Annotated in this window: 53 protein-coding genes and 4 pseudogenes (1 of these 57 cut by a window edge); 26 read left to right on the top strand and 31 right to left on the bottom strand. The window is 61.8% G+C overall.

What is annotated here, in order from left to right; genetic code table 11:
* Both B1A87_RS01060 and B1A87_RS01055 read right to left on the bottom strand, forming a co-directional pair.
* Positions 1 to 907, bottom strand: the 5' portion of a protein-coding gene (locus B1A87_RS01060; RefSeq protein ID WP_395940265.1) for a S1C family serine protease. Its footprint begins 335 nt before the window's first position; 907 of the gene's 1,242 nt are visible here — the first part of the coding sequence; its start codon is at positions 905 to 907; the stop codon falls past the left edge of the window.
* 149 nt (positions 908 to 1,056) lie between these two features.
* Positions 1,057 to 2,208: an alkaline phosphatase family protein gene (locus B1A87_RS01055; protein ID WP_260680563.1), complete on the bottom strand. Its 1,152-nt coding sequence runs from the start codon at positions 2,206 to 2,208 to the stop codon at positions 1,057 to 1,059.
* Between the two features lie 271 nt (positions 2,209 to 2,479).
* On the opposite strand from B1A87_RS01055, the gene B1A87_RS01050 reads away from it, so the two are divergent.
* Positions 2,480 to 2,878 (top strand): hypothetical protein, encoded by a 399-nt coding sequence (locus B1A87_RS01050; protein WP_078026277.1) that lies wholly within the window; start codon positions 2,480 to 2,482, stop codon positions 2,876 to 2,878.
* A gap of 71 nt (positions 2,879 to 2,949) precedes the next feature.
* On the opposite strand, the gene B1A87_RS01045 is transcribed toward B1A87_RS01050, so the two are convergent.
* From B1A87_RS01045 to B1A87_RS01035, 3 genes are all read right to left on the bottom strand, one after another.
* Positions 2,950 to 4,050 (bottom strand): acyltransferase, encoded by a 1,101-nt coding sequence (locus tag B1A87_RS01045; protein WP_078026278.1) that lies wholly within the window; start codon positions 4,048 to 4,050, stop codon positions 2,950 to 2,952.
* A 90-nt stretch (positions 4,051 to 4,140) separates the two neighbouring features.
* Positions 4,141 to 4,809 (bottom strand): signal peptidase I, encoded by a 669-nt coding sequence (locus B1A87_RS01040; protein ID WP_260680562.1) that lies wholly within the window; start codon positions 4,807 to 4,809, stop codon positions 4,141 to 4,143.
* A 909-nt stretch (positions 4,810 to 5,718) separates the two neighbouring features.
* Positions 5,719 to 6,918, bottom strand: coding sequence for an acyltransferase (locus B1A87_RS01035; RefSeq protein WP_078026280.1), 1,200 nt, complete (start codon positions 6,916 to 6,918; stop codon positions 5,719 to 5,721).
* A 638-nt stretch (positions 6,919 to 7,556) separates the two neighbouring features.
* Between B1A87_RS01035 and B1A87_RS01030 the strand changes: the two genes are divergently transcribed.
* Positions 7,557 to 9,647, top strand: coding sequence for an acyltransferase family protein (locus B1A87_RS01030; RefSeq protein WP_078026281.1), 2,091 nt, complete (start codon positions 7,557 to 7,559; stop codon positions 9,645 to 9,647).
* Between the two features lie 93 nt (positions 9,648 to 9,740).
* Here the strand turns inward: B1A87_RS01030 and B1A87_RS01025 are convergent, their stop codons facing one another.
* From B1A87_RS01025 to B1A87_RS01015, 4 genes are all read right to left on the bottom strand, one after another.
* Positions 9,741 to 10,745, bottom strand: coding sequence for a MinD/ParA family protein (locus tag B1A87_RS01025; RefSeq protein ID WP_260680561.1), 1,005 nt, complete (start codon positions 10,743 to 10,745; stop codon positions 9,741 to 9,743).
* Positions 10,746 to 10,994 (bottom strand): hypothetical protein, encoded by a 249-nt coding sequence (locus B1A87_RS01020; protein ID WP_144275681.1) that lies wholly within the window; start codon positions 10,992 to 10,994, stop codon positions 10,746 to 10,748. It abuts the gene before it with no gap.
* Between the two features lie 232 nt (positions 10,995 to 11,226).
* A complete protein-coding gene (locus tag B1A87_RS22740) occupies positions 11,227 to 11,364 on the bottom strand; it encodes a hypothetical protein (RefSeq protein WP_185982192.1) in 138 nt (45 codons plus the stop codon).
* 404 nt (positions 11,365 to 11,768) lie between these two features.
* Complete coding sequence (locus B1A87_RS01015) at positions 11,769 to 12,053, bottom strand: hypothetical protein (RefSeq protein WP_078026282.1); 285 nt, start codon at positions 12,051 to 12,053, stop codon at positions 11,769 to 11,771.
* Between the two features lie 376 nt (positions 12,054 to 12,429).
* Between B1A87_RS01015 and B1A87_RS01010 the strand changes: the two genes are divergently transcribed.
* Positions 12,430 to 13,536 (top strand): IS110 family transposase, encoded by a 1,107-nt coding sequence (locus B1A87_RS01010; RefSeq protein ID WP_078026283.1) that lies wholly within the window; start codon positions 12,430 to 12,432, stop codon positions 13,534 to 13,536.
* A 297-nt stretch (positions 13,537 to 13,833) separates the two neighbouring features.
* Here the strand turns inward: B1A87_RS01010 and B1A87_RS01005 are convergent, their stop codons facing one another.
* From B1A87_RS01005 to pdhA, 5 genes are all read right to left on the bottom strand, one after another.
* The gene (locus B1A87_RS01005; protein ID WP_078026284.1) at positions 13,834 to 14,649 is read right to left on the bottom strand and encodes an MBL fold metallo-hydrolase; all 816 of its coding nucleotides are present in this window, start codon (positions 14,647 to 14,649) and stop codon (positions 13,834 to 13,836) included.
* A gap of 530 nt (positions 14,650 to 15,179) precedes the next feature.
* Positions 15,180 to 16,082, bottom strand: coding sequence for a glycosyltransferase family 2 protein (locus B1A87_RS01000; RefSeq protein WP_139362652.1), 903 nt, complete (start codon positions 16,080 to 16,082; stop codon positions 15,180 to 15,182).
* 155 nt (positions 16,083 to 16,237) lie between these two features.
* The gene (locus B1A87_RS00995) at positions 16,238 to 17,692 is read right to left on the bottom strand and encodes a dihydrolipoamide acetyltransferase family protein (protein WP_078026286.1); all 1,455 of its coding nucleotides are present in this window, start codon (positions 17,690 to 17,692) and stop codon (positions 16,238 to 16,240) included.
* 4 nt (positions 17,693 to 17,696) lie between these two features.
* Positions 17,697 to 18,800 (bottom strand): alpha-ketoacid dehydrogenase subunit beta, encoded by a 1,104-nt coding sequence (locus tag B1A87_RS00990; protein WP_078026287.1) that lies wholly within the window; start codon positions 18,798 to 18,800, stop codon positions 17,697 to 17,699.
* A complete protein-coding gene (gene pdhA / locus B1A87_RS00985) occupies positions 18,797 to 20,059 on the bottom strand; it encodes a pyruvate dehydrogenase (acetyl-transferring) E1 component subunit alpha (RefSeq protein WP_078026288.1) in 1,263 nt (420 codons plus the stop codon). Before pdhA ends, B1A87_RS00990 begins: the two co-directional genes overlap by 4 nt.
* A gap of 159 nt (positions 20,060 to 20,218) precedes the next feature.
* On the opposite strand from pdhA, the gene B1A87_RS00980 reads away from it, so the two are divergent.
* The 3 genes from B1A87_RS00980 (at position 20,219) to B1A87_RS00970 (ending at position 23,839) form a co-directional block, all read left to right on the top strand.
* Positions 20,219 to 20,683, top strand: coding sequence for an Lrp/AsnC family transcriptional regulator (locus tag B1A87_RS00980; protein ID WP_078026289.1), 465 nt, complete (start codon positions 20,219 to 20,221; stop codon positions 20,681 to 20,683).
* Between the two features lie 261 nt (positions 20,684 to 20,944).
* A complete protein-coding gene (locus tag B1A87_RS00975) occupies positions 20,945 to 22,456 on the top strand; it encodes a polysaccharide biosynthesis tyrosine autokinase (protein WP_078026290.1) in 1,512 nt (503 codons plus the stop codon).
* Between the two features lie 204 nt (positions 22,457 to 22,660).
* Positions 22,661 to 23,839, top strand: coding sequence for a glycosyltransferase family 4 protein (locus B1A87_RS00970; protein ID WP_078026291.1), 1,179 nt, complete (start codon positions 22,661 to 22,663; stop codon positions 23,837 to 23,839).
* Between the two features lie 916 nt (positions 23,840 to 24,755).
* Here the strand turns inward: B1A87_RS00970 and B1A87_RS00965 are convergent.
* The 6 genes from B1A87_RS00965 to B1A87_RS24810 all read right to left on the bottom strand — a co-directional run bounded on the left by B1A87_RS00965 (position 24,756) and on the right by B1A87_RS24810 (position 31,591).
* A complete protein-coding gene (locus tag B1A87_RS00965; protein WP_139362653.1) occupies positions 24,756 to 25,688 on the bottom strand; it encodes a glycosyltransferase family A protein in 933 nt (310 codons plus the stop codon).
* A gap of 8 nt (positions 25,689 to 25,696) precedes the next feature.
* Positions 25,697 to 26,578: an alpha-1,2-fucosyltransferase gene (locus B1A87_RS00960; RefSeq protein ID WP_078026293.1), complete on the bottom strand. Its 882-nt coding sequence runs from the start codon at positions 26,576 to 26,578 to the stop codon at positions 25,697 to 25,699.
* On the bottom strand, positions 26,579 to 27,475 hold the full coding sequence (locus tag B1A87_RS00955) for a glycosyltransferase family 2 protein (protein WP_078026294.1): 897 nt from the start codon (positions 27,473 to 27,475) through the stop codon (positions 26,579 to 26,581). It lies immediately after the preceding gene.
* Positions 27,475 to 29,175, bottom strand: a complete 1,701-nt coding sequence (locus tag B1A87_RS00950; protein ID WP_139362654.1) for an ABC transporter ATP-binding protein — start codon at positions 29,173 to 29,175, stop codon at positions 27,475 to 27,477. Before B1A87_RS00950 ends, B1A87_RS00955 begins: the two co-directional genes overlap by 1 nt.
* A complete protein-coding gene (locus B1A87_RS00945; RefSeq protein ID WP_139362655.1) occupies positions 29,172 to 30,440 on the bottom strand; it encodes a hypothetical protein in 1,269 nt (422 codons plus the stop codon). The genes B1A87_RS00950 and B1A87_RS00945 overlap by 4 nt, the downstream gene beginning before the upstream one ends.
* Positions 30,441 to 30,892: 452 nt before the next feature.
* A complete protein-coding gene (locus B1A87_RS24810) occupies positions 30,893 to 31,591 on the bottom strand; it encodes a WecB/TagA/CpsF family glycosyltransferase (protein ID WP_395940264.1) in 699 nt (232 codons plus the stop codon).
* Positions 31,592 to 31,989: 398 nt separating this feature from the next.
* On the opposite strand from B1A87_RS24810, the gene gmd reads away from it, so the two are divergent.
* From gmd to B1A87_RS00905, 8 genes and pseudogenes are all read left to right on the top strand, one after another.
* Positions 31,990 to 33,018, top strand: coding sequence for a GDP-mannose 4,6-dehydratase (gmd, locus tag B1A87_RS00935; protein ID WP_078026305.1), 1,029 nt, complete (start codon positions 31,990 to 31,992; stop codon positions 33,016 to 33,018).
* The gene (locus B1A87_RS00930; protein WP_078026298.1) at positions 33,018 to 33,992 is read left to right on the top strand and encodes a GDP-L-fucose synthase; all 975 of its coding nucleotides are present in this window, start codon (positions 33,018 to 33,020) and stop codon (positions 33,990 to 33,992) included. Before gmd ends, B1A87_RS00930 begins: the two co-directional genes overlap by 1 nt.
* 55 nt (positions 33,993 to 34,047) lie before the next feature.
* A complete protein-coding gene (locus B1A87_RS00925; RefSeq protein ID WP_144275680.1) occupies positions 34,048 to 35,487 on the top strand; it encodes a sugar transferase in 1,440 nt (479 codons plus the stop codon).
* A gap of 46 nt (positions 35,488 to 35,533) precedes the next feature.
* Complete coding sequence (locus B1A87_RS00920) at positions 35,534 to 36,847, top strand: UDP-glucose/GDP-mannose dehydrogenase family protein (protein ID WP_078026299.1); 1,314 nt, start codon at positions 35,534 to 35,536, stop codon at positions 36,845 to 36,847.
* A 130-nt stretch (positions 36,848 to 36,977) separates the two neighbouring features.
* A complete protein-coding gene (locus B1A87_RS00915) occupies positions 36,978 to 38,729 on the top strand; it encodes a DUF4012 domain-containing protein (RefSeq protein ID WP_260680559.1) in 1,752 nt (583 codons plus the stop codon).
* 167 nt (positions 38,730 to 38,896) lie between these two features.
* Positions 38,897 to 39,502, top strand: a complete 606-nt coding sequence (locus B1A87_RS00910; protein ID WP_078026301.1) for an LPXTG cell wall anchor domain-containing protein — start codon at positions 38,897 to 38,899, stop codon at positions 39,500 to 39,502.
* A gap of 184 nt (positions 39,503 to 39,686) precedes the next feature.
* Positions 39,687 to 39,815 (top strand): annotated as a pseudogene (locus B1A87_RS24805) (hypothetical protein); the annotation flags it as partial.
* A gap of 33 nt (positions 39,816 to 39,848) precedes the next feature.
* Positions 39,849 to 40,175, top strand: coding sequence for a helix-turn-helix domain-containing protein (locus B1A87_RS00905; protein ID WP_185982190.1), 327 nt, complete (start codon positions 39,849 to 39,851; stop codon positions 40,173 to 40,175).
* Positions 40,176 to 40,308: 133 nt separating this feature from the next.
* Here B1A87_RS00905 and B1A87_RS24495 read toward each other — a convergent pair whose 3' ends face one another.
* From B1A87_RS24495 to istA, 3 genes and pseudogenes are all read right to left on the bottom strand, one after another.
* Complete coding sequence (locus B1A87_RS24495; RefSeq protein WP_313902432.1) at positions 40,309 to 40,758, bottom strand: ATP-binding protein; 450 nt, start codon at positions 40,756 to 40,758, stop codon at positions 40,309 to 40,311.
* A gap of 101 nt (positions 40,759 to 40,859) precedes the next feature.
* Positions 40,860 to 41,057 (bottom strand): annotated as a pseudogene (locus tag B1A87_RS24490) (DNA replication protein); the annotation flags it as partial.
* 8 nt (positions 41,058 to 41,065) lie between these two features.
* On the bottom strand, positions 41,066 to 42,301 hold the full coding sequence (gene istA / locus B1A87_RS00895) for an IS21 family transposase (RefSeq protein WP_144275679.1): 1,236 nt from the start codon (positions 42,299 to 42,301) through the stop codon (positions 41,066 to 41,068).
* 15 nt (positions 42,302 to 42,316) lie between these two features.
* Between istA and B1A87_RS23405 the strand changes: the two are divergent.
* Together B1A87_RS23405 and B1A87_RS23400 are read left to right on the top strand one after the other, a co-directional pair.
* Positions 42,317 to 42,580 (top strand): annotated as a pseudogene (locus B1A87_RS23405) (IS3 family transposase); the annotation flags it as partial.
* A 152-nt stretch (positions 42,581 to 42,732) separates the two neighbouring features.
* Positions 42,733 to 42,855 (top strand): annotated as a pseudogene (locus B1A87_RS23400) (IS3 family transposase); the annotation flags it as partial.
* A 75-nt stretch (positions 42,856 to 42,930) separates the two neighbouring features.
* On the opposite strand, the gene galU reads toward B1A87_RS23400, so the two are convergent.
* A complete protein-coding gene (galU, locus tag B1A87_RS00880) occupies positions 42,931 to 43,824 on the bottom strand; it encodes a UTP--glucose-1-phosphate uridylyltransferase GalU (protein WP_078028698.1) in 894 nt (297 codons plus the stop codon).
* An 87-nt stretch (positions 43,825 to 43,911) separates the two neighbouring features.
* Here galU and B1A87_RS00875 point away from each other — a divergent pair, with 87 nt between their 5' ends.
* Positions 43,912 to 44,358, top strand: a complete 447-nt coding sequence (locus B1A87_RS00875; RefSeq protein WP_078028699.1) for a VanZ family protein — start codon at positions 43,912 to 43,914, stop codon at positions 44,356 to 44,358.
* On the opposite strand, the gene B1A87_RS00870 is transcribed toward B1A87_RS00875, so the two are convergent.
* The 7 genes from B1A87_RS00870 to B1A87_RS00840 form a co-directional block, all read right to left on the bottom strand.
* Entirely contained in the window at positions 44,355 to 45,134 is a 780-nt protein-coding gene (locus B1A87_RS00870; protein ID WP_078028700.1) for an enoyl-CoA hydratase/isomerase family protein, read from the bottom strand. The two genes, B1A87_RS00875 and B1A87_RS00870, sit on opposite strands and share 4 nt — an antisense overlap.
* A 30-nt stretch (positions 45,135 to 45,164) precedes the next feature.
* Positions 45,165 to 46,391: a 1,2-phenylacetyl-CoA epoxidase subunit PaaE gene (paaE, locus tag B1A87_RS00865; RefSeq protein WP_078028701.1), complete on the bottom strand. Its 1,227-nt coding sequence runs from the start codon at positions 46,389 to 46,391 to the stop codon at positions 45,165 to 45,167.
* 10 nt (positions 46,392 to 46,401) lie between these two features.
* Positions 46,402 to 46,953 (bottom strand): 1,2-phenylacetyl-CoA epoxidase subunit PaaD, encoded by a 552-nt coding sequence (gene paaD, locus B1A87_RS00860; RefSeq protein ID WP_078028702.1) that lies wholly within the window; start codon positions 46,951 to 46,953, stop codon positions 46,402 to 46,404.
* Complete coding sequence (gene paaC / locus B1A87_RS00855; protein WP_078028703.1) at positions 46,950 to 47,849, bottom strand: 1,2-phenylacetyl-CoA epoxidase subunit PaaC; 900 nt, start codon at positions 47,847 to 47,849, stop codon at positions 46,950 to 46,952. Before paaC ends, paaD begins: the two co-directional genes overlap by 4 nt.
* A 2-nt stretch (positions 47,850 to 47,851) precedes the next feature.
* Positions 47,852 to 48,247, bottom strand: coding sequence for a 1,2-phenylacetyl-CoA epoxidase subunit PaaB (gene paaB, locus B1A87_RS00850; RefSeq protein WP_078028704.1), 396 nt, complete (start codon positions 48,245 to 48,247; stop codon positions 47,852 to 47,854).
* A complete protein-coding gene (gene paaA / locus B1A87_RS00845; protein WP_078028705.1) occupies positions 48,244 to 49,263 on the bottom strand; it encodes a 1,2-phenylacetyl-CoA epoxidase subunit PaaA in 1,020 nt (339 codons plus the stop codon). The genes paaB and paaA overlap by 4 nt, the downstream gene beginning before the upstream one ends.
* A 227-nt stretch (positions 49,264 to 49,490) precedes the next feature.
* The gene (locus B1A87_RS00840) at positions 49,491 to 50,249 is read right to left on the bottom strand and encodes an IclR family transcriptional regulator (RefSeq protein WP_078028706.1); all 759 of its coding nucleotides are present in this window, start codon (positions 50,247 to 50,249) and stop codon (positions 49,491 to 49,493) included.
* Positions 50,250 to 50,418: 169 nt separating this feature from the next.
* On the opposite strand from B1A87_RS00840, the gene B1A87_RS00835 reads away from it, so the two are divergent.
* From B1A87_RS00835 to B1A87_RS00795, 9 genes are all read left to right on the top strand, one after another.
* A complete protein-coding gene (locus tag B1A87_RS00835) occupies positions 50,419 to 51,174 on the top strand; it encodes an MIP/aquaporin family protein (protein WP_078028707.1) in 756 nt (251 codons plus the stop codon).
* A complete protein-coding gene (gene dhaK, locus B1A87_RS00830; RefSeq protein WP_078028708.1) occupies positions 51,171 to 52,163 on the top strand; it encodes a dihydroxyacetone kinase subunit DhaK in 993 nt (330 codons plus the stop codon). The genes B1A87_RS00835 and dhaK overlap by 4 nt, the downstream gene beginning before the upstream one ends.
* Position 52,164: 1 nt before the next feature.
* Positions 52,165 to 52,815, top strand: a complete 651-nt coding sequence (dhaL, locus tag B1A87_RS00825) for a dihydroxyacetone kinase subunit DhaL (protein ID WP_078028709.1) — start codon at positions 52,165 to 52,167, stop codon at positions 52,813 to 52,815.
* Positions 52,812 to 53,531: an HPr family phosphocarrier protein gene (locus tag B1A87_RS00820; protein WP_078028710.1), complete on the top strand. Its 720-nt coding sequence runs from the start codon at positions 52,812 to 52,814 to the stop codon at positions 53,529 to 53,531. Before dhaL (B1A87_RS00825) ends, B1A87_RS00820 begins: the two co-directional genes overlap by 4 nt.
* 61 nt (positions 53,532 to 53,592) lie before the next feature.
* Complete coding sequence (locus tag B1A87_RS00815) at positions 53,593 to 54,597, top strand: dihydroxyacetone kinase subunit DhaK (protein WP_078028711.1); 1,005 nt, start codon at positions 53,593 to 53,595, stop codon at positions 54,595 to 54,597.
* Between the two features lie 27 nt (positions 54,598 to 54,624).
* Positions 54,625 to 55,290: a dihydroxyacetone kinase subunit DhaL gene (gene dhaL, locus B1A87_RS00810; RefSeq protein WP_078028712.1), complete on the top strand. Its 666-nt coding sequence runs from the start codon at positions 54,625 to 54,627 to the stop codon at positions 55,288 to 55,290.
* A 220-nt stretch (positions 55,291 to 55,510) separates the two neighbouring features.
* A complete protein-coding gene (locus B1A87_RS00805; protein ID WP_078028742.1) occupies positions 55,511 to 55,930 on the top strand; it encodes a YidH family protein in 420 nt (139 codons plus the stop codon).
* A gap of 4 nt (positions 55,931 to 55,934) precedes the next feature.
* Positions 55,935 to 56,270, top strand: coding sequence for a DUF202 domain-containing protein (locus tag B1A87_RS00800; RefSeq protein ID WP_078028713.1), 336 nt, complete (start codon positions 55,935 to 55,937; stop codon positions 56,268 to 56,270).
* A 555-nt stretch (positions 56,271 to 56,825) separates the two neighbouring features.
* Positions 56,826 to 57,293 (top strand): hypothetical protein, encoded by a 468-nt coding sequence (locus B1A87_RS00795; protein WP_313902499.1) that lies wholly within the window; start codon positions 56,826 to 56,828, stop codon positions 57,291 to 57,293.
* Position 57,294 lies beyond the last annotated feature (1 nt).

Below are 57,294 nucleotides of genomic sequence, written 5' to 3'. Positions count from 1 at the left end.
TGATCGGGATGGAGAACCCGACGCCGATGTTGCCGGACTGGGCCGAGGATGAGGAGGATGAAGCGGCCGAGGCGATGGCCACGTTGACGCCGATGATCTCGCCCTGCGTGTTGGTCAGGGCGCCGCCGGAGTTTCCGGGGTTGATGGCCGCGTCCGTCTGGATGACGTTGATGCTGATGGAGTCCTGCGCCGCGTTTGCGGAAGCGGAGCTGCCGGCTGCCGATGACTCCGTCTCAATGGTGCGGTCCACGGCCGAGACGATGCCGTCCGTGACGGTGCCGCTGAGTCCCAGCGGCGCGCCGATGGCGATGGCGGCGTCACCCACGTTGACTGCGCTGGAGTCGCCCAGGGTCGCCGGGACCAGCCCGGTGGCGGTGATCTTGATGATGGCCAGGTCCGAGAGCGGATCCGTGCCGACGATGGTGGCCGCATAGACTTTTCCGTCGCTGGTGCGGACCTCGATGGCCGCTGCCTGGGCCTGCCCGTCGAGAGTGACCACGTGCGTGTTGGTCAGGATGTGGCCGTCGGCGTCCAGGATGATGCCGGAGCCGGTGCCGCCGGAACTGCCGGAGCTGGCGCTGATGGTCACCACGCTGGGCGAGGCCTTCTGGGCGGCGGCGGTCACCGCGTTGACGCTGGAGGTGTTGTTGACGATCACCGGCGTGTACTGGGCAGCCTGCGCGCTGGAGGCCGCCTGCGTCGGCGCGCCCCACAGGGTTGCGGCCCCGGCTGCGGCGCCCCCGCCCAGGAGACCGGCGGCCACCAGGCTCGTGACAAAGACCGCCGGCCCGACCCGTTTCCCGGCCTTCCGGCGGGTGGCGGGCGTCGCGGCTGCCTGACTCTCGGTGCCTGCACTGGCGTTCATCATCGTGCTCCTTGGGTTCGGCTCCGACTGCTCGGAGGCTATGACCCAATACTTGAACGCCGGACTAGTGTGCGCCTGTTGTGCTGCTGTGAGGGGGCTGTGAGCGTTTCAAAGACGGACGACGGCGGGCCGGGAGCCGGGCGGTCAGCCTCAGCCTGCCGCCCGGCACCCCATGCGCTCAACCAATCCCGTCAGCGGGCGTTGAAGACGTCGGGCCCGAAGCTGTTCACCCCTACGCCACGGGCAATACCGAGTCGGGGCAGCCGGAAGATGTCCTCGATGGTGGCCAGCAGGCTGTAGTGGTTGTAGAAGCGGTGCGAGATGGTGCCGCCCCTGACGAAGGGCGAGAGCACCAGGGCGCCCACCCGGCCGCCTGCAGTCCCGCCGGGTCTGCCCGGAGGGCCGGCCGAGCGGCCTTCGGCTTCGTCGAAGGTGATGATCAGGACGCCGTCGCGCTGGAACGCCGGGGACCGCAGAATGGGCGGCACGTGCCGCAGGAGCCAGGCGTTCGCGGTGACCAGGCCGCCGGGTCGCCGGTCCACGCAGGGGCTGTCGTGCCCGTCGCTGCACAGATTGGGGGTGATGTAGGAGAGGTTGGGCGTCGCCGCGTACGACCTCAGATCGTAGGCGAGCGCCCTGAAATCAACCACCCGCCGCCGGCAGTCGGGCGAGGACGTGATCGCTTCGAAGTACACGAAGGGGTTGTGCCGCGTGGCGTACTGGTCACCGCGCCGGGCCCCCTGGCTCCCGTCCTGGGCGCCGGGCGGCGGATGCCGGCACGGGATCCGCATGTCCTCCATGTACCCCTTCCAGCTCTTCCTGGCCGCAGTCAGCTGCCCGCCGACGGTGGGAACGGACCGTGGGTAGAGGCAGCCTGCGCCCCTGAAAACGCCGCGGTACGGAGGACCGGCGGGCCTGAACCGCGCATAGGTCCCGCAGCCGGCACGGGTCATGGCGTTCGATGGCTGCCCGGAAATCTGCGCCAGGTAGTTCGGCAGCGAATTGTGTGCGATCGCGTAGTACTGGGACAGCAGGACACCCCGGGCGCGCAGGAATTTAGACAGATAGGGGGCTTTCGACGCCGGTCCCCAGACCGCGCCATAGCCCCTGTTCTCGAGGTTAATCACAAAGACGTGGCCGGCCCTCGCTGCCCGGGTCAGCGCAGGCACATCCGGCACCGGCGCCGCGGCAGGAGCGGCGGCGGTAACGGGGCGTGGCGCGGTCTGCGGGGTCGGCGACGGCTGGCTGGCCGCCCCGGACATAATGACGGCAACCGCAAGGGCGAGCCACTGCGCACCCCGGCGGGCACCTTTGGCCGCCCTCCGCCTGGCCTTCCAGCCCATCGTGTCCTTCTCTCACGGACCTGTCCGGCAGCCGTCGGCAAACACCCGCATAAGGAATCTTCGGAGTTCAGAGGCCCCGACGGCTGGCACCAGCATAGGCCTCCCCGGGCAACGATTCCCAGCCTCCTTTTCAAGGTCCGATGAGACACTGCTCGCCGTCCTGTCTTGATCAATCCTTGATCAACTGCTGATCCCTTATTGACCTGAAGCGGACTCTTTCCTGAGGGGCCCCGGGCATTGTTGGTCCTGTTCCACATCGAACGGAAAGACTATGGCACTTGAAGGCAATGGACTCGTGTTCTCCTCCTCCCGGCTGCTTCGGCTCGCTGAGGACGTCGAAAGCGACGCGGTCGCAATCAGCTACGCCGCCATGTTCCTGCGCCTGCTGCCGGAACGGGTCGGGCGGATCCTTTCCGCCGTACGCGAGCAGGACATCCCCGCGGCCCTTGACGCAGTGCTCAGCCTCAGAGTCCGTGCCCACATGGTCGGCGGCCTGGCGATGGAACGGGACTGCCGCACCCTGGAAGCGAATTTGCGCAGCGGAGATTTCGCTGCCGCGGCCCGGTCCGCGGGCGAAGTAGCCAAAGACTGCCTGCCGCTGACACGGGCGCTCGAGGAATTCCTCCGAGGCTGGCAGGACCTGGAGGACTCAAAGCGCAAGCAGCCGTGACCGCGGGTCCAAGCCCGGCACTGGCGGAGGATCGCCGGAGCCCTCGCCGCCCCGGAACAGTCCTGATCAGGCTACTTCGCCACCAGACTTTCCTCGGGCTGAGGGCTGTTCGGCGCGGGGCCGCCACGCAGGAACATGCCCCTCAACCGCGCCTCAATGGGGCGTTCAAAGAGTGTGAAGAGGAGCGCGGATAGCATGATGGATACGGCAACGCCGGCGGCGGCGAAGGCCGCGCGTTCGCCAAGGGTCACCGGGCCGAGTTCCAGGGCTGTGCGCAGCACGAGCTCGTGAACCAGGTAGAGGGCGAACGACCATTCGCCCAGCCTCACCATGGCGGGAGAACTGGCGAAGGTGCGGCGGCCTCCGGTGCAGTCACGGTGGGCGAAGGCCGCGATGAGCAGGGCGAAGCCTGGCATGCAGAGCGTGCTCGCCAGCGCCGGCGCGATGTGCCACGGGACGTTGGCGGCGACGACTTCGAGCAGGAGGACCGGACCGACGGCTGCGGCCGCTCCGACCCACACACCGAACCTGGGCTTCCAGCCTTTCCGGAACGCCATGGCCAGGCACACACCCACAACGAACTCTGACACCCGGTATGCCGGGAACGTGTACAGCAGCGCTCCCCAATCGAACGCCGGGACCAACGGGAGCAGTGCCGACAGGAGGGCCGCGGCCACGAAAACCAACACGCAAATAGGAAGGAGTCGTTTCGCTCGAAAACGCGAAAGCCACACGGCCAGGAACGGGAACACCGCATAGAAAAAGGCTTCACAGGAAAGCGACCAGGACACCCCGTTGTACGCATAGACCCAGGTCGGGTCCGCGTGCCAGGACTGTAGGAGGAGAAGCGCGGCAATGAACCGGGGAACGGACTGCTCCCCCTGGGTGGCCTGGTTCAGCACCACCGCAGCAACCAGGGTGAGCGCATGCAGCGGCCACACTCGGGCGAACCGGCGCCAGTAGAACTGCGCTTTGGGAGTGTTTGGCTTCATGGACCAGGCGAGCACGAATCCGGAAAGTACAAAAAAGAACGTCACACCGGTCTGCCCCACGGACACGAGCGGGAACATCTCCGGCACCAGCGTCACGGACGCATGATACGAGACCACGAGTATGGCGGCCAGAAACCGCAATCCTGTCAGCGAATCCAGCCGCGTGGGCTTATCGTCCATCCTTCCTCCCTGTGAGACGGCGGTGACCGCCCATCATACAAGGCAATGAGACGGACAACGACGGCGGCCCGGGAGCCGGGAGCCGGGAGGTCAGCCTCGGCCTGCGGCCCGGTGACGGCGGCGGAGGGCCCGGAAGATGAACAGCGCGCCGAAGCCGATCAGGCCGGCGGCGGCCACGGTCATCCAGAGCTCGCGGTCCGCGTGCCCCAGGTTGTCCGCGAGGTAGCCGGCAAACGGCACCGCGTAGAACAGCTTCCCCTTCACCTGGCTCGGGTGGACGGGTGCCGGGGAGGTGACGCCGTTGTTGTCGCCCCTGGTGATCAGGGTTTTCTCGCCGGACTGTGTGATACCGAACCCGACGATCCGCTGTGTTTCGACGTCCGGCCGGTCCGGGTTCGGCTGGAAGGTGACGACGTCGCCGGATCTCAGTTCGCTGAATGCCACCGGTTTCACCGTCAGGAACGTTCCGGCAGGGTACTTGGGCGCCATGGAGTTGGTGGACACGGTGTAGGTCCGGTATCCGGTGGCCTGCGGAACGATCACCAGAGCCAGCGCGGCGAAGATCAGTAACATCAGCAGCAGGCCGGCCACGCCGCCGGCCGCCCCCGGCCCGGACTCGCCGCGTTTCTCGGCCACCTCGGCGGGGCGGCGGCTGCCACGTTGGCCGCCCGTGTCCATGCCGAACTGCGGCCGCGGTACTCCTGCGGCCTTCGGCGCGAAGGAGTCCCCGGCTGGCGGCGAGGCTTTAGGCTCAGCCACCGGACACCCCGCGCAGCTGTCCGGAGACTTGTGGAATCGAGATGCTCACGACGTGTCCCCTCGCTGTGGCTGGAGCCGAGGAAGATCACCGGATTTCGAAAGCACGAGACTTCGGCTCTCCCCTGGGCCTATTGCTTAGAACATTGCGGCAACTGGCTCAGGACTCCATGCCGGAATCCGTCAAGGTTTCGTCAAGAATTAATCGGCGTGGCGACGGCTCGCCCAGACCGATGTCAATCCGCGGGGCTTCCGGCACCACAGAAGCCTCAGCTGGGACGAAGGTCTGCCGAGGGACAGCCCCTGTAGGCGGAATGCGGCCCATTAGTATTGATCGGCGCCCCTGAGCGCGCCAGGTTTGCCGTTACGCGCTCTGCAAGGGCTCGTCCCCTGCCAGGCTGCTGGACCGATCGACACGGATGGCAGGTCCACATCAGTGCATTAACAGAGGCAACGCCAAAACAGGCACACTGTCTGGATGCCACATCTGTCCGTGGCTCACGATTCAGGGGCTAACCACGATTCTCAAGGCGGCGGGCGAAGTTATTTTACGAACGCGCAACCGCACACATCCCCTCGGCCCGGCTTGGTCTCGACCTATGCAAACACCATCAAAACGCTGGGCGACTCCGACAACATTCAAGTCATCGACATCACGGGTCTGTACAAGACAATGAGGCAGTAGCAGCCGCCGGGCGGCTGCTAGACACTCAGCGTCCAAGCGACGCAGGCTTCTGGATGTAGCCGCGACGGCCAGGGCTACCAACACCTCTATCGACACGGGGGTCGTCTGGCCCCAGAAGCATCGCGTCGGTGCGTCATCATTCGCGACCCGGATGGCGTACGTGGTTCATTCAATCTCCACGCCGACGTCGAACACAGAAGTGACGGGCTGAGCGTCAAGAGTCGGAACTAGCGTTGCAGGGAACTTGCGTGGAGCCTGTCTGAAACGTATTTGCGGGCCCTGGTCGTGTGACGTTCTGTCACTTGGGCGAACAGCCAGGCTGCTGCGACGATGCCGACGATGATCGCGAGCATGTAGACCCAGTGAACTGGGTCAGACGGCCACCTGCTGTCCACCTGTACACCAAATACGGACACAACGAGGAAGGCAATGGGGAGGTGGATTGCGTACAGGGAGTACGAACTGTGTGCCAACGAAGAAAATCGCGTCAGCAACCGTGCGAAGAGTCCCCGTCCAAGGAGGCCGGTCAGCAAGGTTGCGATGAAGGCAGCTGCAGGTACGGCAACAATAAGATCCCCGACCATCTCGGGAAGGGAATTCAGCCCGCGGACAACCATGGACGCCACCAAGGTGAGGCCGCCCGTCAGCACTCGTGCGGTAGCGACCCTCCGGTTGGACCAAGAGTTCAGGACGCCAATCAGGCGCGGACCGAAGGCTGCCACCACCGCCCCCAACATCCACAGCGGCACGTACGACACAGCCCGAGGTCCGATTAACATGGCCACAGCAAGCGCACCGGCAGTGTAAATCAGGGCATATTTGGATCGCGTCCAAAAGTACACCCCGAAGAGAACCAACGGCGCCAGAACATACATCCAGAATTCGAAAGACAACGACCATAAGGCCGTGTTCGTCCCATAGGTGGGAACCTTAATCGCCATCAAAAAAACGGCATTCCCTAGAAACGTCCCTGCGTCGATGGGCCGCTGGTCCAAGGCAACTCCCCCATACCTCAGATCTCCCCTATACGTGCTCATGTCGCCGAAGTAATGTCGCCCGATAAGGTCCAAGACCATGGTCAGAACCAGAGCCGGCATGAGAACGATACCCAGCCGAGTGATCCGGTTGACCATGTACCCGCTCCAGCGAAAGGTGTTCCGCTGCACGCTGCGGATCAAACTGCCGCCAACCCAGAAGCCACTGAGAACGAAGAACAGGACAACTGCTTGGTGGCCGAGGGCAGAAACACCGTACAGCACACTCTGCATGGGGTTATGTGCGACGTCGTCGAAATCCATCATCACCAGCGTTCGAACGTGCTGCAAGACTACGGCGAGCGCTGCGATTGCTCGCAATACGTCCAGCGGCACGTTCACTCCGTCGAGACGTACTGCTTCAGTCTTTGTTATAGCGGTGGTTTCAACCACGGCTCCCCCATGTCCAAGATTCTATTTTGCTCGAATCCTACCTGTGCCTGAGCACTCCGGGAAAACGGTCGCGACTCGCCTGGCCCGCAACGCCTGGAACACTTACCGGCATGCGTCGGCAATCGCCGCGGGGTCGCCGGCCTCAACTCGTTCCAAGGCCAATAGGCCGCTGTGGCCGCTTCCCAGTCGTGCGACACGGCGACGAACTGGAGGCACCTAACGGGCGGCGCGCTTATCGATCGCATCCAGCGCCAGCAATGTCCTTGGAGCGCCGATGTGCGTGTATCGCGCAGAATTCATAGGGATTGTTGCCATGCCGATGTCCCAGTTTTCGGTTGCACCGCACCCTCTTGTTCAGACCGCGACCAAAATCGTGGGGAGCCCAGCTATCTTGACTTCCATCACGGACAATCAAGCCTCGCGACATCACGTCTTGGCAAAGTCCAAGAGAGCTCGTGCGTCTGTCGCCACCTGACAAAACGGTGGCCGCAGCGCTCCAAGCCGGGGAGATAACGTGGAGAGACCCCACCTGGGGCAGTACATATGTTTCGGCCCGACATGTAAGGCCTCCCGATTTGGGAGACCACATCCTTGCAGACTACCCTTACGATGTCAATCATGGTGTAAATGGGGGAAGCATGACCTTAACGAAGTCTCAACGTGAGCGGGTCACACCGAAACGGGCGTCGCCACCCCCGTTCCGGCGAGATATTCAAGGGCTCAGAATGTTAGCCGTTGTTGCCGTAATACTAGATCACCTTTTCGGTTGGCCGTCAGGTGGATTCGTAGGAGTCGACGTTTTCTTCGTGATCTCAGGATTCCTCATCACGGGCCTACTAGTACGTGAACACGAGAAAACAGGTTCCATCTCGTTCATGGGGTTCTACCGCAACAGGATCCGCAGAATTGCGCCGGCAGCAACGCTCGTCTTGCTGGCCACAGTCATCGCCTCGTGGCTACTTTTTAATTCGAGCCGCTTCTACTCCACTCTTGCAGACAGTGTCTGGGCATTTTTCTTTGCCGCGAACTGGCATTACGCGGCGTCGGGAACAAACTATTTCGAGGCTTCCGGTCCCGAGTCTCCCCTTCAGCATTTCTGGTCCCTCGCAGTTGAAGAGCAGTTCTACTTTGTATGGCCATGGCTGATGCTCGGAACATTCCTTCTTGGCCGCCGCAATGGCTGGTCCAAAGCCACGGCCCGCAAAGCGGTTGGAATCACCCTCGCCGCCCTAACGATTACAACATTCGCGTGGGCATCCGTTGAGACCGCAACTAATCCCACTTGGGCGTACTTTTCAACGTTTTCACGCGCATGGGAGCTAGGAATCGGTGGCTTAATCGCGGTCTATGCCGGTGCTTTGAGTCGGCTACCATTCGCTATTCGTCCCGCGCTAGGTTACCTAGGTCTCGGTGGCATATGCGCTTCCTTGTTCGTTATCAGCGACACCGTTGCATTCCCAGCGCCATGGGCTGCCCTACCTGTGATTTCAACGGCGGCGGTAATAGTCGCGGGAACTGGCGGGCACCTATCCCTTGGTGTACTGACGAACCCGATTTCCCAGTACATTGGCAAGATTTCGTACTCGCTGTATTTATGGCACTTTCCGGTGATCATCCTCTATTCTGCGGTGTTCGAGACGACTTGGCTGCAGCAAGTGATTTGCGCGGCAATCTTTACGCTGGCTGCCATCTACTCTTTTCACCTCGTTGAAGACCCCATAAGACGGTCAACCTGGTTAACTCCCGCACGCAACAAACAGCGAAATAGCTCGGGCGCGCCCTCATTTAGTTACCAGTTGACGGCCCTTAGCTTGCTGGCTCTTGTCACTTCCGCCACGGTGGCACTGGCACTGGTTCCACCTACACCCCAACAGAATGCGGCAGCGGCGCCGACGACTGTGGAGTTGCCGCCGGTTGCAGGAACGAAGGCAACCGTTGCCGATTCTCCTCCTAAGCTGGCCTCCCTACAGGCTGCAATAAAGACGTCACTCGCCGCGGCTGCCTGGCCGGAACTATCGCCGACGCTCGAGGAGGTGATAGCCGGTCCTCAAGCGCCCGAAGATATCATGCCCTGTGGCCTTCACAAGGTCGAAGAGAGTTCATGCACCTGGGGAGATCCGAATGCAAAACACACCATAGTCACGGTTGGCAGCTCGATCAGCATGACCTACGTAGCGGCCTTAAGGTCGGCAATAGGGACGGACTCTGACTGGAACCTTGTCTCCTATGGCATGTTCGGATGCCCATTCGGTGGCGCGGCCGACGTAGCGAAAATAAAGCCGATGCCTGAAGGCTGTCAAGGAAGAGCCGAAGAAGCCGTATCAGCCATCAATCGAATCGACCCTGACGTAATCGTGTTCTCTGGCATATTCGCAAGCGCCGATGAGGAAATACAAAAAATCACGGCGGCTCCCCAGCTTGTGTTCATGCCGGGACCGCCCGTTGATAAGGACATCGCATCCTGCTACACGAAAGTGAGCCACCCGTCTGACTGCGTCAGCACCGTTCCAGCAACATGGGGCACCGAAGAGAAAATAATCGCCCCGACTTGGGAGAAGGGCGTGTTCATAGACACCCTTCCTTGGTTTTGCGCCGATCAGGCCTGCCCCAGCTTCGTAGGAAGCACCCCCACAAAGCTGGACCAAGCACACATGACGGCAGCGTATGCGGAACGTCTTGGCCCGGTGATCAGGGAGGCATTGGAACGTCAAGGCGTGCTGAAGCCATAGCACCCAGAATAGATCCAGTCCCTACGATCACGTGCCGACAACGTTCAATACGCATCAGTGCCGGCTGCCCTTGATCACCGTTAGGGAAACTCGCTACCTGTACCCGTCCACAACCGCCGCAGCAATCTCTTTGTACGCGCGCCGGGTCTCCGGCTTCAGCACGTCCAGGGTCACCAGGTCCCCGTCGGCCACCCCCCTGTCGTGCGGCACGGCGATGAGCTGCCGACACATGCCGGCGAGGTGGTCCTCGATCGCGTCCTTGTCCACGCGGCTGGAGACCTCGTCCTTGTCGGTGATCACCACGATCGCGTTGCGGGCCAGGTCCTCGTACCCGTGGCTGGCCAGCCACTGCAGGGTGCTGCGGGCGCGCTTGGCGCCGCTCACCGCGTAGCCGGCGGCGATGATCAGGTTGTCCGCCGACTGCAGGATCCCGCTCATCGCGTTGTGGGTTACCCCGGTGCCGCAGTCAGTCAGGGCCACGGAGTAGTAGGCGGAGATGACCTTGCGGATCCGCAGGTACTCCTCGGCCGTCAGGGAGTCGGAGACCTCGGGGTCCTGCTCGCCGGCGATGAGGTGCAGCCGGCCGGAGTGGTGCATGTAGCGGGACAGCCCCGTGAGGGAGTCGATCGAGTCGATATTCTTGAGCAGGTCGGTGATGGTCCTCGGAGTGGCCTGCTGGTAGATGCCCTCGCCCAGTGCGCGCTCCACGAGGTCGCCGGAGTCCGGGTTGGCGTCGATGGCGCACGGCGGGTCGCCGCGGAACTCGGCCAGCGTCAGGCCCACACCGACTGTGGTGGAGGTCTTGCCGATGCCGCCCTTGAGGCTCAGCACGGCGGTGTTGAAGCTGCCCTGCAGCTGGCGGGAGATGCGCCGTGCCAGCTCGTCTTCCTCGCGTTCCTGTGCGCTGGGGCCCAGGTTCCAGGCGCCACCGGTCGCCCGGTACAGGAAGCCGCGAAATCCGCCCTTGGGCCTGGGCTTCTGTTCGCGGACGAACGACGTCGGCAGAGCCGTGTGGTCCGCCACGGGCGCGTCAGGTTCGCGCGCAGTTTCCGGAGCGTACGCCGGGCGGTGCCCCCCCCGGCTGTCTCTTATACACATCTAGATGTGTATAAGAGACAGGGCCGGCGGAGCGGGAGGCGCGTCGGAGACGGCATCCGCCGCGGCTGCGGCCTCCGCCCAGGACGAGCTCCGGAGCGGGAGGACGGGCGCTGAAGTGGTGTCGGGTGTCACGGCGGGAAACATTCCTGTCCAGTCGTCGGAGCCGTCACCATCGCGGCGGCGGGAGCGGCGGCGGCGCAGTTCGGGCTGCTCCGCTTCGGTGCCGGCGTCGGTCAATTGGTTATCCACTGGTTTGGGCATGTTTGGTCCCCCAGGACTCGCGGCGGCGTCCCGCTGCGCTTCTCGATTGGTCTGGTCTCAAACAGCAAGTCTAGGCGCTGGCAGCTCGATGACCGATTTCAGCCGCGCATCAGGGCCGTCGCCACCACGGCGACGGTGGCAACGAGGAGGACCGCCAAGACCAGGTAGCTCCACCATTTGGGCCTGTTGCGGTGCGGGTTGATGTCAATGTACGGCACGCCTACTTTGCCGGTCCTGAAGCAGCGATGGGCGTCACCGTGCGGCGCTTGAGCCGGAGCATCCAGTAGAGCCCTGCAAACGGAATCAGCAGGCTGCCGAGCAGCGCGGATACGGCGAGGACAAAATCGGTGAGAGCCACGGAAGAACCTCCGGAACGCGGTTGAACTCTCGACGCGCACGCGGAGGCAGTCTTGCCCTTGCCGCGACGACAGTAGCTGGAAGCTGGCAGTTGGATCCCCCATGTCAGATCTACAGAGACCCTACCCAGCGGTCACAGATTCGACAAATCCTGTCAAACCTTCAACCATCCGCCTCAGAGGCAAAAGCGCGGCGTTATCGACGGAGCGCCATCACCACCACGACTGCCGTGGCCACGGCCAGCGCACCCAATCCTACGTAGGCCAAGATCCGAAGCGCCCGTTGGCGGGACGCCCGCCGCGATTCCCTGGTGACTTGACTGCCCGCATAGTTCCCCATGGCGGTGATGGTACATGCACACCCTTGGGATCAGATCCAGTCAAGCCAATTGTGACGCCCCAGCCGTCAGCGCGGCACGTTATCGCCTGTGGGCGTACCGTCTGCTTGGTGCGCGGCCGTACGGTGACTTCCCCACACGCGGTAGTGGGGTCGGCGGTCGCGGCCGTGCCCGAACCGTTGCGGCAGCGGCGGCAGCGGCTCCACGGGAAGGCCAGCCACCGCAACTCGCGGCGCCAACTGCTGCCGCGGCATGTCCTGCCTATCGAGCCACGACCGCTCGGGGTAGGGATCGTCGGCGACGATGTGCTGCTCGATAAAGCGTCGGATGGCTGCGCTGATTCCCGTCTTCATGACCCAAAACTAGAGTGGGCAGCCAGGCATCCCAAGAGTAGTCACTACCTGTTTTTCCGGGCGGCTAACGCGGACTACTTGGATCTAGACCATATGAAGTGTGATCGGTCCTGCGCGTCCGGGTCGGCCATTATCGCCGGAGCGGTCCTGCAGCGCCAGCTTGATGTGGTTCACTTGCGTCGTGCTGGCGTGTGGCGCTGCCGGGCCTTTACCCGGCGGGATGTCCTTTATCCCGGACGGGCAGGTTCTGACAGGTCGGGGCCGGGGCCTTCTGTTTCACAGTGTCCGTGGGTTGCCATCGGCGGCTCCCGCGGGCTCCACGGCCCTTCGGCGGTGCAATGGTAGTGCCACATGTGAGGTTTGGGAGGTCCCGGCTATGTTTGAGCATACTTTCAATGGTCTGGATGTTCACGCGGTCAACATCGTTGCCCACGCGCTGAACCCGGACACCGGCGAAATCAAGAGCCACTCGATGGCTGCCGACCCGGCGGTGGTGCTGGAGTGGGTCCGCCGCTTCGAGCCGCCTGTCAGGGTCGTGTATGAATCAGGCCCGACCGGTTTTGTCCTGGCCCGCTACCTGCAGGCTGCTGGAATCACCTGCGTGGTGGCAGCTTCGTCGAAGCTGCTGCGCGCTCCCGGGGACCGGGTGAAAACCGACCGAAGAGACGCAAGGGTTTTGGCTGAAATGCTCGCGGTCGGCTCGGTCACCGAGGTGCGCATCCCGGAACCGGACGAAGAGGCCCTTCGGGACCTGTCCCGGCTGCGCTCGGGCACCGCAAGGGATCTCGCGCACGCCCGCCAACGCGTGAATTCCCTCTTGCTCCGGCACGGCATTCGCTGCCCGGAAAACACCAGATGGACGCAGGAACACCGCCGGTGGCTACGCCGCCAGCAATTTGACGAACTGGTGCTGCAGTTCACTTACGACGCCGATGTCGAACAGGCCGAGCTGCTCGCCATCCATCTGGCACACATCCACAAACAGGTCACCGCCACGGCGGCAGCCTGCCGCTACACCCCTGTGATTAACGCGCTCATGTGTCTGCGCGGCATCCAGATGACGACCGCGTTCGGGCTGGCCGAGGAGATCGGGGACTGGACCCGCTTCACCGGCTCCTCCATAGGCTCCTATCTCGGACTGGTCCCCAGCGAGCAATCCTCTGGCCAGTCCCGGCACCAGGGCCCGATCACCAAGGCCGGGAACACCTACGCCCGTAAGCTCCTGATCGAAGCCGCGTGGGTGCACCGGCGCCCCTACGCCCGGCCAGGGGAACGGCTGCTGCACCAACTCAAGCTCGTTACCCCGCCAACCCGCATCCGCGCCCTCGAAGGTAACCACAGGCTGCACCGCAAATGGGAACACTTCGATGAACGCCACAAGAAGTCAGTCAAGGCCAACACCGCGATCGCCCGCGAGCTGGCCGGCTGGTGCTGGTCACTTGCCGCCACACTCCAACAAGGAGAACGCATGGATGCGGCCTGACCCATGAACATGCCGCCGAAGGTGACGGATGAGTGACGGCAGCACCGGAGCTAAGCCGGGACAGCACTATGAGCAGACGCACCCTACCCCCGTCGACGCTCGACTCTAGACACCCGATAATGCCCCGCCGAACAAATCGTCATGCGGTAACCAACCCGCGAATGTCAGCCTGACAATGCCAGTCGAAAACGACTCGCCGACACCCCCGCCCACAACCGGCAGGCACAGAATGAGCGGCCCCCGGAACCAAATCCAGAGGGCCGCTCATTCCTGCCTCTTGACAGCGAGAACTACATATCAGTGCTGCGGGCGCGTCTCCTGCAGCCGCTTGATGAACCAGCGCGACTGTTCCGGCCCGTAGGGCAGCACGGGGATCGCTTTGGTGGCGTCGCTAGGGGTGTCACGGATGGACTGGCGGGCCTGGCGCACGGCAGTGGACATCGTGTCCGCCATAGTCTTCACGAACCGGTCGCTGCACGGCTCGCCGTGCCCGGGAACCAGGAACTCGTAGCGGTGGCGAAGTGCGGACAGGTGCCGGAGCGCGTCGGCCCATTCTTCCGGGTAGGAGTCCTCGAAGGACGGGTGCGAGCCCTGCTCCACGAGGTCGCCCGCGTACAGAGTGGTGGAGGTGCCCACCAGGAGGTCGCCGTCGGTGTGTCCCCGGCCCAGGTAGAACAAGGTCACGGTCTGCGCACCCAGGTCCACCAGGACTGGCTGGTCCCTGACGATCGCGTTGGGCACCACGAGTTCCACGTTGTCGCCCTCGCCGGCCGCCATCTCCGGCTCCAGATCCGCCACGGCGGCACGCTGTGCGTCACCGTTTTCCCTGATCTCCTCAGCACAGTTCTCATGCGCCCAGAACTCGGTGGCACCGGCTTCCGCGAACACCGAATTGCCAAAGAAGTGGTCGTAGTGCGCATGAGTGTTCACAACCACCAGAGGGAGAGGAGTTATTTCGCGCACGGCATTCAGGATTTCCTGTCCCTGCCGCGGGCCGCAGCCGGTATCGACCACCATGGCCCGCTCGGTTCCTACGATCAGGCCGGTGTTGAGCTTCGAACCTTCGGTCACCAGCACATAGTTGTCCGCGCCGACTTCGAGCCATCGTGACATTTCTTCTCCGTAATTCCGGGGAGCAGTAGCTTCGTTCAGGCCTCGATTCTACCCATCAAGCTGGGGATTATCAGGGAACTGTCTACCGCTCCGGCATATCCGCAACCCCCGTTCAGGTCTCCGGCCGCCGGCCTCAATTTCCGCCGGGAGCTGCTCCGCCGTTGCAGACTCATGCTTTTTAGCGCCAGAGTAACTTCGTGAAATGTCCAGTTGGGTATGATCTGCGCTATGGGGATCAAACAACAGAAGCACTTCTGCGAAAAGTGCAACACGACCACGAACCACGTCACCTCTTACAGCCAAGAGGGCAGCGGACTGGTGGCCAAAGTGAAGTGCTCGGAGCACACAGAGCTGACAACCTAGCGAGTAAGAGGCGGCTGCCGACAGTTCACGACGAGGAATGAGGGACGTCTGCCGCAGTCAAACCGTCGACGCTGAAATGAATCCATCAACCGAGCCGCGCTGACACTGGAGGACACAGAGGCATTAGCAACTGTCCCCCACACATACTGACCGCACAGCCCACTCGCTCAATATCGGGACTTGAGTGTCTGGTTCTTGGCGGTCCAAGAGCGCTGTAATTTCGCGGAAAGGAGCCTCGGCAGCTTGCGCACCCGCTGCCATGCAAACCCGGGCAGAGTCCTTCTTCCGTGTTCGGGAGGTTGCGGTAGGACGAGTGCGCCATGAATTACCATCCAGCGCCCGGTTGCGGAGGCCATCGAGCGGTTGAATGTGACGTGTTCGCAGACCCAGGGACCGGACACCGAAGGCACATAGGAACCTTGCCCGTACAAGTCGGCCTTATACAGGCACATCCCATTGAAAGCGGAGAGACAGGCAATGTCAGAGGCTGTGGTTAGACGCTGTTGCTCGGGGTAGATGAAGTCCCGAAATAGTCGGTAGTACGCCACGGGGTTGCTTTGCAGCCGCTCGATCCGCTTGTCCAATCCCGCGAATGAACGTGTCTCATCTTCGAATGCAAGCAGGTCATAGTAACTCGGTCGCGAGGTAGCGGCGAGGGCGAAAATCGTGTCATCGGAATCTAGACGAGACAGACTGGCACGGAAAAGTGCGATGTCGAGACGTTCCAAGAAGGGTTCGTCCATGTCTAGAACGCATATTGTTCGTACTGACCCCGGCAACTCCTTCGCTTGGTCGGCAAGGAACTGGCGTCCAATAGCCATTCGTTCCAGCCTTCCCTCGGCGTCTGACATGAAGCTCGTATCAACCAGCTGGACCATGCCTGTAGAAGTGACCGCATTCTCTAGAAGTTCGCGAGAATTGTCGCGCGACCCATTTTCGCCCACGATCAGACATGCGCGAAGTCCATTCTTTCGTAACTCGTCGAGCCCATGCAGTACACCTGGGATGGTTGAAGCGCAATCCCGCGCCAGAGCCAAAAAAACAACATCGTAGGTGCAGGCGTCACTCATGACCACAGTTTGACATAGGAATTGAGAGGCTCCGGACTAATTCTCGGGCAGTGGCGGATAATCAGCTGCCACTCGGTTCAACCACGCCTTCGGCGTATCCTTCGCCTGCAACGGAGTGTCCGGCGGCGCTTCGACGCCGACCTAGCTCGGCAGTGTCACATGTCGGCAAGCACAGACCCCGGATTCTCGATGGCATCGGCAACGTATCGCAGGAAGCCGCCGGCTGTTCCGCCGTCGCAGACGCGGTGGTCGAACGTCAGGGTCAGCTCCGCGACCTTGCGGACGGCCAGTTCCCCGTTCACGACCCAGGGTTTGTCGATGATCCGGCCAACGCCCAGTATCGCCACCTCGGGGTAATTGATGATCGCAGCCGAACCGTCCACGCCGAACACCCCGTAGTTATTCAGCGTGAACGTTCCACTTCCAAGTTCCGCGGGAGTCGCCTTGCCGTCGCGGGCAACTGCGGTCAGCCGACGGATTTCTGCGTCCAGCTCGCGAGCGCTGAGTTTGTCCGCGTTGCGGACTGACGGCACAACGAGGCCGCGGTCCGTCTGTGCTGCGAACCCAAGGTTCACGCCGTCAAAGGCGACGATCTCCTGTTGCTCGCCTCCTGCGGTGTCCTCGGCCGTGACGATCCGGGTGTTCAATTCCGGGTACGTTTTTAACCCAGCCGTGACAAAACGTGCGATGAAGGCCAACAAGCCGGGCGTGTTGTCGGCGTCGGTTTTCTTAAGTCCCCTACGGAGCTCCACCAGAGCGGTAGCGTCCACGTCCACCCACACTGTGGCTTCCGGAATTTCCGAGCGGCTTCGCGTCATGTTGGTCGCAACTGCCTTACGGATGCCGCGGACTGGGGTGCGGCTTGCGATGCCGAGTCCTGTGCGGGGGTCGATCGGGTGAACGCGGGTCTCGACAGGCTCAACCAGCGGACGCGGCTGGGTTTCGACTCGCTCAACCAGCGGGGTTTCGACAGGCTCAACCAGTGGCTTGATAGCTGCTTCCACGTCGCGGCGCATGATCAGTCCGCTATCGCCTGAGCCCTGCACGTGTCCGAGATCGACGCCGTGCTCCTTGGCCATTCGCCGCACGAGCGGTGAGATGACCGCACCGATCTTGCCGGGAACGCGGGTGCGCAGGAGAAGGAGGTCATCAGCTGAGGTGGTCAACTTGGTTTCGGCAGGCTCATCCAGCGGAGTGCGGGTTTCGACGGGCTCAACCGGCGAGGTAGTGCGCCGCGGACGGGTCCGGCGGACGGTTGCTGTCCCTCCGGGAGTTCCGTAGCCAATCAGCACGTTGCCTGAGCCGGCTTTTTCTTCTTCACGGTAAGTTTCGACAGGCTCGGTTTCGACAGGCTCGACCGGCGATCCCGCCGGGGTCACCGAGATCAGGGGCTTGCCCACGTCCAGGGTCTGGCCCGGTTCACCGTGCAGCTCAGCCACGGTGCCGGCGTACGGGGACGGGACTTCCACCATGGACTTGGCAGTCTCCACCTCGGCGATGGGCTGGTCGACGCGGATTTTGTCGCCCACGGCGACAAGCCAATTGACGAGCTCGGCTTCGGTGAGGCCTTCGCCAAGATCGGGCAGCAGGAATACTTTCGTTTCGCTCATCTGATCATTCTTCCCACTGGAGGTCGTCTACGGCGTCGAGGATGCGGTCCACGCCGGGCAGGTAGTAGTGCTCGAGTTTGGGCGCCGGGTACGGGACGTCGAAGCCCGTCACGCGGCGGATCGGTGCGGCCAGGTAGTGGAAGCACCGTTCCTGGACTCTGGCCACGATCTCGGAGGACACGGATGCGAACCCGTGGGCCTCGGCGATCACCACGGCGCGGCCGGTCTTGCGGACGGAGGCACAGACCGTTTCGTCGTCGAACGGCACGATCGAGCGGACGTCGATGACTTCCAGGGAGCGCCCCTCCTCGGCCGCGGCGGCGGCTGCCGCGAGAGCGGTAGGGACGGACGGACCGTAGGCAATCAGCGTCGCATCCGTGCCCGGCCGGGCGACGGCGGCACGGCCTTCGGTGGAGGTCCCGGCCGCAGTGTTCGCGGCGTGCTGGTCGCGGAGGGCTTCCAGATCCACCATGTCTTTGGACCAGTAGAGCTTCTTGGGCTCCATGAACATGACGGGGTCGTCCGAGTCGATCGCTTCACGGAGCATGCGGTACGCGTCGGCCACGGTGGCCGGGGCGAAGACCTTCAGGCCCGCAGTGTGGGCGTAGTAGGACTCGGAGGAGTCGCAGTGGTGCTCCACTCCCCCGATGCCGCCGGCGTACGGGACGCGAATGACCATGGGCAGCTTGAGGGCGCCCTTGGTGCGGTTGTGCATCTTGGCCACGTGGCTGACGATCTGCTCGAAGGCCGGGTAGGCGAAGGCGTCGAACTGCATCTCGATGACGGGGCGCATGCCGTTCATGGCCATGCCCACGGCCATGCCCACAATGCCGGACTCGGCAAGCGGGGTGTCGAAGCAGCGCTGCTCGCCGAATGTCTTGGTGAGGCCGTCGGTGATGCGGAAGACGCCGCCCAGCATGCCGACGTCCTCGCCGAAGACCAGGACGGATTTCTCGGCGTGCATGGCGTCCACCATCGCGGTGTTCAGGGCTTTGGCCATGGTGACCGGCTGCGGTCCTGCCGCTTCCGCGGTGGCCGCGGCCGAAGCGGCTGCGCGGGCGGTGGCGGAGCTGACGTTGCCGTTGACTGCGGACGTGACGGTGCTCATTTTGCGGACTCCGGGTTGGTTGAAGCGCCGGCGCTGGCCTCGCGGGCGAGTTCGTCGGCCAGCAGGGCGGACTGTTCCTTGAGTTGCGGTGTCGGCGTCGAGAAGACATATTTGAAGAGGTCCTGCGGGTCCACCGGGACGTCCTCGCTGAGGCCGTTGCGCAGCTGCGCGGCGACTGCCTCCGCCTTCTCCGCGATCCGGGACTCGCCGTCGTCGTCCAGCAGACCCTTGTCCGTGAGGTAGGTCCGCATCCGCGTCAGCGGATCCCGGGCCACCCACTGGGCCACTTCGCTGTCCTGGCGGTAGCGGGTGGCGTCGTCAGCGTTGGTGTGCGCCTGCATGCGGTAGGTGTGCGCCTCCACCAGGAGCGGGCCGGAGCCTTCGCGGGCGAGCTTGACGGCGCGGTCCAGCACTGCGAGAAGCGCGACGACGTCGTTTCCGTCCACGCGTTCGCCGGCCATGCCGTAGCCCACAGCTTTGTGGGCGAGCGACGGCGCCACGGACTGGTGGGCCAGCGGCACCGAGATGGCGTACTGGTTGTTCTGCACGAAGAAGACGACGGGCAGGTGGAAGACGGCGGCGAAGTTCAGGGCCTCGTGGAAGTCGCCTTCGCTGGTGGCGCCGTCGCCGCACATGGCCAGGACCACGGTGTCCTCGCCGCGCAGTTTGGCGGCGTGGGCAACGCCGACGGCGTGGAGCAACTGGGTGGTGAGCGGGGTGCACTGGATGCCGACCTTGTGCTTGGCGGGGTCATAGCCGCTGTGCCAGTCGCCGCGGAAGAGCGTCATGGTCTGCACCGGGTCCACGCCGCGGGTCATGACGGCCACGGAGTCCCGGTAGGTGGGGAACATCCAGTCACCCTCCGACAGGCAGAGGGCGGCCGCGACCTGGCAGGCCTCCTGGCCGTGGCTGGAGGGGTAGACGGCCATGCGGCCCTGCCGGACGAGGGCGGAGTTCTGGTCGTTGACGCGCCGGCCGACCACCAGCTGCTCGTAGGCGGCGAGCAGTTCCTGGTCGCCGGGGACCGGGTACTCGTGTCCGGGTTCGGCACCCTGTTCGGAGTGGGGCTTCAGATTGCCGTCCTGGTCCACCATCTGGATCTGGTGGCGGGCCGGCAGCATGTAGTCCTCAGCCGTGATGCCGAATTTGCGCACCGCTTCGGCGACGGGGCCGCCGCTGAGGGAGTCCTCGATGTGATCCGGCGACTGCCGGCCCTGCGCCGTCTGACCGGGCGCAGTGTGGTCCGCGGAGATCGTCATTGGTCCGTCCTTCTGTAGCCACTATTCGCTTTCAGTATGGTCCCGGACGATGTTTCGTATCCAGCCCCGCCGAAAATCGTGGAGAAGTACGGACTGTTCCCCTATTCTGAAAGACAAATCGTAACTGTGAGCTGGATTACCGACAGGGGTTGTAGACGAATGGCAGGAGCCGAGCCGGAGCAGGCTGCGGTGCCACTGGACGACGTGGACCGCAACATCATTGCGGAGCTCACGCGGGACGGCAGGATGTCCGTGACGCAGGTGGCCGAGAACGTCCACATCTCGCGGGCGCACGCCTACACGCGCATTGCTAGGCTCACCGGCGAGGGCGTGCTGACCAAGTTCACCGCGTTGGTGGACCCTATCAAGGCGGGCCTGAAGTCATCCGCCTACGTGACGCTGAAGGTGCGGCAGCATTCCTGGCGCGAGCTGCGGGAACTGTTGCGGGCGATCCCCGAAGTGCACCACATCGCCCTGGTCGGCGGGGACTTCGACGTCATCCTGCTGGTGCGCGCAGTGGATAACGTGGACCTGCGCCGGGTGATCTTCGACCAGCTGCAGTCCATGCCCGGGGTGCTGGATACGCAGACGTTTCTCGTGTTTGAGGATGTGGATACGCGGTAGAGGTGTCGTTCATTCCGAATTGAAGCTTCCGCGCAACTCAGTCGGGTGCCGCATCGTGGCCACACATATGCGCGGAAGGAAGTATCGGAAAGTTTCATGACGCTGCGCCGCTAAATCACTCGTATGACCGGCGCAGCGGCGGGCCGTAAGCCATACGCACCCTGAAACATCGTGCAGGTACAATTGGCTACATCGAACAGACATTTCCGTTCAGCTAGCGCGCCATCCGGGCGCGAGCATTCTATTCAGGGGGACTCCGGGTTGGACCTACATGACTACTTGCGCATCTTGCGCCGTAACTGGGTTGTCATCATCGCCGCAGCCCTGGCCGGACTAATGGTGGCAGGCGCAGCATCCATGCTGTCGAAACCCACTTACACGTCGGAAACGCAGTTGTTCGTGGCAATCCAGAACTCTGGCTCTGTTCAAGAGATGCAGCAGGGCAATACGTTTAGTCAAGCTCGCGTCCAGTCTTATGTGAAAACAGTAACTACTCCCGTTGTGTTGAATCCCGTCATCGAAAGCCTGGGCTTGGATACCAATGCTCAGGCGCTGGGTGCAAACGTGAAGGCCAGCACCGACCTAAACACCGTACTGATAAACATCGCGGTAAATGACACTTCTGCTGTCCAGGCATCCGCTATCGCTCAAGCTGTCGCCAGCAGCATGATCCGCGCGGTTGAGACCCTTGAAAAGCCCAAGACCGGCGGTAGCTCCCCAGTAAGCCTCTCCGTGATCACCCCCGCAACGGTGCCGACTGCACCCTCAGCCCCAAACACGAGACTAAATCTGCTGCTGGGCGCTTTTCTCGGGATCGGCTTAGGGGTCGGTTATTCGATTCTCAGGTCGACCCTGGACAGTCGCATCCGCGGCGAGGAAGACGTCCGCCTAGTAACCGACATCCCGATACTAGGGGGCATCGCTTTCGATCAGTCGGCCACCAAGAAGCCACTGCTCACGCAGGCCACAGCACAAAGTCCGCGGGCGGAATCCTTCCGGCAACTTCGAACCAACTTGCAGTTTGCGAACGTCACTGGTCAGGCGAAAACTGTTTTGGTCACATCATCGGTTCCAGGTGAAGGAAAAAGCACCACGGCAACGAACCTCGCCATTGCGTTGGCACAGGCAGGACAAACGGTTTGCCTAGTCGATGCAGACCTTCGGCGGCCAATGGTGCACGACTACCTCGGCCTAGATCGCAGCCTGGGCTTGACAACCGCGTTGGTCGGATCCTCTGACGTGAACGATCTCCTGCAGCCTTGGGGCGACGATGACCTGTACGTACTAGCATCCGGGCAGATACCGCCGAACCCAAGTGAACTGCTGGGATCCGATGAGATGAAACAGCTAATTGTTCGGCTTGAGCAGGCATTCGACGTCGTCGTTGTTGACGCGCCCCCGCTGCTCCCAGTCACAGACGCAGCGGTCCTCTCCCAGCATGTGGGCGGCGTTATCGTAGTCATCGGTGCCCAAAAACTAAAGCGTCTGGATCTCGAAAAATCCCTAAAGTCGCTTGAAATGGTTGGCTCCAACCTGCTGGGGATTGTGCTCAATCGGCTCCCCGCCAAGGGCCCCGATGCTTACTCCTACGCCTATGCCTACGATAGCCACGTAACTGACGATGGACATCCAGCACCCTCCCGTGAGGCCGCGAATCTACCCTCGCGTAAGAAGAAGGCCACCGAGGACAGCGAGTTTGCGCGCGTAATGTACGACGATTCAAGTCGTCCCCGCGCGGCAAGCCGATTGAGTCAAGTCAGCAAGCTCGACTAGCCCCTGTGGCGCTTTCCGGCCGTTGGTTTTGGAAACCTCTGTCCGCGACACGATAGCCATTAGTGTGGATGTCTTCGCTCCCCGTTGACCGTGCCCTGAGAAGGGTGCGAGCGGATTTGATCATTTTGATCAAACGCCATCGCGGGGGAGCTGCGGCAACATGGGAGACGCAACGTCCAGCCAAGTAAAGGCCTAGCTAGGATCATGAAACGAAAAATTCGAATCCAAACCCACGATCAGTCGCACGGCAAGGAAAAGATCCAGGATAAAACTGTAGTCATTTTGCAAGAATACGTGCCACAATATCGGATTCCATTTTTCCGACAACTGATCAAACTCGGATCCGAGAATGGAATTCAAATTCGTGTAGCAGCAGGCACCCCGAACGAGAAGCAGTACCTGCGCCAAGACGGTCACTCCGCTAGTTTCATACAGAAAGTTCCACAGCGCGAGTTCAGCATAGCGGGCGTTCGTTTAGTTCTGCGGCATGTCGGTCCCGCGATCCGTTCTGCGGATCTCGTCATCATGGAGCAGGCCCGCCGTAACATCGACGCATACTGGCTACTGCTGGCACCCCACGGGAATAGAAAAATATGCCTCTGGGGTCACGGCAGAGACTTCGTCGCAACACCGTCTTGGTTCAAGAAACGAGCAATGACGCACTTGACCCAGGCTGCGGATTGGTTTTTCGGCTACACAGAAGGATCCCGGGACGCCGTTGTTGCCGAAGGATACCCGGTTGAGAGAACGACCGTAGTGCGAAATTCCATAGACACGACTGACTTTCAAAATAGTATTTCCCAAATTACGCCCGCTGAGGTCGATGAGTTCAAGAGACTTCACAATCTCCATAGATCTACGGCCATCTTCATTGGAGGGCTAGATGAATCAAAGCGCCTGCCATTTTTGTTCCAGGCTTGTGGTCAGGCCCACGAACAAAACCACGATTTCAGATTGCTCGTTGCAGGCAGTGGACAGCTCAGAGACTATGTAGAGGGCATCGCAAAGGATGCCCCTTGGTTGACATACCTAGGTCCTCTATTCGGAAAAGACAAGGCACTGGCCGTGGCGTCATCCGACTTGATTTGTATGCCCGGAAGGGTTGGCCTCGTTGCAGTTGATAGCTTCGCCGCTGGTCGGCCGATCGTCACCACTGCGTGGCCTTGGCACGCTCCGGAGTTTGAGTATCTAGCCCACAATGAGACGTGTCTTATCACCGAAGACGACTCGAGTTCGTACGCCCAGGGCCTACATCGCCTGATGGAGAACCGCGTGGAGCTAGAAAGCATGCAGGAGGCCTGTAGAAATAATCGTGCAACTTACTCGATAGAGCAAATGGCATCCCGGTTCTTCGAAGGAATACAACTGGCGCTGGCATCCTGAAGGGCTTAGTGCATAGATGGTTCCCTGCAGCAGGGTGCTTCGCCGCTATAGTCTTCTGGCCGTGGGCTGTTGTCGTCCGCCCACGTCACTCTGACCTCGGGCCGGCACAACCCAGTACGCTCCGAGAACACGCATTTCAGGGGTCGCAACGACGGATTGCATATCTGTCCGTGGTGAAGCCAGACTGGTCGGAAGCTCCACCGCGTTCTCCCAGCGCAAGATTTCGCTTGTGCTTCGATACGGTCCAGACGCGAGAGAAGGTGCTATGGCGTAGACACACAGGTCCTTCTCCTTCGGCAAGTATTGCCGCAACAGACCGTTTGGGCGCTCCCATGCTCGCCACCCCTCTTCGGGTGCCGGCCATTTGGCGTCGTCCGACATCATGACGCGGACGACGCGGACATGGTGTGCTTGAGGCACCGGCGGACATCGCGGGAGTCCTTGCCATGAGGGTGTGCCGCGCTTCGCTGGCCCGGGTTCGGCGTGGCATCGAATGCGCATTACCATCACTGTAGGCAGGGCGCAGACTGGCCGTGGCCCCGCCTGGTTGCGGCCCTGTCTGGTGCGGTGGCCCTGAGGACGACAGTGCAGCGACGCCCGCGGGCTTTCGGGCACAACGACGATCAGGCTGCTAAGTTCGTTGATTGCCTTGGTCTAGCTGTCGGAGCATCCCTCGGCGCGTCACAGATAAATGCCCTGATTGCCGCACGCAGCCTTCAGACGCGCGGACGTGAGGCGGTGCCGCGCCACCGTCCGACCAGCACAAACCACGTTGAGCCGACCGCTCTTCGAACTGCCATGCCTGACGGCCTTGACCCGACGACGTCAGCCGGCACCAGACCCCCTTAGGCCCACCCGGCGGCGAACCTGCCCCTCGAGTGCATGACTTCGTGTCGGTGGAATGGTCCAAGGCGACCTACGCGTGCTCGGCTGCGTCAATTTGATAGTCGGCGTACCTGTCAAAGGACGACAATTTGAGACCGTGGCGGGTCCCTCTCGCCGAAGCAAAATGCAACTTCGCTCGACGTTGACGCCCCCAATCTTGCCGTAGGGTCGCTGCCGCGTAGTCCAATCCGCCGATGAGATATCGTCTTCCAGACCTCAAGAGCGTCCACCAGCGAGTTGCCCCCAATTCCCTGTCCACCCAAACGTAGGCCAGCGAGCTAAAATACGTTCGATCCAACGCATAGGCAAACGTGAGGCGCCCGGCGGGAACAATCTCGTCAACTTCAGCGCGAGCGCTCCATCTAACCACACCGCCGGCTTCCATCCAGCGTCGCAACAGGTGAGTGTCCTGACCCCCAGAAGTGTTGAATCTCAATGAATACCGCCACCGGTTGACCAGATCAATGGGGTATAAGATATTACCGTCGCCAGTGGGTTTCGTCAGCGGGGTTGCGTCTGCAAACGTGGGGCGCATCCAGAAGGAACCGTCCTCACACCAATTAGGTAAATCTGATTCGAACTTGGGAATTACCGGACCGGCAACGATATCCCGAGGAAACGCTGAGTGCATGGCCCATATCGAGCTCAGCCATTCATCCCGGGGAGTCTCGTCGTCATCGATGAATATGATCGGAGAACCCAGAGACTTGGCGTATTCCAATGCCGCATTTCGGGCGACAACCAATCCCTGAGGCTGAGCTGAAACATATTCAGTGATCAGCGGGCTACTTCTCCGGGCGAATTCCTCAACAACCGGCCTCGCCGACAGCGCTTCATCATTGTCGACAACGATCAACTGCAACCTTAGATCTAGATTTCGTTGCGCCTGGTCAAGGAGTTGTTCGAGCAACGAGTTCAACAGCAACGGTCGCCTGTATGTACAGACCGCGATAACGCATCGCATATCCACGCCTAAACCCGGCTCCGTGCGTCCAAGGTAATCCAATCTGGTTGGAGCAGGTCCGACGCGCTTTCGCCACTAGTCATCCATGGTCTCGGAGCAATGATTGTATTGGAACTCCGACGGGACATGAGCCAAGCCGCCCACCAGCTAAATGACGAGTTACTCATTACCATGCCGTCCCCCAAGGACATCGCCTTGATTGTGTTCGGGCCAGATAATTCCGCATTCCGTTTGAAAAACTCAATGTTTGGTAGGTGGCCCAGGTCGCCCTGGGCCACTTCGGGCTCATCGGAGAACGCACGAGCTTTGTAGCCCGAAGAAATCCTCTCAATCAGGTCCAACCCTCTTTCGAAGTAGGCTCCCGACGTAACGCCGTGAACAGACTGCGTATGGGCGGTAGTGTAGTCCCCGCGACGAACATGCAGAGTAATGCGGCGGTCTCTTTCCAAGGAACTCAAGATTGATTTTTCGTCAGTCGTCTCAGGGCTGTTCAAGAGTAATTCAGCGATGCGACTTTCTATATTCCGAAAATAGCTGCCCGATTGAAAGTATCCAAAAATAGTGGTTCCAGGAGTGATCTCGTTGATTTCAGGCGAATATCCAAAAGCTGACTCACGGTACGTCTTGAGCTTGCGAGATCGCCTGGCGACCCCAAACCTCCGTGATCGGCGTCCCAAATCAATCCACGGCGATTCTCGAGAAATGACCGTTCCTGGCAGATTTAGCGACCCGAGTTCAAAGGATCTAAGGTCTCCATTTAAGTATTTTGACGTATCGATATATAACGGGCAGTCTAGTCTTTCCGCCTGCTCCCATGCTGCAGCGAGGACAAATAGCTGATTGCCGAGGCCGCCAGTCAGGTAGGCGCAGACGCCATCATCGATGTTCATTCATACCCTCTTCTTAGCGATATCAGACAGACCAGCAAGGCCAGCTACGCTACATTCCAACCACAATTTGTCATGGGAACGAGAAAGCACAAATCGTAGAAGATAGGTGAGGGACTCAGTGAGCGTTCCATATACGACCATAGATCGACGAACTCGCCCCAGCTTATCTTCAGCAAGACTCCACCGATGAGCAACAGCCATTCTTACCAATAGCGGCCTCTTGTGGCGGTTGACGGGTGACTGATGGTGATGGAGGCGCGCGGAGTGTACGTGTCGCAGAGTCCCTCGGGTCAGTGCCCGCAATCCGAAATCAGCATCCTCACCTATGGCATATCCCGTTCGTCCTTCGTCGAACTTCAGTCCAGCGATCGACTTCCTTCGGAAAGACATGGAACATCCCGGAAGCCATTCGACGTCAACATCGAATGGTGTTTCGTGAGCGCCGATATTGAAGCCAGTGGGCAAGACCCTGCCGGGAATTACGCTGTCGCGGCCTCCGAGCCTGGCAAAAAGCCTCGCCTTTTTCCGGTTCCCGCCTTTAATTAGCCCCCCGGCGCCGACCAACCTCGCGTCTTCTTCGAATGCCTTCACGATTTGCAGAAAATAGTCCGGCTCCATCTCCACGTCGTCGTCAATGAAATGAACAACCTGAATCTCGTCGCTCAGGGTACCTAGTGCAATATTCCGCTGAAGAGTAAGTCCAGGCAGAGTGTGAACGTACTCCAAGGAAGAAATCATCCCAGCATATTCCGCAGCGAGTTCTTCCGTCTCTTTTCCATCGCTGCTATCCACGATCAATACACTGAAGGGCATTTTCTCCTGGAGGAGAAGAGAGTCCAGGCATCTCTTCATATCGGAAGGCCTATTTCGTGTGCAGATTACAAGAGCGTCTTTCATCAACCTAACTCCATATTCTCATGATTGTGCCGAATGCTTCCGGCGGCAAGGTCTATTCGTCGATCCACAAAATCCAAGGCAGCGTGACGGTGAGTGACTACCACCACTGTCATTGGCCAAGGAATGTCCTGTACGGCCAGAAGGAGTGCAAGTTCTGTTTCCATGTCGAGCGCACTGGTTGCTTCGTCTAGGACGAGAAGAGAAGGGCGTCTATACAATGCACGGGCCAATCCAACTCGCTGACGCTGCCCACCAGACAGCCCGACTGATTTCGAATCGATGTGGGATTCTGCGCCATGAGGCAATTGGCCGACAAATCCATCTAGCTGAGCCATTTCCACGACGCGCGCCAACAGCTCGGGATCGGCCTGTCGATCCCAGTAAATGTTCTCGGCCAAAGTCCCACGTCGTATCGGTACGTCCTGCGGAACTATTCCTATAGACCTACGAAAAACACTCCACTGATCATCATTCAAAGCTTCACCGTCAATGAGCACGGTTCCCTCTGATGGCGGAAACAATCCCAAGAGTATGTCGAGAAGAGTAGTCTTCCCGGAGCCGCTGGGTCCGAGAATGGCTACACGTTCGCCCGGGGCTATCTCGAGGTCAACGCTGCACAGAGCAGCCGAGGACCGGCCCGGGAAATGTTGCGATACGCCGCGGAGAGAAAACCCTGGAGGTGCGGCTCCAAGGCTTGACTCTCGGAAGCCCACCGACTTTGCAGCCGGCTCACGAACGTCGCGATCGGCCAGAGCAGCCATTCTTGTGTTCCACTTTTCGACCCACGTCACCTGGCCCAGGGCCGTGTTCAACTGGTTCTGAACAGCCTGAACTCGCGGAATGATTCTGTAGAACAGAGCCACGAACACCAGTCCCAGCGTAATATCCCCCTGAACGAGGAGTGCTAGGCCAACAACGACAGCCAGGAAAACAGCTGCAACAGTATCCACCATCGTTCGCGTGGCTGCAGGAAGCATAATCTGCCTGCGTCTCAGCCGACCCAGCAAATCGGCATTCTCCTGCGACCGCGATAGCCACTCACCATCACTGCCAGACTCCCGCAGGAACTTCACGTCGCCAAGCGAGGATGACACCTCTTCGGCAATCTCGGTCGTAGTAGCTGAAAGATTTCGCTCATTCTGGCGAACGTGTTTCAGCCGCCAACGAAAAATCAATGCGGAAGCAAGTATGAAGAGAAGCGCTAGTCCCAAAAGACTAGGGGTGAGCACGGCGGAGGCTGCAAATAGAATCAGCACCACGACAAGAGTTCCGGCCCCTGACAGAAGGGCATAGGTGCCGTTCGAAAGCTGCGTGGCCTCAGACATGACAGCTGCCGTAATTTCACCTTGGCCCAGCTTGCCGACTTCTGGCCAGGGGCCCTTCACCAGTCTCTCCATCAACTCACGTCTAGCCCTAGCTTCGACAACTGTCGTAACCCTGCTGATCAGTGAATCGCCAAGATACTTCAACATCGTGGAAAGCACGAGAAATAGAGTCAGCGTCGCAAGGACCGGAAGTATCGATAACATCGTTGGTTCGTCTTGATTTAGCAATGGGAGGATACTCGCCAATCCGAGCGCTTCAGCGACGCCGCTTAGCGCCAGAACGGCGATCGACCCGAAAGCCGCCAAGCCGGTGGGGCGCAGAAGAGAAGTGTACTGGCGGAACGCGCTAAGGGGCTTACTTTTATGCTTCTTCACGATTCTCTCTGTTCTCGTCGGGCAAGTACGGCCATTGCTATAACGAACCAAAGAAACGATACGGTTGCCGAATTGCGAGCTGCCTCAATCTTTATTTCATCCGTCAGCACAAATGCCAAGACTGCGGCGGCACTAAGAGATGCGGAGCTTCGGGTCACCACGCCCCTGGTCAACTTGCCGAGTTCAAGACAGACGAATACTACAAAAAAAGCAAGTCCGACCCATCCACCCGACCAAAGCAACCATAAGTACAAACTGTGCGGATACGTGCCAATGCTCTCGTAAGGGTACTCGAACCCGTTCCCGGCCGGACCTAGTCGAACAAATTCGGGCAGCTGAGTGAAGTAGTCCCAAACCCCCGCACGATTCAGAGTTGAGTCGACACTCCCGCCAAGTTGCGTCGACATCAGTCGCTCGAACAGAGGGGTAGCCGCAAGTGCTCCTATTGAGGCGGCAATAGCAACAGCAGCGGCGACGGAGATTCTAAAGATCCTGCCGGCAGATTCGCGAAACAATAGTGCAGACATTCCGACTAAAAGTGGTGTAATCACACACAATATGACTATTGGGCCCCTCGACTCCGTGGCGATTAGTACAAGAGAGCTCGGTACCAACAGTATTCCGGCAAGCATTTGCCAGCGTCGACTCGGGTCGAAAAACGCCGCCGTGATCGCAATCAGGATCAAAGCGCCGTAATACTCCGCCAGTAATTCATAGTCACCTACCGAGCCCAGGAACCGGCCAGCATTGAAAGGGCCAACATTCATGGCCTTTCCCGAACCCAGGAGTAAGAGGTCGTAGGCCACCGTGACTAGCCCCGCCACCAAGACTGTTCGGCGAACCAATGTGAAGGACGGAAGACCCGACGGAGCCGTGCGGCTCACAAATAGGGTCAGAATGGCTCCGTTGAGCCAAGGTAGAAGCACCATCAGCGGTTGAGCATTTGCCAATGTGGAGATGAAGGCAAGGCCCGCAAATCCGATCAATGCAAATTGAGAAGTGCTCAGCTTAGCCCTGGTCCGGAAATAGTCGGTCGTCTGAACTTGGGAGCTACCATTGAACTTGACGGCGAGTGCTGCGGCCAGCACTGCAACTAATGACCCTACTACCGCCAAATCGATCTCACCAAAGAACCGGGGCTTAACCACCAGCAAGCATGCGTTAACGAAAAACAGCAATAGGAACCGTGCCTGGCTGTTCATCGTGAATAACACAACTAGGCCAAGCAACCCGACCGATAATCCGGCCGCCATGACTAGTGGCATTCGACCTGACGCTATTAACAGCGCTAGGAGGAGAACGCCAATCCCGGCGCATGTTCGCCCACGAAGGCTTCCCGAGTTGAACACAGCGCGCCCGGCGGGCTGAGGGATCGCGCTTAGTCCCTCAGCCCTACGTTTCCTTGACCAGTAGCGATGCATGCGGCCATCTGGTCGCGTGTCGACGGGCTTCCTGTCGTCAGCTTCGTCGAGGATTTTAGAAAGAATACGTTTGGGAGCCATCACGACTTAGGACACCCCGCGAACTGATGCGTTCGAGCCAATTCGCGTCGTTGACAACGCAAATAGTTGCCTTGCCAGAATCATCCTAAATGGGTCCAAGCTCTGATACTTCCACAATAATTTGAAAATGTGATACCCGCCGGCGCCCATCTAATTCTCTTTCATAACTAAAAGTAAACCAAGGATTGGATGTGGCAGTTGCTGACAGCACCTGTTCAGCGTGGCCCTGGGCGCCAACCGTTATCGGAAATGTCGCCCAATGCGACACGTATGAACTTGCAGTTCCCTATGAGGTAGCGCCGCCATAAGCGTCGCGGTTGAACGCATAGCCGAAAAAGCCACTCACACCCGATATTTCGGATCCACAATGGAGCCTCTTTCACCGTTCCGGAGGCAAAGTCAAAGGCCGCTCCGATTGCCACGGATGTGATTCCGAGGGTGCTGACCAGACGTTGGGCTTCCCAATCCTGTTTTGGAGTTCCAAGTCCTACCCAAATTATGTCCGGCTTCGTGGCTCGGATCCTCCGGTCCTGCTCCGCCAACTCGGAATCGCTCAGTGGCCTAAATGCTGGGCTCTCAGTCCCGACTATTTCGCAGCCAGGGTAGCTTGCGTTGAGAGCGTTTGAAAGCCGAACTAATACCTCGGGCGATGACCCCAGGAGAAAGTGCCGCAGTTCGTATTGGCGTCCGACATCAAAGACGTCCAGAAATAATTGGGGACCTCGCACTTGGTGGAGTCTCGGAGTCTGTCGCCTCAAGCGGGACAGGAGTGCTATTGGCTTGCCATCTGGAAGATTGATACTTCCTGCGGTGAGGAGTTGTGCATAGGCAGGGTCCGCAGCTGCAAGTGAAACCGTGTAGGCATTTACCAAGTGCACGTGGCTGGCGGCTGCTCCACGGCGCGACTTGGCCATTTGACAAACGCCGTGTGCCGCGTCCATTCGCGTGGCCGACGCGATGGACAAAGGACCGAAAACTTGAGAAACACCCGGCCACAGCGCAGCAGCCCCCGTTGAGATCGGCGTCATTTACCCAGGATCCTTATTTCTTCAGCGAGCACCTTTCGGCGCGCGCACCCCCGAACCAAGCCGTGCAACATGTTGTCATTCCCCAATGCACCGGCTTCGTTGACTGGACTCTAGGCCAGATGCCGACAAGAATACCTGCCGTCGAGGGGTGGAGACGAATGATGCGCCCGTCGAGGACTCATTGGGCAATCGGGCGGCGTCTGGCTAAAATGTCAGCTTAGAGGGCCACGCGCGACTGACGCTGCCCGCTCGTGCCGATCACCTTTACGACCTTGGGGGAAACTATGACCAAACGCGCGCTCATCACAGGAATCACTGGGCAGGACGGGTCATATTTGGCCGAACTGTTGCTGAGCAAGGGCTACGAGGTGCATGGGCTGATCCGCCGGGCATCTACTTTCAACACCGCCCGCGTCGACCACTTGTATGTGGATCCCCACGACCCCAAGGCAAAGCTTTTTCTTCATTATGGCGACCTAAGTGATGGCGCAAGGCTCGTCACCCTGCTGGCCGAAATCCGGCCTGACGAAGTCTACAATCTCGCTGCGCAATCACACGTTCGGGTCTCATTCGACGAACCTGAGCACACGGCCGACACCACTGGGGTGGGGACAATTCGCCTTCTCGAGGCGGTCCGCATGTCAGGGATTGAAACAAAGTTCTACCAGGCTTCGTCTTCTGAAATGTTTGGAGCGACACCACCCCCACAGAACGAAGACACCCCGTTTTACCCGCGCTCCCCCTATGGTGCCGCCAAGGTTTACAGCTACTGGATAACCAAGAACTACCGCGAGGCCTACGGGATGTTCGCTGTTAACGGAATTCTCTTCAACCACGAATCCCCTCGTCGAGGTGAAACGTTCGTCACGCGCAAGATCACCCGTGCAGTGGCCGCCATCAAGGCCGGCAAACAGGACCTGTTGTACATGGGCAATCTCGATGCAGTACGCGACTGGGGCTATGCGGCCGAGTACGTCGAGGGCATGTGGCGCATGCTCCAAGCCGATGAGCCTGACGACTTCGTCTTGGCGACCGGCGGAAATTACACGGTTCGAGACTTTCTCCAGATCTCCTTTGAACACGCTGGATTGAACTGGGAAGACCACGTTCGCTTCGACGAGCGCTACCTCCGCCCCACTGAAGTCGATGCGCTGGTTGGCGATGCTTCCAAGGCGCAGGAGAAACTCGGTTGGAAGGCCTCAGTTCATACTCCAGAGCTAGCACGCATCATGGTGGACGCGGACATTGAGGCCTTGAAACATGCCGGCAACCACTGGATTGACTCAGTTAACCTTGACAGCTGGAAGAACTGATGGTTGCAGACTTGGACTTCGTGCCAGCACCACTTGACCGTTCCGCGACCTTCTACGTCGCCGGCCATCGTGGTTTGGTTGGCTCAGCTATCTGGCGGAAACTTCAGAGTGAGGGTTTCACGAACCTCGAGGGACGAACCTCGACGGAACTCGACCTGAAGAACCGCGACGACGTTTTCGCATTCTTTTCCGAGATCAGGCCAGAATACGTCGTCCTTGCTGCAGCAAAGGTGGGTGGCATTCTCGCAAATAACACTTACCCAGTCGATTTCCTCAGCGACAATCTCCGTATCCAGGTAAATGTTCTTGACGCCGCCCGGGAGCATGGGGTGAAACGGCTACTGTTCCTCGGCTCTTCGTGTATTTATCCCAAATTTGCTGATCAGCCGATCCGTGAAGAATCACTGCTCACCGGCCATCTTGAGCCAACCAATGACGCCTACGCGATAGCCAAAATTGCCGGAATCATGCATATACAGGCGATCCGCAGGCAGTACGGCCTGCCCTGGATTTCTGCGATGCCGACAAATCTTTATGGTCCCGGCGACAACTTTTCGCCTACCGGGTCGCACGTCCTTCCAGCTCTGATCAGGCGATATGACGAAGCGGCAAGGTCGGGAGTTGAGACCGTATCAAACTGGGGAACCGGATCGCCGAGGCGAGAGTTCCTTCACGTTGAAGATATGGCTTCGGCTTGCCTTCACTTGTTGGAGAACTACGATGGGCCGTCGCAGGTCAACGTAGGCACTGGCACGGACGTCACGATCAAAGACATCGCGAAAATAGTTGCAGAAGCTGTCGGATATAGCGGCGACATTGAGTGGGACACGACCAAACCCGACGGAACTCCCCGGAAGCTGCTTGACGTGACTAAACTTACGGAAGCCGGCTGGTCGGCCTCAATCGGACTCCAAGAAGGCATCCGCACAACAGTTGAGTGGTACCGGGAAAACCTCGCATCCCTGCGGGTTTAGTCGACGGTGTCCATCGCGCCGCAGTTGGGCGAGTTTGCTTTGAAGTGGGGGAAATATGCCTGCGGGCACTGACTGGCGTAGACGATCTTCGCGCCTCCTGGGGGTGGTTGATGCATTTGTCGTCATTTGGGCTGTTGTGGGGGCCTTTATTATCCGGTTCGGCTTTGAGCCGGATTTTGTGGTCGCCGGTCAGGAATTCACTTACGCCTGGCTTTCCGTTGCATTGGCCGTAGTTTGGTGGCTGATGCTCGGAGCATGGAATAGCAGGCAAAGCCGCGTTCTCGGCGCTGGTCCAGACGAATACAAGCGTGTCGCCGCCGCATCGCTGTGGTTGTTCGGGTTGGTAGCAATTGTTTCCTATGTTCTCCGGGTGGACACTGCCCGCGGATACGTCGGAGTTGCGCTTCCCGTTGGCCTGTTCGGGCTGCTCATGGGACGCTGGCTGCTAAGGCAGCATCTCAACGTTAACCGTCAGCGTGGGCACAGCATGTCGCGGCTGCTCCTCCTCGGAGGCCCGAGTGCTGTCGCGCATCTTGCGGCTTCCCTCCACAGAGCCAAGCACGCCGGGTACCTCCCCATAGCTGCGTACATGCCGGGGGCAACCAACGACGGGCCGGCCTTCGAGGTGGAGTCTGGACTTCCGGTGTTGGGCTATCGGCCAGAAGCCCAGTCAATAATTGAGGCCATCGAGGCCTGCGGAGCGGACGCTGTTGCTGTTTCTGCGGGCGTCCAACTGCACCCGCAGACGTTGAGGCATCTGGGGTGGGAGCTGGCGTCGCGCAACGTGGGACTAATAATGGCGCCGGCTCTCACTGACATCGCAGGTCCACGGATTCACACGCAACAGGTTGCCGGCCTCCCTCTGATCCACGTAACAACACCAACCTTGGAAGGCGGGCAGCGCGTTGCCAAGCGTTTGTTCGATGTCATTGTCGCGGGTGCTTTGATCCTTCTGACCACGCCCGTCATGGTGGTCGTCGCCCTTTTGGTCAAAGCGGATAGCCGGGGACCGGTCCTGTTTAGACAAGTGCGCGTCGGAATTGAAGGAACGCACTTCAGCATGCTCAAGTTCCGCTCAATGGTGGCCCAGGCAGAAGACCAGCTCGCCGAACTGTCACACCGCAATGAGGGCAACGGCATCCTATTCAAGATTAAGAAAGACCCAAGAATCACCCGTGTAGGGGGGGTCCTTCGCAGATACAGCCTTGACGAGCTTCCGCAGCTATTCAACATCCTCGCGGGTTCCATGAGCCTTGTCGGACCGCGACCACCGCTGCCGCGTGAAGTCGAAGCGTACGAGCAAGATGTACGCCGCAGACTGTTGGTGAAGCCCGGCCTCACCGGTCTTTGGCAGGTCAGCGGCCGCTCTAATCTTTCTTGGCAGGATTCCGTTCGCCTTGATCTCTACTACGTGGAGAACTGGTCTTTGGCCGGCGATCTGATCATCATCTTGCGGACCGTCCGCACTGTACTTCACAGCACCGGCGCCTACTAGAACGTCGCCTACCGGACGACGCCCCCTTGGGGAAGGAAATATCATTATGCGGATTTCAGTAATTGGTTGCGGATACCTGGGTGCCGTACATGCTGCGTGCATGGCGAAGCTCGGACATGAAGTTGTGGGCATCGATGTAGACGGGCAAAAGGTCCTAGAGCTCTCGGCAGCACGCGCGCCCTTTTATGAACCTGGACTGGACGAGCTTCTTCGAGAGGTTCAAGAAACCGGCCGTCTATCCTTTACAACCGAGATGTCGGCCGCTGCAGGCAGTCAGGTCCAGTTCATCTGTGTGGGCACGCCGCAGAAGAAAGGCGAAAACGGCGCTGACATGACCTATGTTGACGCCGCAATCTCCGCGCTATTGCCGCACCTAGCTCCGGGAGTCGTAGTCGTTGGCAAGTCCACCGTTCCCGTGGGCACGGCGGCTCGCCTGGCAGAGCTTGTGGAACATCAAGAACCAACCGCGCACGCAGTGTGGAATCCCGAATTTCTGCGCGAAGGGCACGCAGTCTCGGATACCCTGCGGCCCGATCGGCTCGTCTACGGTGTCACAGATGGTTCCGAGGACCACCCCGCCGTCGCAATACTTGACGAAGTATATGCGGAGTCGCTAGCCGCAGGCACCCAGCGACTCGTCACCGACCACCCCACGGCTGAACTCGTCAAGGCCGCAGCGAACTCCTTTCTGGCTACTAAGATTTCCTTCATTAATGCCATGGCAGAAGTATGCGAGGCCTCAGGTGCGGATGTCACTCGGCTTGCCGACGCCATCGGCATGGACGACCGAATCGGGAGGAAGTTCCTTAACGCGGGCATCGGATTTGGAGGTGGATGCCTTCCGAAGGATATTCGGGCCTTTATGGCACGTGCCGGCGAATTGGGCGCGGACCAGGCGCTAACTTTTCTCCGCGAAGTGGACGCCATTAATATGCGCCGCAGGACACGCGTGGTCGAAATTACGCGCGAGTTATGCGGGGGGTCGCTCCTTGGGAAGCGAATAACTGTGCTTGGGGCAGCCTTCAAGCCAGAAAGCGATGATGTGCGGGACTCGCCCGCCCTAAGCATCGCTGCGCAGCTCCAGCTGCAAGGCGCCATAGTGACTGTAAGTGATCCGAAAGCCCTCGCGAATGCGGTGAGGCGATTTCCGGAACTGCAGTATGAACCAGACCTGGAGAAAGCCGTCCGTCGGGCGGACGCGCTCCTGCTTCTGACTGAATGGCAGCTGTACCGCGACCTTGACCCCTTCGAATTAGCGGGTCTGGTAGCGTCGCCACGCATCCTCGACGGCCGCAATGTGCTGGAAGCTCCCAAATGGAGAGCAGCCGGATGGACGTATCGCGGCATGGGACGGCCTTAGGATGGAGGCTGAGGTGCGGGAGACGAACCCCAGTGAAAACCGCGAACGGCGAACAAGATCTGCTGCCGCCGAGAAGCAACTGCGACGTCATCGACTGCTAGTCGCAGGGGCGTGGACGGCTGGATTATGTGTGATCTCCATCGCGGCTGTGGCCTGGCTAGGAGTGAAAGCTACAACCATAAAGAGCGAACTTGAGGCCGCATCACAGCTAATTCCAGTCCTCAAGCAGAAAATTGCGGACAACAATCCGCAAGAGGCCGGCGCGGCAGTCGATAAACTTCGCTCTCACGCCGCCGCAGCACGCGAGGCTGCAGGAGACCCGCTTTGGACCTTAGCGTCCGCGATTCCAGGACTCGGCGCGAACTTCAGCGCGGCGGCTGAAGTGGCACGTTCTGCCGACGACGTGGCCGCCTTGGGCGTTGCCCCTCTCGTGGCAGTCTTTGATTCCCTCAATTGGAACAGCCTCCTCCCAAGCAGCGGCCACACGAACCTCGGACCACTTCAACAGGCAGCTCCAAGTATTTCGTCGGCAGCCCATGCCGTCCGAACATCGGCCAAGAGATTGTCAAGCATTGATTCCGACAGCTTGCTGCCGCAGGTTGCCGAACCGTTGGCCCGAGCTCGTGAGCAGCTCCAAGCAGTGACTGGCGCGTTGGATACGGCCGCCGATGCTTCCCAGGTTGCCCCTGCAATGTTGGGAGCCAATGGCAGCCGCAGCTATTTGCTAATGATTCAGAACAACGCCGAAACCCGTGCGTCCGGTGGAATCCCCGGTGCACTCGCTGTGCTTTCGCTCGACAAGGGCAAGCTGACCTTGGGGGCGCAAAGCAGCGCTGGCGCCATCGGCGTTATGTCCCCGGTTTTTCCCGTAGACCCTGAGCAGCAGCAAATCTATTCGGAGCGCCTCGGTAAATACATGCAGGATGTAAACTTGACGCCCGATTTCCCGACCGCTGCAGACACTGCGCAAGCGATGTGGGAGAGAAAGACAGGACAGAGGGTTGACGGCGTAATCTCGATAGACCCAATTGCGCTGGGTTACATACTGGACGCGACTGGCCCCGTCAAAGTCGAGCCGAGGCTAGTCGCCCTCGCCGGCGGCGGCTTGCCCGCGGAACTAAACGGTAAGAACGTCGTGCGAACCCTGCTTTCGGACGTCTACTCCCAGATTGAACAGCCCAAAATCCAAGATGCATACTTCGCGGGCGTGGCTCAGGAAATCTTCACCGCGCTGTCCAACGGCAAGGCCAATGCCAAGCGCTTGATCCAAGGCATTTCTCGTGGAACGGTCGAAGGCCGCATTCTTCTTTGGTCGGCCTCTGCGAATGACCAGGCGGTGCTGGCGAAGTACCCGCTTAGCGGTTCTATCGCCGGCCCGAGCATCTCACCCGCTCAGTTTGGTGTCTATCTCAACGATGGCACCGGCGCCAAGATGGACTACTACGTCAAGCGAACAGTGCAGCTTGTCAAGGAATGCGCCCAAGACGGCTACGCCCACGTCAATGTCCGTGTGACAAGTACCAACACGGCGCCACCGGACGCAGCAACGTCGTTGCCCGAATATGTGACCGGGGGCGGTGCCTTTGGTGTTCCCGAAGGCATGGTACAAACGAACATCGTGGCTTACGGCCCAAGCCAATCCAATGTCGACACAGCCTTGGTCGACGGCAAGAAGGTCAACTTCAGTGCCCAGAGGCACAGCGGTCGGCCTGTGGGAGCCGTCATGGTCCGCCTTGCACCCGGCGAAAGCAGGACCGTCGAGTTTACCTTCGGCAAGATAGTGCAGCACACCGAACCGCAGCTGTCCGTAACGCCAACGGTTCAGGCGCTCAAGGACGTGGTTTTGGACACGATTCCAGCAAAATGCGTGCCAGCTGCGTAGCTACCTCATTAACAGTATGTAAAGTGTCTGGATTCACTTTGGAATCACCCTTGCCGTGGTGATAACCTCTCTTTGGGCAAGACAACGAGATTCACCCCACGGTCACATGGGGATGGGGAATCTCCACAATAATGTGACATCCGTGTAAAAGGTCTCAGGGGGACAAATTGAAGAAGTCTATTGCTGCGCTCGCGCTTGCAGGCACCATCGCACTCACCGGTGCCGTACCGGCCATGGCCACAACAAACAACTACGTTCCCGGCACCGGCACCGGCACCGTAACTGATGGCACGGTAACTCCGGGCCAGGTATTCACCTTCTCGGGCACCGGATTCCTTGCCGGTGAAACCATCACCATCACCGTCACCATCACCAGCACCCCGCAGGCACTGGGCGGCGGATTCTCGGGCGGCGCAAGCATGGCTGTCCCGTCCAAGATCAACGTACTGGCTGCTCCGCAGACGTTCACCACGACCGCAGCTGCCGACGGATCCTTCGCATTCCCGCTTAGCCTCAGCGAACCGGGAACCTACACCCTGACGGCCGTTGGCAACACCTCGGGCCACAAGGTCACTCAGAGCGTTACTGTCGTGGCAGCTGCCGGAACCGGCACCGGCCTCTCCAACACCGGCGCCAACGGCGCTGGCCTGGCCAACACCGGTGCTGACTCCAGCCTCATCCTGTGGTCACTGATCGGTGGCGGCGCACTGGTAGCTGGCGCCGCCTCGGTGGTTGTAGTTCGCCGCCGTGCAAACGCTGACGCTTCCGCATAAGCACTAGGTATCAAAAGCACTAAAAGAGGCGGTTGATTCTCCGGTTTCCGGGGAATCAACCGCCTCTCGCTTTACCTTAAATACAGGTCTGGATCCCTAGCTGAGAAATGCCCGCCGCGAGAGATTGAACTGCTCCCCGAAAGTTGGACTGAGAAATCAGTCCTGACTTTAGGGGAGCAGTTTTATGCGCGGAAGCAGTTCCTTGTCCAAGGACCAACGCGAGGCCGCGGTAGCTTTGTTTGAGACCGGGTGGGGCGCCAGGTCCGTGGCAACGAGGCTCGGGGTGAGTTGGCGGGCTGTAAGCGGGTTACGTCACCGGTGGAGAGTTCGCGGAGGGACGACGCTAGTGACCAAGCCGACCAAGCGGCAATTTTCATATGAGTTCAAGCTCGCGGTTGTGCAGCGGTATCTGGCGGGAGAGACCAAGGTTGCCTTGGCAAAGGAGTTCCAGCTGTCCGGCCCCGCTCTGATCAAGAACTGGGCTAGCCGGTACCGGAACGAGGGCGACGACGGACTGCGCCCGAAACGGAAAGGCCGCCCGAAGACACCTCCTGAGTCGCCGGCGCAGCCGGAGTCGGAACTGCAACGGTTGCGGCGCGAGAATGAGCGCCTGCGGGCTGAAGTCGCTTTCCTGGGAAAAGTACAGGCCTTGAGGGACGAGGAACGGCGGTAAAGGTCCGCGCCGTCATCGCTCTCAAGGCCGAGCACCGGATGGACGTGCTCCTGGACGTCGCGGGACTGGTGTTAACGCCAACCGAAAATAGGGCCAGTTTTGCCGACTGAAAACAGGGCCACTGGTTGCTGTTCTATTGTGCCTGAAGCTGGGTTCTTGTCTTGTTCCGGAGCCGGTAGCTGCTGCCGGTGAGGTTCAGGACTTCTGCGTGGTGAACGATCCGGTCGATCATCGCCGAGGCCACTGTCGCGTCGCTGAAGACCTCGCCCCACCTGCTGAAGGCGAGGTTGCTGGTAAGCACCAGGGAGGCGTGTTCATAGCGGGATGAGACGAGCTGGAAGAACAGGTTGGCCGAGTCCTGGTCGAAGGGGATGTAGCCGACTTCGTCAACGATGAGCAGCTTGTATCGGCGCAACTTGGCCAGCTCCTGGGGCAGGCGGCCGCGGTCGTGGGCTTCGGCCGGTCTCGACACCCACCCGGTCGCGGTGTCGAACAGGACGCGGTGCCCCGCGCGCGCGGCCCGGATCCCGATCCCGACGGCCAGATGGGTCTTCCCGGTGCCAGGCGGGCCGAGCAGGACCACGTTCTTGGCTTCCTCCAGGAAGACCCCGGTGCCCAGATGCGCGCGACGAGGTTCCGGTCCGCGGCAGGCTGGTGGTCGAAGTTGAACTCTTCCAGCAGCTTGTGTCCGGGGAACCTCGCTGCCCTGATCCGCAGGGCGGCCCCGGAGGCCTCGCGTTCGGCGACCTCGCGGGAGAGGACAGCAGCGAGGTATTCCTCGTGTGACCAGCCTGCCTCCCGGGCCCGGTCCCCGAGGGTCCGGTAGCCGTCGGCGATCCGCGGGGCGCGCAGTGCTCGGGCGTAGTACTCGATGTCCTTCACTGCAGCGCTCACCGTCCTGCCCCGGAGAGCTCGCGGGCATCGTCGGGGATGGCGACACCGAACAGTTCGTCATAGATCGACAGGTCCCGTTCCTCCACCACCGTGGACCGTCCGGCCTTGACGCTGCGGTGGATCCGTCGGAGGGAGGCGGCCTTGTCCACGTGCCCGGGGTCGGTGAAGATCTGGTGCCTGGCCCACCGCCGCTCGTGCCTGGCCAGCAGCCGGCCGTCTGCGCTCACGGTCACCTTTTCCAGGTCTGCTTCGACGTTCACGATCCGCCCGATCGCGCCCGGGTCCACGGAATAGTCGTTGGAGAAGACCCGCACGTAGTAGTCCCGTGGCAGCCGGACGCTGCTGCGGAAGGCGAACTCGGGCGCCACCGGCGTCAAGGGCCGCATCGCATCCCGGTCCCGGACGAAAAGCTCGACCGGACGGCCATGACGGGTCCGGGAGTAGCGGGCGTTCGCGCGCGGCAGCCAGTCCCCGAGCTGGTCGTTGAAATCTAGCGGGGACGCGAACGTCCGACCGGGCATAAAGCCCTGGCGGAAGTAACGGTTCATCCGCTCCACGATGCCCTTGGATTCCGGATCCCGTGGCGGCAACTGCCGGATCTCGCAGCCCAGCACGCCGGCGAACGCCGCCGCCGGCTCGGTCAGCCGGCCCTGGCCGATCCCTGATTCGTTGTCCCAGACCAGCTGTTTGGGGACTGCACCGGCCTCCTGCAGCAGCGACCACATCCCGCCCAGCAGATCAAAGGTCGTGCGGGTCGGCAGCATCCTGGCCTGGATGTATCCGGAGAACGCGCTCGTCATCACCAGCACCGGAGGCTTGCCCTCTTGCCCGCGCCCCAGGGGCAGGGGTTCATGGGGAAACCACAAATCGCACTGCATCGCCTGGCCCGGCTCATGGACCAGCCGGTCCACCGGATCCGCCGGCATATACTCGGGCCGGAGTCCACGGACCTTGTCCCGGAACAAGGATGCAGATCCCGTCCAGCCGACGCGTTCGGCCAGTACCGAGGCCGGCATCGTCGGCGTCTGCACCAACAAGGCCCGGACCTGCGGCGCGTAACCATCGAAGCTCGAACCGGCCGGCTTCCGCTCATACTTCGGCGGCCGCTCCGCCTCCAACGCCCGGTCCACTGTCCCCCGGGAAACCCCGAGCTGTTTAGCCAGCTCCCTCTTGGAGATTTTCTCCGTCGCGTATCGGTGGCGTATCTGCGCCCAAACATCCAATGTGATCACCTTCCATAATGGTCAGTGGCCTCATTTTCAGTTGGCGTTTTTGGCCCTATTTTCGGTTGGGTTCAACAACTGGCCCGCTCGACCTTCTTCTATCACCAGGCCCGTCTCCAGGGTCCTGACCCACAAGCTTCATTCAAGTCCGCAGTCACGGAGATCTTCACGAAGAACCATGGCCGATACGGGCACCGGCGCATCCATACGGAACTGCTCAAGCAAGGCTGGGTGACCGCAAAGAAGACCGTGCTCAAGCAAATGCGGGCGTTCGGGCTGGTCTGCAAGGTCCGGCGGAAAAGCGCTACATCTCCTACCAAAGCGAACAGGGCGTCGTTGCGCCGAACCTCTGAGCCGGAAGTTCGACACCGCTGTCCCGGACCAGAAGCGGGTCATCGATCTGACCGAATTCAGCGTTCTTTGACCGCGTCGGGTTTGTCAGCACCGACGCACTGGCAGCTCAGCTCAACGACTACATCCACTGGCACAACACCGAACATATCTCGACAAAGCTCGAGGGCCTGAGCCCGGTGCAATACCGTGCCCAGGCCCTCGCGGCTTAGGATCCTATTTGGCCAGTCCAACTATCGGGGAGCAGTTCAGATTCGCGACTGGCATTCTTCGTTGGACCTGTTGGATTAGCCGTTGAATTCCTTCATCCAGGACTTCAGGTCCTCCCCGAATTCCGCGCGTTCCGACGCCAACGTGATCACGGCCTTCAAGTAGCTGAGCTTGTCGCCAGTGTCATACCGCCTGCCGCGGAAGACGACGCCGTAAACACCGGAGCCCTCCCCCTCGCTGGCCGCCAACGTCTGCAAAGCGTCCGTCAGCTGGATCTCGCCGCCGCGGCCAGGTTCCGTCGTCTCCAGGACGTCGAATACCGCCGGGTGCAGCACGTAGCGTCCGATCACGGCCAGGTTCGAGGGCGCCTCGTCGACGGAGGGCTTTTCCACGAGGCTATTGACGCGGACGTACTCCTCGCCGGCGATCGCCGAAATGTCGGCGCAGCCGTAGGCACTGATCTGGGACGGCTCCACTTCGATCAGTGCAATCACTGAACCGCCGGTCTTGGCCTGGACATCCATCATGGTGGTCAGGAGCTCGTCCCGCTCGTCAATGAGGTCATCACCCAGCAAGACAGCAAACGGCTCATCCCCGACGTGCTGGCGGCCGCACAGGACGGCATGCCCCAGGCCCTTGGGCTCGCCCTGGCGTACGTAGTGGATGGGCCCAAGGCCGGAGGCGTGCTGGACGGCGTCCAGGCGGGTCTGATCGCCCTTCAATTCCAGGGTGCGCTCCAGCGCAGGTGCGCGGTCGAAGTGATCCTCCAGCGCCCTCTTGTTTCGGCCGGTGATCATCAGCACGTCCGTCAGGCCGGCATTCACGGCCTCCTCAACGACGTACTGAATGGCCGGTGCGTCCACCACCGGCAGCATTTCCTTCGGCATCGCCTTGGTGGCAGGCAAAAAACGCGTACCCAGACCGGCTGCCGGAATAACTGCCTTACGAACTGATTTCCCCAATGTTTTCATGAGAGAACCCTATAAATTGACTCGCAAATTGCGAAATTTTGTGCCAAGATTTCGGTCCCACAGACTGGTACGCGTAGTTTCGTAGGTATGGGTAAATGGGGGCAGTCAAACGCAGAACGCGTGACGCGCGTGCTGCTGGCTGTCTACCTCGTGGGGCTCGCGGGCGTGGCATTCTGGCCAACCCCTGTTGACCGGCCGGTCGCGGGCCGGCTCCAGACGGTACTGTTTGCCCTCCACCATGCCGGGCTTCCGGTGCTGATCAACTACAACTTCGTGGAATTCGCGTCCAACATCCTCATGTTCGCGCCCATCGGGGCCCTTGCAGCACTGGCATTTCCCGCCTTCCACCGTGGACGGATTGTCCTCGCCGGGTTCCTGGCGTCGTGCGCGATGGAACTCGGGCAGTTGCTTTTCCTGCATGACCGGGTCCCGAGCGCGATGGATATTGTGGCGAATACCAGTGGGGCGATCCTGGGATTGTGGGTGCTGGGCGTGGTGGAGAGCTGGCTTCGACAAAACCAGCCAGCGGACTAGCCCTTGAACTGCGGCTCGCGCTTTTCCTGGAACGCTCGGAAGCCTTCCGCGTAGTCGTCGCTCTTGCACAGCCTGGCCTGCTCGGCGTTCTCCTCTTTCATGGAGTCCCACAGGCCCAGGCGCTGGTCGCGGATGTGCGCCACCAGCTCCTTGCTGGCCTTGAACGCGCCCGTGGCTCCGGTTGCCACCTTCGCCACAATCGCGCGCGTGGAGTCCAGCAGTTCGTCTGCCGGCATGGCACGGCTGAACATACCCTTTGCCACGGCCTCGCCGCCCGTCATCAGCTCCGCCGTGTAGATCAGGTCCAGCGTCCGGTGCATGCCCAGCCGCTCCGTGAAGTACCAGTGCCCGCCCGAATCCAGCGTGGCACCCAGTTTGGCGAACGGCGATCCGAACTTCGCGTTATCCGCCACGTACACCACGTCCGTGGCCAGCAGCAGCCCCAGGCCCACTCCCAGGCAGGCGCCGTGGGCGGCGGCGAACGTCGGCGCCGGAAAGGCGCTCATCTTCTGCAGCAGCGGCTGCACCAGCCCGCCCAGGTACGCCTCGGCGTCGTCGTTCTCCGGCGTCACGCCGGCGATGTCCCGGCCCGCGCAGAAGGCGCGTCCTTCTCCCCTCAGCAGCAGCGCCCGCACCTCACCGCGGCCGGCGGCGGCAGCGGCGTCGTCGTACGCCTGTGTTAAATCCCTGAGCGCTTGCTCATCCAGGGAGTTCAGCTTGTACGGGGCGTTGAGGACCACTTCGGCGATGCCGTTGGCGATGGAGAGGGAGATCATGGAGGCTCCTATGAGTTGAGACCGGGAAAACTACACGTCGAAGTCGACGGTGACTTCTTTGCTCGTCGGGTGGGACTGGCAGGTCAGGACGTAGCCCCTGTCCAGTTCATCCTGCTCCAGCGCGTAGTTCTCGTCCATGGTCACGGTGCCGGTGACCAGCTTGGCGCGGCACGTGCCGCACACTCCCCCGGCACACGCGAACGGCACGTCCGGGCGGACGCGCAGCGCCGCGTTGAGGATGGACTCGCGGGCGTGCGTGGGGCTGGTGACGTCGCCCTGCAGGCCGTCCAGCTTGAACGTGATCTTGTAGGTGTCCGCCGAGGCGTCCTCACTCACCGGCCGGCCGGCGTTGCCCTCGGGGCGGTCCGGCTTGCCTGAGGTGAACAGCTCGAACCTGACATGCTCGGGCTTCACGCCGCGCTCCGCCAGGGTGTCCCGGCACAGCTGCACCAGCTCGAACGGCCCGCACAGGAACCACTCGTCAACGTCGTCCGCGTGGATGGCGGTGCCCAGCAGCGCCCGCAGCTTCTCGGCGTCGATCCTGCCGCTCAGCAGCGGCGCGATCCGCTGCTCGCGGGACAGCACGTGGTGCAGCGCCAGGCGCGACGGGTACCTGTCCTTCAGGTCCGCGAGCTCCTCCAGGAACATCACGTCCATGGCGGCCTTGTTGGCATAGATGAGGTCGAACCGGGTGTCCGGGTTCGCGGCCAGCAGCGTGCGGGCAATCGCGATCACCGGCGTGATGCCCGAGCCCGCGGCGATCGCCACGAAGCTGCCCGGCTCCCCCGCCAGCTCCTCCGGGTGGTTCATCGAGTTCATGACGTTCTGCTCCACGGCCTGGCCGTCCCGGCCGTGCTTGGACACGAACGCGCCCATGGGACTCATGACGTCCAGGGTGTCCCCGGCCTTCAGCTCCGCGTTGGCCCACGTGGAGAACAGCCCGCCCAGGTCCTTCTTGATGGCCACCCGGATCTCGCTGCTGCCGTCCGCGAAGCTCCGCGGCTCGGCGCAGATGGAGTAGCTGCGGCGGATCTCCTTCGGCTCGCCGGCCTCATCCGGCAGCGTGGTGCGCAGGGCCACGTACTGGCCCGGCAGGTAGTCGAAGTGCCCGGCGAGCTCGGCCGGCACCGCGAAGGTCACCTCGATGGCGTCCTCGGTAAGCCGGCGCACCTCCGCGACGGTGAGGGTGTGGAAGGACGGACGACGGCGGCCGGTGGCCTGCGCCTGTTCGGCGGCTGTCTGGCGGACAACGGGCATGGCAGATTCCTTACAGGACTTTGAAGTAGTCGAACGGTTCCTTGCAGTCCTGGCACACGTACAGCGCCTTGCAGGAGGTGGAACCGAAGCGGGTGAGTTCCTTGGTGTTCAGCGACGAGCACTGCGGGCACTTCACGGCCAGGCTGAGCCGGACCGGGCCGGAGTGTCCCCCGGCGGCGGCCCTGCCGCTGGGCGGGGCGATGCCGTACTCCTGCAGCTTGGCCTTGCCGGCGTCCGTCATCCAGTCCGTGGTCCAGGCCGGGGCCAGCACCAGCTCCACGTGGACGCTGGGGTAGCCCTCCTTGCGGAACGCGGCCTTGAGGTCGTCGCGGATGGCGTCCATCGCGGGGCAGCCCGAGTACGTGGGCGTGATGGTGACCTGCACGGCGGGCACCATCCCGCCGTCGTCGAACAGCCGTACATTGCGCAGGATCCCGAGGTCCTCGATGGTGAGCACCGGGATTTCCGGATCGCACACCGTGGCGGCGACGGCCCACGCCTTCTGCTCGGCAGTGGCCTCCGCAGTCCGCGTGCCCGATTCCTGAACGTACACGGCAGTCACCAGCTTGCTCCGGGATGCTCCCGGGCCAGGACCTGCATCTCGGCGAGGATGTAGCCCAGGTGCTCGGAGTGCCTGCCGCGGCGTCCGCCGCCCGGCGCTGCCGGCGTCTGCGGCACCTCCAGCCCGGCTTCGGCCAGGACCTCGCCGGTGAGGCGGTCAAAGTCCGCCCTCAGGCTGGAAGGCTCGACGGCGGCCCCGGCTTCAGCCAGGCGCGTGGTCAGCTCATCATCCGCGAAGAGCTCGCCCACGTACGGCCAGACCAGCTTCAGGCCGTGGATCATCTTCTGCCGGGACACCTCGGTGCCCTGCGCCAGCCGGAGGATCCACTGGGCGCTGTGGTCGCGGTGGTAGTCCACTTCCTTCACGGCCTTGGCGGCGATGGCGGCCAGCGTGGCGTCCGTGGACTCGGTCAGCCGGCGGTACAGCTCGAACTGGTAGTAGCTCACAACGAACTGGCGCGCGATGGTGACCGCGAAGTCGCCGTTGGGCTGCTCGAACAGGTGGGCCGAGCGGAACTCGTGCTCGCGGCGGAAGTAGGCGAGATCGTCCTCGCTCTTCCCCCACGCTCCCCCGGCGTAGGTGAGGAAGGACCGGGCGTGGCCCAGCTGGTCCAGGCCGATGTTGCCCAGGGCCACGTCCTCCTCCAGCTCCGGGGCACGGGAGATCCAGTGGCCCAGGCGCTGGGCCAGGATGAGGGCGTCGTCGCCCAGGCGCAGCGCGTACTCGGCCACCTCCGCAGAGGGCTTTACCAGGCCGGTGCGGACCTCGAGCGCGATGTCCTCGGGGCGAAGCGCATTGCCCGGCGTGATGCGGGTGGCGCTGGCGGAGGAGTCGCCGCTGCCGGCCACGCCCACGGAGATGTCGCCGTGGCCGCTGGTTTCTGTGTGTTCCGGCATGGTCACAGGTGCTTCACCCCTTCGCTCTTGGTGTAGTACGTGGCGTGCCGGTAGTCCTTGCCCTGCGGCGACTCGAAGAACGAACCCTTCGCATCGGGATCGCTAGCGGCGATGGCATCGGCCGGGACCACCCAGATGGACACGCCCTCGTTGCGGCGGGTGTACAGGTCGCGGGCGTTGCGCAGGGCCATGGCGGCGTCCGGCGCGTGCAGGCTGCCCGCGTGCACGTGCGAGAGCCCGCGGCTGGACCGGACAAAGACCTCCCAGAGCGGCCAGACGCTGCGATGCATCGAGGCTGACTCAGTGGTTGGTGCCGGACCTGCGGGGACCTTGGCAGCCGAGTTTTCTACTGCTCCGGCGGAGCTGGCCGGTACTTCCGGGTTGCCGTGGGGGCTCATGCTGCGTATTCCTTCTCTGCGTGCTTGCGTGCCTGTTTGTCCGCATAAGCTGCGGCTGCTTCGCGAACCCAGGCGCCGTCGTCGTGCGCTTCGCGGCGGCGCTCAAGCCGCTGGGCGTTGCAGGGGCCGCGGCCGGCGAGGACTTCCTTGAACTCTTCCCAGTCCAGCGGTCCGTGCTCCCACTTCTTGGTTTCTTCGTTGAAGCGGACTTCGCTGTCCGGGAGGGTGAGGCCCAGGACCCTGACCTGCTCCACCATCATGCCCACGAAGCGGCTGCGCAGTTCATCGTTGCTGAACCGCTTGATGTTCCAGGCCATGGACTGCTTGGAGTTGGGTGAATCGTCATCCGGTGGGCCGAACATCATCAGCGCCGGGGCGTACCAGCGGTTCACGGCGTCCTGGGCCATCTGCTTCTGCGCGGGCGTGCCGTGGGAGAGTTCCAGCAGGATCTCGAAGCCCTGGCGCTGGTGGAAGGATTCTTCCTTGCAGATGCGCACCATGGCCCGGCCGTAGGGGCCGTAGGAGGCGCGGCAGAGCGGCACTTGGTTGCAGATGGCGGCGCCGTCCACCAGCCAGCCGATCGCGCCCATGTCCGCCCAGGTCAGGGCCGGGTAGTTGAAGATCGAGGAGTAGCGGGCCTTACCGGCGATGAGGTCGTCCATCATCCTGTCGCGGCTCTGGCCCAGCGTCTCGGCGGCCGAGTAGAGGTACAGCCCGTGGCCGGCCTCGTCCTGGACCTTGGCCATCAGGATGGCCTTGCGCTTCAGGCTCGGCGCGCGGGAGATCCAGTTGGCCTCCGGCTGCATGCCGATGATTTCCGAGTGCGCGTGCTGCGAAATCTGGCGCAGGAGGGTCTTGCGGTACGCGGCCGGCATCCAGTCCTTCGGCTCGATCCGGGAGTCCTCGGACATGACGCGGTCAAAGTACGCCTGCCCCTCCGCCTCGAGCTGTGCCGCCCGCTCCTGATCCTCTGGGGACAGTGCCTCAGGCACTGGCTGCAGATTCTGCGATGCCATGGTTGCTCCTATGCATTCACGTGCGTACTCGGAAATAATTACCGACCGTTCGTTCAGGATATGCGGAAGCCGCGAAGGGCGTCAAGCACGGCGGCGCAGACAAAAGTGCCGTCGGCTTCTCTCGAAGCCGACGGCACTAGGTCGGATTGCAGACTGGGCCGGAGCCGTATTACTTCAGGTAGGCGGCTAGTGCCTCACGAGAAGGCCGGAGCGAAAATCCGTGCGGACTAGCGGGCACCTTGGGAGGACCAGACGGAAGCCCCGAGTTCCCGTGAAATTGTCCGTGCGGCGTCGCGCAGTTCGCGAACGGTGGCCTCGCTGGCTGGCCACTCGCTCGCGGGGATTACTACCGACAGCACGGCGACGACCAAGCCGCTTTCATCGTAGACGGGGGCAGCAATGGAAGCCTCGCCAATCACCGCCTCCTCGTACTCCAACCCGAGCGCGTTTTTCCGCACTTCCTCAAGCTGTGAACGGAGAACGACAGGGTCTGTGATCGTATCGCCGGTGAATTCGGCCAGCGGCTTGCTGAGCACGTCATTTTCGAGCTCGGGATTGAAGGCGAGCAGCACTTTTCCAAGAGCAGAGGCGTGGGCGGGCAGGTTGAGTCCTGTTTCCGGCATTTGCTCTGTGCCGTCGGGGCGGCGGTCGTGATGAATGATCAAAACCTCATCGAGAAGGTTCACTCCTAATCGGCTCGCGTAACCGGTCCGCCAAGACAACTCATGCATCCACCGCATTGCGCGGGAGCGGACATCCAGCGTGTCGAGGTAGACGCTCGAAAGTTTCAGCAGCGCCGGACCAAGGGCATACCGATTTCCCGAGCTTTCCTGAGCGACCAGCCCGTGCGCCTGCAGTGACTTCACGAGCCCATGGACGGTGGACGGCGGAAGCTCCAACGCGGCGGCCAGTTCGGAGATTCCAAGGCGCCTGGCGCCCTGGAGGAGCCCGAGGATCTTGGCCGCGCGGTCAATCGACTGGATCACGGACCCACTCTCCCATCGTCGATTGGCTTCTCATTCCTCCGAGTCAATTTAGCCCCTTGACAGCCGGGAACGCTAACCGGCATGATTCGATATTACCGAATCAGAGTCGACAATGTCGAATCTGAATCTTCGTCTAATTTCATCCACTGTTCAAAGGAGAACTTTCGTCATGGACGAAAACCGCATGTGGCAGCGCCTCGCTGCCGAGTTTCTGGGGACCGCGTTCCTCGTCTTCGTGGGCGTAGGATCCGTCCCTGCCCTCGCCATCGCCCGCGGCGACCAGCCGTTTACCGGCTCGGAGCTGGGCTTCATCTCCCTGTCGTTTGGTGCAGTGGTCATTGGCACCGTCTACGTCTTTGGCTACATTTCCGGAAACCACATCAACCCCGCAGTAACCGTGGGGCTGGCCGCCACAGGGAAGTTCCCGTGGCGCGACGTGCCGGGATACCTCGGAGCCCAGGTACTGGGTGCTATTGCAGGCTCCTTCGCGATCATCGCAGTGCTCGGCCAGAAGGCCAGTGAACTGGGCCTCGGAGTGGCGGCGTATGGTGACATCCCCGTCTGGCAGGCTTTCACCGCCGAGTTCATTGGCACTTTCCTGCTTGTCTTCACAGTGTTCGGCGTGATCCACCGCAAGGCCGCACCGGGCTTTGCTGGGATCGTCATCGGGTTCATCGTGTTCGCCGCAATCATCCCGGTCGCACCGGTCACCGGGGCATCGATCAACCCCGCCAGGACCACCGGGCCGATGCTCGTACAGTCCCTGATGGGCGGAACCGTTCACTGGGAACAGTGGCCCGTTTACGTGATCGCCGAAATTGCCGCGGGCGTCGCCGCCGGACTGTTGTTCGGTCTCATCTCACGCACCCAGGCTGACCGCACCTCCCTCACCGAGGCGCTGACCGAGCAGGAGTCCCGGGCATGAACATGCTGATCAACTCCCCGCAGACACTGCTGGCAGACGCCCTACGAGGCTTCGCCGCAGCCCACGGACAGCTGTCAGTGGACTTCGAGAACCGCATCGTTTTCAGCGCCGCACCGCGGGAAGGCCGCGTCGCGCTGGTCTCCGGAGGCGGCTCGGGCCACGAACCGCTGCACAGCGGGTTGGTCGGCGCTGGAATGCTGGACGCCGCGTGCGCAGGTGAGATCTTTACGTCACCGACTCCGGACCAGATTCTGGCCGCCGCTACCCGGGTGGACACCGGGGCGGGCGTGCTCTTCGTCGTCAAGAATTACACCGGCGACCTGCTCAATTTTGAAATGGCCGCCGAGCTCGCCCGGGAACAGGGTATCGAGGTCGCCTCGGTCGTCGTCGCTGACGACGTCGCGGTGGAGGACTCCACCTGGACAGCGGGCCGGCGCGGTGTCGGCACCACGCTGATTCTGGAAAAGGTTGCAGGCGCCGCAGCGGCCCGCGGCTGGTCCCTTGAGAAGGTACATGGGCTCGCCGAGCGGATCGCCGAGGCGGGACGTTCCATGGGGGCGGCGCTTACCAGCTGCATTGTTCCTTCCGTAGGCAGGCCCAGCTTCGATCTGCCTGAGGGCGAAATGGAGCTCGGCGTCGGTATCCACGGCGAACCAGGACGCAAGCGCGTATCGGTGATGTCGGCCGCGGAACTGTCCGACGCGCTGGTCGAGTCGATCACCACAGACTATGACTTCAGCGGCAAACCGGTTATCGCCTTGCTGACCGGCCTGGGAGGAACCCCGCTGATCGAGCTCTATGCAATGTTCGCCGAGGTCTCCGACCGCCTCAAGGAACGCAACATCACGGTGGCCCGATCCTTGGTCGGAAACTATGTCACCAGCCTCGACATGGCGGGTTGTTCCCTGACTCTGGTCGGTGCAGACGACGAAATTCTCGATTTGTGGGACGCGCCGGTGAACACCCCGGCCCTCCGCTGGAAGGATTGACATGCCGGAAACACTCACGATCGATGCCATCCAGCAGTGGCTGAACCGCTTCGCGTCGGAGATCACGACACAGGCAGACTGGTTGACCGAGCTGGACTCGGCGATCGGCGACGCCGACCACGGGACCAACATGGTTCGCGGCACAGCCGCGGTGGTCGCCAAGCTCGATGACAGGTCGACAAAAACCGTACAGGAACTGCTCAAGGCCGTCGGCATGACCCTGGTGTCCACCGTCGGCGGGGCCAGCGGGTCCCTGTACGGCACCTTCTTCCTTGAAATGGGCCGAAATAGCCCCTCGAGCGCGCAATTGGACGCATCGGAACTGGAGAACGCACTGCGTGCCGGCGTGAACGGCGTCATCGCACGCGGCCACGCGGCAGTTGGCGACAAGACCATGATTGACGCCCTCGAACCGGCCGTCACGGTCCTGTCCCAGTCCCTGGCTGACGGCCGGCAACTGCATGGCTCCATTGCGGCCGCCGCCGCTGCGGCGACGACCGGCCGGGACTCGACCGAACCGCTCGTCGCACGCAAAGGCCGGGCGTCCTATCTCGGTGACCGCAGCGCCGGGCACATCGACCCAGGAGCCGCGTCAGCGACCATCCTGGTTGCTGCGCTGGCCGCAAGCGTCGGTGAAGGAAAGGCACGATGATCGGCATCGTACTCGTCTCACATAGTGAAGCACTGGCCAACGCTGCAATGGAACTCGCCCTGCAAATGGTCCACGGCACGCAACCTCCCATCCGGATCGCCGCCGGCGCCGCCGGAGGATTCGGAACCGACGCAACAGCAATCGCGTCCGCCATCGATGACCTCGCCACCACGGACGGCGTGCTCGTCATCACCGACCTGGGATCAGCGATCCTCAGCGCATCCCTGGCCTTGGAGATCCGCGCCAGCACCCACCAGGTGGTGATCAGCGACGGCCCCTTCGTCGAGGCAACGACGGCGGCAGTGGTCGGCGCCGCCGCAGGCAGTTCGCTGGCCGACATCACCGCTGAAACGAGCAACGCCCTCAGCGCCAAGAAGACGCAGACCGTCACAGCCCCGGACGCTTCAGGTGGGGACGACACCGCCCCGGGGAGCCCCGCCGCCAGCGCCGAGGAACGGCTGATCAATCCGATGGGCCTCCACGCCCGCCCGGCATCGCTGCTCGTGCAGACCGCCGGGGAGTTCAGTGCCGACGTCGAACTGACCAACACCACCGCCGGGCGCGGGCCGGTCAACGCATGCAGCGTGATCGGCCTGCTGTCCCTCGCCGCAAGCAGGAACGACCGGATCCGCATCGATGCCAACGGCCCCGACGCCTCCCAGGCCGTGAACGCCGTAAAGCAACTCGTCCTTCAAGGCTTCGGCGAACTTTCCTAGCCCTCCCCGTCCCCTTTTCGCCTCTCATTCCACTGCCACTAACAAGAACCGGAGTACTTCCATGCCTACAGCCGTGCGACACATCATCAACAGCCCCCACCGCGTCATCGACGAAGCCCTGGACGGATTCGCCCTGACGCATCCGGAGCTGGTGACGTTCAACAACGAACACAACCTGATTTCCCGCAAAATCCTGACACCCGGCAAGGTCGGCCTTGTCTCAGGCGGAGGCTCCGGCCACGAGCCGCTGCACGCCGGATTCGTCGGCAGCGGAATGCTCGACGTCGCCGTCTGCGGCGCAGTGTTTGCCAGCCCCACCGCAGACCAGGTGCACGCAGGCACCAAACTCGCCAACACCGGCGCAGGCGTCGTGCAGATCGTGAAGAACTACACCGGCGACGTCCTCAACTTCCAGATCGCCGCGTCACTGGCCGATGACGACGGCGTCCCTGTCGAGCAGGTGCTCGTTGACGACGACCTCGCCTCCGACAACGGCAATGACGGTCCGGGACGCCGCGGCACGGCCGCCGTCGTCACCGTCGAAAAGGTATGCGGCGCCCTCGCCGAGCGGGGCGCCGACGTATCCACCATCGCCGCCCGCGGCCGCGACGTCGTCGCCCGTTCCCGCAGCCTGGCGATCGCCCTGGACGCTGGCGCACATCCCGGAGAGTCCACCGCCGCATTTGAGCTCGAACCCCACGAGGTCGAATTCGGGGTGGGCATCCACGGCGAACGAGGCACCCGCCGCATAGCCTACGCACCCGCCGATGACCTGGTCGAACAGCTCGTCACGCCATTGGTCTCCAACCTGGAGGTCAAGCGCGGCCAGTCGGTAATCGCCATCGTGAACGGCCTCGGCGGCGCCTACCCGCTCGAGCTCTCCATCGCAGCCCGCCACATGCACAACCTTCTGAACGGTCGTGGCATCCGCGTCGCGCGCTCCCTCGCCGGCACGTACGTCTCTTCCCTGAACATGCACGGCCTCTCCGTGACCCTGACGGTCGCCGACGACGAACTGATCAGCCTGTGGGACGACACCGTTCGCACACCCGCCCTCTCCTGGTAACAACACCAACAGACCGAAGGAAACATCATGACCAACCTCATCGACGGCACCGCTGCACTGACGTGGATAACCTCGTTCAATGAACGATTCGACTCGACTCAGGCCTACCTGACAGAGCTGGACCGGCTCGCCGGTGACGGCGACTTCGGCGTCAACATCGCCTCCGCCCTGGAACGCACACGAGCAGGTCTGCCGACCGCCACGGAAGCGACCTTCCCCACCGTGTTCCAAGCCGCAAGCCGTGGCTTCATGGCCACCGGAGGCACCAGCGGACCGCTGTTCGGGATGTGGTTCCGCGACATCGCCAAAGGTTCCAAGAATGACGCAGCAGCCGTCACCGACATCGCCCAAGGCATCGCGGCGGGGCTGTCGACCATCCAGAAACTCGGCGGTGCCCGGGTCGGTGACAACACGATGATCGACGCGCTCCAACCGGCATCCGTTGCTCTCACCGCGGCCGCCGAGCGCGGCAACACGCTTGGCGGGGCGCTCCTGGAAGCAGCCCTGGCCGCCCGGGCCGGCGCTGAGTCCACCGCCGACCTCATCGCCGCCCGCGGCAGGGCCACCTATGTGGGCGAACTCGCGCGGGGAGTGCTCGACCCCGGCGCGGTTACCATCGCCTTGTTCTTTGAGGCAGGCGCGGACACTGTCGGCGCCGGCCAGGCCTGGCAACCGCTGAGCGCCTCGGCCTAGTGGGGTTGACGGCGATCACGCTGCCCGTTGAAGGTTCGGAACCTCGCGCATGGTTGCTGCCACGATGAGGTCCGCCCCGGAGGCGTACCCCTCCGGGGCACCGGCGCGGCGGGAACGCTGATCCTGCCTTCTGCGCGCGGAGAGCTTGAAATCACCGATTTTAACCGCGTGTACCGCGTCTGGAACTATCCCTCCGCTAGCCGCTGTCTAGACTGTGACCGTGCCCGCGAACCCGCTTGACCCAAGACCCGGACCAACCCCCGATACGGGCCCAGCCCGCAGAAGCAGGATCGCCGAAAGGCTTCTCCCCGGTGGGACCGAGCCGGACCCGCGCTTCACGCTAGCCAATGAACGTACGTTCCTGGCCTGGATCCGCACCTCGCTGGCACTCCTGGCCGGCGGCATCGCCGTGGAGGCCTTCACCTCCGACGTCTTCCTGGAACCCGTCCGGCGGGGGCTCTCGGTCCTGCTGCTCCTGCTCGGCATGATCCTCAGCGCCGGAGCTGCCGTGCGCTGGCTTCGCGTCGAAGGCAGCCTGCGCACCAACCGGCCGTTGCCGCTGCCGCTCATTGCCCCGCTGCTCGCCGCCGGCTGCGCCGTCGCAGCGGCCGTGGTGATCGCCGTCGTCGTCCTGGCCTGAAAACATGACCCACAACCACCCGGACGATCGGCCGCATGGAGACCCCGGGCTGCAGCCGGAGCGCACGGTGCTGGCGTGGGGCCGGACGACGCTGACACTGGTGACCGCCAGCGCCATCTTCCTCCGCTGGATTCCGGAACACGGACCACTGGTCCTGCCCTTTTTTGCCGTTTCAGTAGCGGCCGGAGGCGGCATCTACTTCACCCAGCGGGTGCGGTACCGGCGCGGCATCCACGGCATCACGGCGGAGCATCTCGCACCGGACATCGCCGCCGTTCTGTGGACGGCAAGTTCATGCGTGGTTCTAGGCGCCCTGGGCCTCTGGCTAGTGCTAGCGTGACAGCACGCAGCACCTGTCCTGACATGCGGTATACCGTGCTGCAAGGAGCAATCCTTCCCTTCAGAAATTGATGCCGAGGTGCTGGCCTGGATCCGCGAAGGATATGCCCTCACCGGCTGAGGCAGCAGACCCGGGGCTGGCTGGTAAAGACAATTTCCGGGCGCCTGGTCTCGTTTGCGGTGCCGGACGCGGCGCGTGCAAGGCCGGTGGGGGAACCCATTGGCGCGGAAGGCTCTTGGAGCCATAGGGTCCCGCAAGCTTTTGTGAAGGTCGGACGGCCAACATCTGACTATCTGATCGCAAGGTGTCCTCCAACCGGTCAGTCCGCCGGACCCGGCAATGCGCTCCCCCCGCCAGCGCCGGGTCCGGCGACCCCCATCACGTTCGAGCACGATGGATCCGGCCCGCGGAGCCTCCCATTTTTAAGGACCGTCGGTGGACGGCAAGTTCATGCGTGTTTCTTGGCGCGCTGGGCCTTTGGCTGGTGCTACCGTGACAGCACGCAGTACCTGTCCTGCCATGCGGTAACCGTCCTGCAAGGAGCAACCCGTGTTCATGATCGCCGGCCTTCCGGCCCACATTCTCCTCGTCCACGCCGTGGTGGTCTTCGGGCCGCTTGCCGGGCTGGGTGCCGTGGTCTACGGCCTCGCCGCCCGGACCCGGAACTACCTGGCGTGGCCGCTGGGTGTCCTGACGCTGATGCTCGCTCCCCTGTCCCTCATCACCGCCCAGGCCGGCGAGCAGCTGCAGGCCATCCGGGGCGCCACCGACGCGATCCAGGCGCACGCCCGGCAGGGTGACATCTTCAAATACACCGCGGTGGTCTTCTTTGTGGTGGTGGCACTGATGCTCGCAGCCACCTACGCGCCGCTGGCCCGGCGGGTGCCTGCGCTGGCGGGCCTCCAGGAATCCCGGCCTGTCAGGATCGCCCTGCTGGCCGTTGGCGTGCTGGCCGGATTGTTCATGATCTACCAGAGCATCATCACCGGGCACTCCGGATCGTCCTCGGTGTGGGGCGGCTAGG

Origin of the sequence: Arthrobacter sp. KBS0703 (genome assembly GCF_002008315.2) — a bacterium.
Classification (GTDB): domain Bacteria; phylum Actinomycetota; class Actinomycetes; order Actinomycetales; family Micrococcaceae; genus Arthrobacter.
Note: the sequence above shows the minus strand (reverse complement) of the source record. Positions and strands in the feature narration are given on the sequence as shown.

Coding starts and splice junctions, on each gene's coding strand:
- B1A87_RS01055 (WP_260680563.1), bottom strand. CDS start 2,208: ATGGGCTGGAAGGCCAGGCGGAGGGCGGCCAAAGGTGCCCGCCGGGGT.
- B1A87_RS01050 (WP_078026277.1), top strand. CDS start 2,480: ATGGCACTTGAAGGCAATGGACTCGTGTTCTCCTCCTCCCGGCTGCTT.
- B1A87_RS01045 (WP_078026278.1), bottom strand. CDS start 4,050: ATGGACGATAAGCCCACGCGGCTGGATTCGCTGACAGGATTGCGGTTT.
- B1A87_RS01030 (WP_078026281.1), top strand. CDS start 7,557: ATGACCTTAACGAAGTCTCAACGTGAGCGGGTCACACCGAAACGGGCG.
- B1A87_RS01025 (WP_260680561.1), bottom strand. CDS start 10,745: ATGTGTATAAGAGACAGCCGGGGGGGGCACCGCCCGGCGTACGCTCCG.
- B1A87_RS01015 (WP_078026282.1), bottom strand. CDS start 12,053: ATGAAGACGGGAATCAGCGCAGCCATCCGACGCTTTATCGAGCAGCAC.
- B1A87_RS01010 (WP_078026283.1), top strand. CDS start 12,430: ATGTTTGAGCATACTTTCAATGGTCTGGATGTTCACGCGGTCAACATC.
- B1A87_RS01005 (WP_078026284.1), bottom strand. CDS start 14,649: ATGTCACGATGGCTCGAAGTCGGCGCGGACAACTATGTGCTGGTGACC.
- B1A87_RS01000 (WP_139362652.1), bottom strand. CDS start 16,082: ATGAGTGACGCCTGCACCTACGATGTTGTTTTTTTGGCTCTGGCGCGG.
- B1A87_RS00995 (WP_078026286.1), bottom strand. CDS start 17,692: ATGAGCGAAACGAAAGTATTCCTGCTGCCCGATCTTGGCGAAGGCCTC.
- B1A87_RS00990 (WP_078026287.1), bottom strand. CDS start 18,800: ATGAGCACCGTCACGTCCGCAGTCAACGGCAACGTCAGCTCCGCCACC.
- pdhA (WP_078026288.1), bottom strand. CDS start 20,059: ATGACGATCTCCGCGGACCACACTGCGCCCGGTCAGACGGCGCAGGGC.
- B1A87_RS00980 (WP_078026289.1), top strand. CDS start 20,219: ATGGCAGGAGCCGAGCCGGAGCAGGCTGCGGTGCCACTGGACGACGTG.
- B1A87_RS00970 (WP_078026291.1), top strand. CDS start 22,661: ATGAAACGAAAAATTCGAATCCAAACCCACGATCAGTCGCACGGCAAG.
- B1A87_RS00965 (WP_139362653.1), bottom strand. CDS start 25,688: ATGCGATGCGTTATCGCGGTCTGTACATACAGGCGACCGTTGCTGTTG.
- B1A87_RS00960 (WP_078026293.1), bottom strand. CDS start 26,578: ATGAACATCGATGATGGCGTCTGCGCCTACCTGACTGGCGGCCTCGGC.
- B1A87_RS00955 (WP_078026294.1), bottom strand. CDS start 27,475: ATGAAAGACGCTCTTGTAATCTGCACACGAAATAGGCCTTCCGATATG.
- B1A87_RS00945 (WP_139362655.1), bottom strand. CDS start 30,440: ATGCCACTAGTCATGGCGGCCGGATTATCGGTCGGGTTGCTTGGCCTA.
- B1A87_RS24810 (WP_395940264.1), bottom strand. CDS start 31,591: ATGGCCAAGTCGCGCCGTGGAGCAGCCGCCAGCCACGTGCACTTGGTA.
- gmd (WP_078026305.1), top strand. CDS start 31,990: ATGACCAAACGCGCGCTCATCACAGGAATCACTGGGCAGGACGGGTCA.
- B1A87_RS00930 (WP_078026298.1), top strand. CDS start 33,018: ATGGTTGCAGACTTGGACTTCGTGCCAGCACCACTTGACCGTTCCGCG.
- B1A87_RS00925 (WP_144275680.1), top strand. CDS start 34,048: ATGCCTGCGGGCACTGACTGGCGTAGACGATCTTCGCGCCTCCTGGGG.
- B1A87_RS00920 (WP_078026299.1), top strand. CDS start 35,534: ATGCGGATTTCAGTAATTGGTTGCGGATACCTGGGTGCCGTACATGCT.
- galU (WP_078028698.1), bottom strand. CDS start 43,824: ATGAAAACATTGGGGAAATCAGTTCGTAAGGCAGTTATTCCGGCAGCC.
- B1A87_RS00875 (WP_078028699.1), top strand. CDS start 43,912: ATGGGTAAATGGGGGCAGTCAAACGCAGAACGCGTGACGCGCGTGCTG.
- B1A87_RS00870 (WP_078028700.1), bottom strand. CDS start 45,134: ATGATCTCCCTCTCCATCGCCAACGGCATCGCCGAAGTGGTCCTCAAC.
- paaE (WP_078028701.1), bottom strand. CDS start 46,391: ATGCCCGTTGTCCGCCAGACAGCCGCCGAACAGGCGCAGGCCACCGGC.
- paaC (WP_078028703.1), bottom strand. CDS start 47,849: ATGCCGGAACACACAGAAACCAGCGGCCACGGCGACATCTCCGTGGGC.
- paaB (WP_078028704.1), bottom strand. CDS start 48,247: ATGAGCCCCCACGGCAACCCGGAAGTACCGGCCAGCTCCGCCGGAGCA.
- paaA (WP_078028705.1), bottom strand. CDS start 49,263: ATGGCATCGCAGAATCTGCAGCCAGTGCCTGAGGCACTGTCCCCAGAG.
- B1A87_RS00835 (WP_078028707.1), top strand. CDS start 50,419: ATGGACGAAAACCGCATGTGGCAGCGCCTCGCTGCCGAGTTTCTGGGG.
- dhaK (WP_078028708.1), top strand. CDS start 51,171: ATGAACATGCTGATCAACTCCCCGCAGACACTGCTGGCAGACGCCCTA.
- dhaL (WP_078028709.1), top strand. CDS start 52,165: ATGCCGGAAACACTCACGATCGATGCCATCCAGCAGTGGCTGAACCGC.
- B1A87_RS00820 (WP_078028710.1), top strand. CDS start 52,812: ATGATCGGCATCGTACTCGTCTCACATAGTGAAGCACTGGCCAACGCT.
- B1A87_RS00815 (WP_078028711.1), top strand. CDS start 53,593: ATGCCTACAGCCGTGCGACACATCATCAACAGCCCCCACCGCGTCATC.
- dhaL (WP_078028712.1), top strand. CDS start 54,625: ATGACCAACCTCATCGACGGCACCGCTGCACTGACGTGGATAACCTCG.
- B1A87_RS00800 (WP_078028713.1), top strand. CDS start 55,935: ATGACCCACAACCACCCGGACGATCGGCCGCATGGAGACCCCGGGCTG.
- B1A87_RS00795 (WP_313902499.1), top strand. CDS start 56,826: ATGATCGCCGGCCTTCCGGCCCACATTCTCCTCGTCCACGCCGTGGTG.